The 57671-nt window shown below is 43.4% G+C and carries 46 protein-coding genes and 2 pseudogenes; 19 read left to right on the top strand and 29 right to left on the bottom strand.

Going from position 1 to position 57671, the window contains the following annotated elements:
- Window positions 1-494 precede the first annotated feature (494 nt).
- The 5 genes from AB4209_RS08440 to azu all read left to right on the top strand — a co-directional run bounded on the left by AB4209_RS08440 (window position 495) and on the right by azu (window position 7423).
- Window positions 495-1541, top strand: a complete 1047-nt coding sequence (locus tag AB4209_RS08440; protein ID WP_372055533.1) for a S1C family serine protease — start codon at window positions 495-497, stop codon at window positions 1539-1541.
- 535 nt (window positions 1542-2076) lie between these two features.
- Window positions 2077-3036, top strand: coding sequence for a thioredoxin-disulfide reductase (trxB, locus tag AB4209_RS08435; RefSeq protein WP_008223323.1), 960 nt, complete (start codon window positions 2077-2079; stop codon window positions 3034-3036).
- Window positions 3037-3197: 161 nt separating this feature from the next.
- A complete protein-coding gene (cydD, locus tag AB4209_RS08430; protein ID WP_017059751.1) occupies window positions 3198-4982 on the top strand; it encodes a heme ABC transporter permease/ATP-binding protein CydD in 1785 nt (594 codons plus the stop codon).
- Entirely contained in the window at window positions 4975-6696 is a 1722-nt protein-coding gene (gene cydC / locus AB4209_RS08425; protein WP_102398217.1) for a heme ABC transporter ATP-binding protein/permease CydC, read from the top strand. The genes cydD and cydC overlap by 8 nt, the downstream gene beginning before the upstream one ends.
- A gap of 274 nt (window positions 6697-6970) precedes the next feature.
- Window positions 6971-7423 (top strand): azurin, encoded by a 453-nt coding sequence (gene azu / locus AB4209_RS08420; protein ID WP_372055530.1) that lies wholly within the window; start codon window positions 6971-6973, stop codon window positions 7421-7423.
- Window positions 7424-7494: 71 nt separating this feature from the next.
- On the opposite strand, the gene AB4209_RS08415 is transcribed toward azu, so the two are convergent.
- The 9 genes from AB4209_RS08415 to AB4209_RS08375 all read right to left on the bottom strand — a co-directional run bounded on the left by AB4209_RS08415 (window position 7495) and on the right by AB4209_RS08375 (window position 19479).
- Window positions 7495-9378, bottom strand: coding sequence for a methyl-accepting chemotaxis protein (locus AB4209_RS08415; RefSeq protein WP_372055528.1), 1884 nt, complete (start codon window positions 9376-9378; stop codon window positions 7495-7497).
- A gap of 322 nt (window positions 9379-9700) precedes the next feature.
- On the bottom strand, window positions 9701-11272 hold the full coding sequence (locus AB4209_RS08410) for a BCCT family transporter (RefSeq protein ID WP_372055526.1): 1572 nt from the start codon (window positions 11270-11272) through the stop codon (window positions 9701-9703).
- Between the two features lie 271 nt (window positions 11273-11543).
- Window positions 11544-13142 carry a BCCT family transporter gene (locus tag AB4209_RS08405; RefSeq protein WP_017066829.1) on the bottom strand — a complete coding sequence of 533 codons (1599 nt, stop codon included), beginning with the start codon at window positions 13140-13142 and terminating at the stop codon, window positions 11544-11546.
- Window positions 13143-13311: 169 nt separating this feature from the next.
- On the bottom strand, window positions 13312-13950 hold the full coding sequence (locus AB4209_RS08400; protein WP_372055524.1) for a response regulator: 639 nt from the start codon (window positions 13948-13950) through the stop codon (window positions 13312-13314).
- On the bottom strand, window positions 13943-15298 hold the full coding sequence (locus tag AB4209_RS08395) for a cache domain-containing protein (RefSeq protein WP_372055522.1): 1356 nt from the start codon (window positions 15296-15298) through the stop codon (window positions 13943-13945). Before AB4209_RS08395 ends, AB4209_RS08400 begins: the two co-directional genes overlap by 8 nt.
- Before the next feature lie 104 nt (window positions 15299-15402).
- Window positions 15403-16686 carry a TRAP transporter large permease subunit gene (locus tag AB4209_RS08390; RefSeq protein ID WP_029235146.1) on the bottom strand — a complete coding sequence of 428 codons (1284 nt, stop codon included), beginning with the start codon at window positions 16684-16686 and terminating at the stop codon, window positions 15403-15405.
- 9 nt (window positions 16687-16695) lie between these two features.
- Window positions 16696-17241 carry a TRAP transporter small permease subunit gene (locus AB4209_RS08385; RefSeq protein WP_017060958.1) on the bottom strand — a complete coding sequence of 182 codons (546 nt, stop codon included), beginning with the start codon at window positions 17239-17241 and terminating at the stop codon, window positions 16696-16698.
- A 197-nt stretch (window positions 17242-17438) separates the two neighbouring features.
- Entirely contained in the window at window positions 17439-18533 is a 1095-nt protein-coding gene (locus AB4209_RS08380) for a TRAP transporter substrate-binding protein (RefSeq protein WP_017060957.1), read from the bottom strand.
- A 553-nt stretch (window positions 18534-19086) separates the two neighbouring features.
- The gene (locus AB4209_RS08375; RefSeq protein ID WP_017060956.1) at window positions 19087-19479 is read right to left on the bottom strand and encodes a hypothetical protein; all 393 of its coding nucleotides are present in this window, start codon (window positions 19477-19479) and stop codon (window positions 19087-19089) included.
- Window positions 19480-19699: 220 nt separating this feature from the next.
- Between AB4209_RS08375 and AB4209_RS08370 the strand changes: the two genes are divergently transcribed.
- Entirely contained in the window at window positions 19700-20500 is an 801-nt protein-coding gene (locus AB4209_RS08370) for a DUF2982 domain-containing protein (protein WP_017060955.1), read from the top strand.
- A gap of 111 nt (window positions 20501-20611) precedes the next feature.
- Here AB4209_RS08370 and AB4209_RS08365 read toward each other — a convergent pair whose 3' ends face one another.
- The 15 genes and pseudogenes from AB4209_RS08365 to nrfB form a co-directional block, all read right to left on the bottom strand.
- Window positions 20612-21265 (bottom strand): MBL fold metallo-hydrolase, encoded by a 654-nt coding sequence (locus AB4209_RS08365; protein ID WP_017060954.1) that lies wholly within the window; start codon window positions 21263-21265, stop codon window positions 20612-20614.
- A 205-nt stretch (window positions 21266-21470) separates the two neighbouring features.
- On the bottom strand, window positions 21471-22019 hold the full coding sequence (locus AB4209_RS08360; protein ID WP_017066830.1) for a YcbK family protein: 549 nt from the start codon (window positions 22017-22019) through the stop codon (window positions 21471-21473).
- Window positions 22020-22217: 198 nt separating this feature from the next.
- Window positions 22218-23756, bottom strand: a complete 1539-nt coding sequence (locus tag AB4209_RS08355) for a murein L,D-transpeptidase (RefSeq protein ID WP_017066831.1) — start codon at window positions 23754-23756, stop codon at window positions 22218-22220.
- A gap of 80 nt (window positions 23757-23836) precedes the next feature.
- A pseudogene (locus tag AB4209_RS08350) lies at window positions 23837-24930 on the bottom strand (DUF1513 domain-containing protein).
- A complete protein-coding gene (locus AB4209_RS08345) occupies window positions 24920-25981 on the bottom strand; it encodes an imelysin family protein (protein ID WP_372055520.1) in 1062 nt (353 codons plus the stop codon). The pseudogene AB4209_RS08350 and the gene AB4209_RS08345 overlap by 11 nt, the downstream one beginning before the upstream one ends.
- Window positions 25982-26140: 159 nt before the next feature.
- Window positions 26141-27529 carry a di-heme oxidoredictase family protein gene (locus AB4209_RS08340; RefSeq protein ID WP_372055518.1) on the bottom strand — a complete coding sequence of 463 codons (1389 nt, stop codon included), beginning with the start codon at window positions 27527-27529 and terminating at the stop codon, window positions 26141-26143.
- Between the two features lie 111 nt (window positions 27530-27640).
- Complete coding sequence (locus AB4209_RS08335) at window positions 27641-28900, bottom strand: imelysin family protein (RefSeq protein WP_372055516.1); 1260 nt, start codon at window positions 28898-28900, stop codon at window positions 27641-27643.
- A 176-nt stretch (window positions 28901-29076) separates the two neighbouring features.
- Window positions 29077-29673 (bottom strand): GTP cyclohydrolase II, encoded by a 597-nt coding sequence (ribA, locus tag AB4209_RS08330; protein ID WP_009848836.1) that lies wholly within the window; start codon window positions 29671-29673, stop codon window positions 29077-29079.
- Between the two features lie 249 nt (window positions 29674-29922).
- On the bottom strand, window positions 29923-30099 hold the full coding sequence (locus AB4209_RS08325) for a hypothetical protein (RefSeq protein ID WP_017060980.1): 177 nt from the start codon (window positions 30097-30099) through the stop codon (window positions 29923-29925).
- Window positions 30100-30188: 89 nt separating this feature from the next.
- Complete coding sequence (gene nrfF / locus AB4209_RS08320; protein WP_102428064.1) at window positions 30189-30629, bottom strand: heme lyase NrfEFG subunit NrfF; 441 nt, start codon at window positions 30627-30629, stop codon at window positions 30189-30191.
- Window positions 30626-31180, bottom strand: coding sequence for a DsbE family thiol:disulfide interchange protein (locus tag AB4209_RS08315; RefSeq protein WP_017060982.1), 555 nt, complete (start codon window positions 31178-31180; stop codon window positions 30626-30628). The genes nrfF and AB4209_RS08315 overlap by 4 nt, the downstream gene beginning before the upstream one ends.
- The gene (locus AB4209_RS08310; RefSeq protein ID WP_372055513.1) at window positions 31173-33077 is read right to left on the bottom strand and encodes a heme lyase CcmF/NrfE family subunit; all 1905 of its coding nucleotides are present in this window, start codon (window positions 33075-33077) and stop codon (window positions 31173-31175) included. The genes AB4209_RS08315 and AB4209_RS08310 overlap by 8 nt, the downstream gene beginning before the upstream one ends.
- Window positions 33078-33244: 167 nt before the next feature.
- Entirely contained in the window at window positions 33245-34219 is a 975-nt protein-coding gene (gene nrfD, locus AB4209_RS08305) for a cytochrome c nitrite reductase subunit NrfD (RefSeq protein WP_372055511.1), read from the bottom strand.
- 2 nt (window positions 34220-34221) lie between these two features.
- Entirely contained in the window at window positions 34222-34908 is a 687-nt protein-coding gene (gene nrfC / locus AB4209_RS08300) for a cytochrome c nitrite reductase Fe-S protein (protein ID WP_017060985.1), read from the bottom strand.
- A 3-nt stretch (window positions 34909-34911) separates the two neighbouring features.
- Window positions 34912-35496 (bottom strand): cytochrome c nitrite reductase pentaheme subunit, encoded by a 585-nt coding sequence (nrfB, locus tag AB4209_RS08295; RefSeq protein WP_008222036.1) that lies wholly within the window; start codon window positions 35494-35496, stop codon window positions 34912-34914.
- A 482-nt stretch (window positions 35497-35978) separates the two neighbouring features.
- Here nrfB and nrfA point away from each other — a divergent pair, with 482 nt between their 5' ends.
- Both nrfA and AB4209_RS08285 read left to right on the top strand, forming a co-directional pair.
- A complete protein-coding gene (gene nrfA, locus AB4209_RS08290) occupies window positions 35979-37409 on the top strand; it encodes an ammonia-forming nitrite reductase cytochrome c552 subunit (protein WP_372055509.1) in 1431 nt (476 codons plus the stop codon).
- 125 nt (window positions 37410-37534) lie between these two features.
- Window positions 37535-37879 (top strand): rhodanese-like domain-containing protein, encoded by a 345-nt coding sequence (locus AB4209_RS08285; protein ID WP_017060988.1) that lies wholly within the window; start codon window positions 37535-37537, stop codon window positions 37877-37879.
- 25 nt (window positions 37880-37904) lie between these two features.
- On the opposite strand, the gene AB4209_RS08280 is transcribed toward AB4209_RS08285, so the two are convergent.
- Window positions 37905-38534 (bottom strand): tetratricopeptide repeat protein, encoded by a 630-nt coding sequence (locus AB4209_RS08280; RefSeq protein WP_137001111.1) that lies wholly within the window; start codon window positions 38532-38534, stop codon window positions 37905-37907.
- Between the two features lie 169 nt (window positions 38535-38703).
- A complete protein-coding gene (gene gyrA / locus AB4209_RS08275; protein WP_017072500.1) occupies window positions 38704-41346 on the bottom strand; it encodes a DNA topoisomerase (ATP-hydrolyzing) subunit A in 2643 nt (880 codons plus the stop codon).
- A gap of 258 nt (window positions 41347-41604) precedes the next feature.
- Here gyrA and ubiG point away from each other — a divergent pair, with 258 nt between their 5' ends.
- The 7 genes and pseudogenes from ubiG (at window position 41605) to AB4209_RS08240 (ending at window position 48410) form a co-directional block, all read left to right on the top strand.
- Window positions 41605-42348 (top strand): bifunctional 2-polyprenyl-6-hydroxyphenol methylase/3-demethylubiquinol 3-O-methyltransferase UbiG, encoded by a 744-nt coding sequence (ubiG, locus tag AB4209_RS08270; protein ID WP_372055507.1) that lies wholly within the window; start codon window positions 41605-41607, stop codon window positions 42346-42348.
- A gap of 508 nt (window positions 42349-42856) precedes the next feature.
- Window positions 42857-45139: a class 1a ribonucleoside-diphosphate reductase subunit alpha gene (gene nrdA, locus AB4209_RS08265; protein WP_017060992.1), complete on the top strand. Its 2283-nt coding sequence runs from the start codon at window positions 42857-42859 to the stop codon at window positions 45137-45139.
- Window positions 45140-45242: 103 nt separating this feature from the next.
- Window positions 45243-45995 (top strand): annotated as a pseudogene (gene nrdB, locus AB4209_RS08260) (class Ia ribonucleoside-diphosphate reductase subunit beta); the annotation flags it as partial.
- Between the two features lie 140 nt (window positions 45996-46135).
- Entirely contained in the window at window positions 46136-47269 is a 1134-nt protein-coding gene (gene nrdB / locus AB4209_RS08255) for a class Ia ribonucleoside-diphosphate reductase subunit beta (protein WP_372055505.1), read from the top strand.
- A gap of 3 nt (window positions 47270-47272) precedes the next feature.
- Window positions 47273-47524: a 2Fe-2S iron-sulfur cluster-binding protein gene (locus AB4209_RS08250; RefSeq protein WP_372055503.1), complete on the top strand. Its 252-nt coding sequence runs from the start codon at window positions 47273-47275 to the stop codon at window positions 47522-47524.
- A 223-nt stretch (window positions 47525-47747) separates the two neighbouring features.
- A complete protein-coding gene (locus AB4209_RS08245; protein ID WP_372055501.1) occupies window positions 47748-48170 on the top strand; it encodes a hypothetical protein in 423 nt (140 codons plus the stop codon).
- 15 nt (window positions 48171-48185) lie between these two features.
- Entirely contained in the window at window positions 48186-48410 is a 225-nt protein-coding gene (locus tag AB4209_RS08240) for a hypothetical protein (protein ID WP_372055499.1), read from the top strand.
- 253 nt (window positions 48411-48663) lie between these two features.
- Here AB4209_RS08240 and AB4209_RS08235 read toward each other — a convergent pair whose 3' ends face one another.
- The gene (locus AB4209_RS08235; RefSeq protein ID WP_017101286.1) at window positions 48664-50247 is read right to left on the bottom strand and encodes an ATP/GTP-binding protein; all 1584 of its coding nucleotides are present in this window, start codon (window positions 50245-50247) and stop codon (window positions 48664-48666) included.
- A gap of 1594 nt (window positions 50248-51841) precedes the next feature.
- On the opposite strand from AB4209_RS08235, the gene AB4209_RS08230 reads away from it, so the two are divergent.
- From AB4209_RS08230 to AB4209_RS08215, 4 genes are all read left to right on the top strand, one after another.
- Window positions 51842-52636 carry a hypothetical protein gene (locus tag AB4209_RS08230; protein ID WP_050053089.1) on the top strand — a complete coding sequence of 265 codons (795 nt, stop codon included), beginning with the start codon at window positions 51842-51844 and terminating at the stop codon, window positions 52634-52636.
- A gap of 15 nt (window positions 52637-52651) precedes the next feature.
- Window positions 52652-52849 (top strand): hypothetical protein, encoded by a 198-nt coding sequence (locus AB4209_RS08225; RefSeq protein ID WP_050053088.1) that lies wholly within the window; start codon window positions 52652-52654, stop codon window positions 52847-52849.
- Window positions 52850-52996: 147 nt separating this feature from the next.
- A complete protein-coding gene (locus AB4209_RS08220; protein WP_372055496.1) occupies window positions 52997-53434 on the top strand; it encodes a hypothetical protein in 438 nt (145 codons plus the stop codon).
- A 411-nt stretch (window positions 53435-53845) separates the two neighbouring features.
- A complete protein-coding gene (locus AB4209_RS08215; protein ID WP_050053085.1) occupies window positions 53846-54061 on the top strand; it encodes a hypothetical protein in 216 nt (71 codons plus the stop codon).
- Window positions 54062-54772: 711 nt separating this feature from the next.
- Here the strand turns inward: AB4209_RS08215 and AB4209_RS08210 are convergent.
- Together AB4209_RS08210 and AB4209_RS08205 are read right to left on the bottom strand one after the other, a co-directional pair.
- A complete protein-coding gene (locus AB4209_RS08210; RefSeq protein WP_372055494.1) occupies window positions 54773-56107 on the bottom strand; it encodes a ferric reductase-like transmembrane domain-containing protein in 1335 nt (444 codons plus the stop codon).
- Between the two features lie 425 nt (window positions 56108-56532).
- Window positions 56533-57495 carry a diguanylate cyclase gene (locus AB4209_RS08205; protein ID WP_372055492.1) on the bottom strand — a complete coding sequence of 321 codons (963 nt, stop codon included), beginning with the start codon at window positions 57493-57495 and terminating at the stop codon, window positions 56533-56535.
- Window positions 57496-57671 lie beyond the last annotated feature (176 nt).

Here is a 57671-nt window from a genome sequence, read left to right as displayed (position 1 = left end):
TTTCATGAACTCAAGCACCACGCTAGCTATCATTTATTTCTATGCTTTTGCACAGCAAAATACGACCTACCTATCAATTGCCAAGCTATTGATTATTTACACAACAAACTGAAATTGGTTAATTTATGAGTACGCCAGAAACCAAACGCCTTTGCTTGCGCGTCTGGAACAGGTCGAGTTCGGGGGGAACTCGGCCGCTCTTAAGTAACAATTACTTTCTTTTGAGGTTACGCCTTTCTCAATTCCAATTCAGTTTGTGGTGTGTTCTCCTAGTATCAGTTAAGACTCGTATTTGAGTTAACCTAGAGAGCTTGATAATAAAGTGCTTTAAAAATGTAGATTCCGGCACTGATGTGCTAATTCCTACCCGTTGTTTTTCTAATACACTATCTAGCTACTTCGAGCTTTTTCGTAGCATTTTGAAACGAATGATCAATCAAACAACCATGAGGTTAATGGTAGAATTCTGCCCCTTTTTTGTTTTGGAGATGTTCGTGAAAAAGTTACTTTTGTTATGTATGGTGTCTTTGTCTTTAATGGGGTGTGTGTCATCGCAAGTAGCCATTGTGGATAACACTGCTGTAGGTAACAATAACATTCATGTTGTGATTGAAAGTGACGCGGTTGAGGATCGACTTGGTGTTGGTCCGGTTATCTTGAAGTATTTAGAAGATAAACAAATCTCATCAGAACTTGGTCATGGCGGCAAGCATTTTGCGCAATCAGGCACTGGTAGCGGTTTCTTGGTGGCTGAAAACAAATGGCTCACCAATTACCATGTAATAAAGGATTTAGATGACATTACTATCAGTTATGCAGGTAAGAACATTCCGGCTACTGTTATTGCTACTGATGAACATAATGATCTAGCCCTCCTCAAGGCAGACAGCGGTGATTTGAAATCAATAAAATTCGCTACAGCTGAAGTTGGAAATAGTATTTACGTATCGGGTTACCCGCTCTCTTCTATGCTGGGCGATTATGCAAGACTGACAACGGGTAATATAAGCAGTTTGTATGGATTTGATGGTAACACTAGCAACATACAAATTACGGCCCCGATCTCTCCAGGGAACTCAGGAGGACCTGTAACAAATACCGACTTTGAAGCGGTAGGTGTAGTCGTCAGCACGGCAAATACAGTCGCGATGGCTAATAGAATCGGTTCGCTACCTCAAGGCTTAAACTTCGCTGTATCTCCGAACATTGCCACAGGATTTTTGTTGCAAAATGGCGTTGAGACACCACAAGAAACAATAGATAGCGTTCAGGCGCTTCTCAGTAGTACGGCATTAATTTGGAATGGCAATTCAACAAACCAGAAGCGAACTTATATCGCCAAGTTTACTTATAGATATTATTGGGACCTAGGTAACCATCTGTCGTATATGAGATTGCACCTTATTGATAGTAATACCGGTGAAACGGTTTTAAAGTCATCCCTCGAAGCTGATTCAATGGGTGTCCAAGGTCCAGTTTATGACATGATGGACAAGATCACCTCGGAATTAGCGGTAGGTCACGATCAAACCAACATGTAATTTTGATAACCAAGAGTCAATATCAAAGAGTCGTTCTACTTAGTTAGTTCGGCTTTTTGGCCACAAGTTATCACTCGAAATTAAAGCTCTGATCGGTTTGGTTTATGGTTGGCCTTTCTCTACGCCTTGTGTATTTAAAGCACTTTTGTTTAACTGTCCTGAACCAATAGGGCTAGACGCTTCTGTAAGCGACTTTCCAACCCCAAAAGTTGCCCGAACCCTCGAGTTCGAGTGTTTTTTGTACTCTTAATTATAAACTTCAAAGCCTACATACTCTCTGAGCACTATAACATGCTCACTCCTCCACTAGCTTTTGAAGGCCCCTAACTAGCGATAGTGCTGACCTCCCCACCACACGTTAAACCTTGGGAAGTTCTCACTGACTCTTCCAGCCACGAAAACGTTTGTCTCGATTAAGTTCTAAACTATAACGATTAATTGCACTTCAGCCCTTGTTTAACCTTTTATTGCCACCATATTTTCCATACAATCCTAAGCGATTATAAATAAAAACAATTTCAATTTCGGAGTCCTCATGAGCGACGTAAAGCACTGTAATTTATTGATTCTTGGTTCTGGCCCTGCTGGCTATACAGCTGCAGTTTACGCTGCTCGTGCAAACCTAAACCCAGTTCTGGTTACTGGTATGCAGCAAGGTGGTCAGCTTACAACCACAACAGAAGTGGAAAACTGGCCGGGTGATGCTGAAGGTTTAACGGGTCCAGCTCTAATGGATCGCATGAAAGAGCACGCAGAGCGCTTTGAAACAGAGATCCTGTTCGACCACATTAACGAAGTCGACCTTTCTAACCGCCCTTTCCGTCTTAAAGGCGATTCTGGCGAGTACACGTGTGATGCATTGATCATCTCAACAGGCGCATCGGCTAAGTACCTAGGTTTAGAGTCTGAAGAAGCATTCAAAGGCCGCGGCGTTTCTGCTTGTGCAACGTGTGATGGTTTCTTCTACCGCAACCAGAAAGTTGCAGTTGTGGGTGGTGGTAACACGGCTGTTGAAGAAGCACTTTACCTATCTAACATCGCGTCTGAAGTTCACCTGATTCACCGTCGTGACACGTTCCGCGCTGAAAAGATTCTAGTGAAGCGTTTAATGGACAAAGTAGAGAACGGCAACATTGTTCTTCACACTGACCGCACGCTAGACGAAGTTCTAGGCGACGACATGGGCGTGACTGGCGTTCGTATTAAAGATACTCAGTCTGATAAGACAGAAGATATCGACGTAATGGGCGCGTTCATCGCTATTGGTCACCAGCCGAACACTGAAATCTTCAAAGGCCAAGTAGATATGAAAGATGACTACATCATCGTTCAGTCAGGTCTTGAAGGTAACGCGACACAAACAAGCATCCCAGGCGTATTCGCTGCGGGTGATGTTATGGACCACAACTACCGCCAAGCGATCACTTCTGCTGGTACAGGTTGTATGGCTGCACTGGATGCTGAACGCTTCCTAGATGGCCTTAACGATAAGTAAATCTGAGATTGCAGATTTGATTATCGGTGCTCTCGCCTCAGTAGATGCAGGGCGTCATCACATTTTGTTGTAAATCCCTAAAGCCCAGTGGTATATCCACTGGGCTTTCTTTTGTATACTACCCGCCCTCAACAAATAATAATTATCATTAAGCCTTCATAATGGATAAGAAAAAACAACGCAGCTTGAACAAGTGGCTTAAGCAACAGAGTAAGTTAGCGAAACGCTGGCTTATGATTGCGATTAGCCTTGGCGTACTTTCAAGCGTGTTTTTAATTGCTCAAGCAGCTCTTCTCGCCTCTATTCTTCACCAGCTGATCATCGAAAATGTCGATAAGTCTGAACTGGTTGGTCATTTCGCAGGCTTGGCATTATCGGTCGTTGGCCGTGCTGGCTGTACATGGGGACGTGAGATCGCAGGTTATCGCTGTGGTGAACAGATCCGTGTCTACATCAGGCAACTGATCCTTGATAAGTTACGTGAGTTAGGCCCTGCTTACATCAAAGGCAAACCTGCGGGTACGTGGGCAACCCTGTTGCTAGAACAAGTCGAAGACATGCAAGACTTCTTCTCTCGTTACTTACCTCAGATGTCTTTGTCGGTAATGATTCCATTCATTATTTTGGTTGTGGTGTTCCCAGTAAACTGGGCAGCAGGACTGATCTTCTTGATTACTGCTCCACTGGTACCAATGTTCATGGCACTTGTGGGTATGAAAGCAGCCGATGCAAACCGTAAAAACTTCAAAGCACTGCAACGTCTTTCTGGACACTTTTACGACCGTTTGCAGTCAATGACAACCATCCGTCTATTTGACCGCACAAACGCTGAAACAGAAGTATTGAAAGGTGCATCTGAGGTGTTCAGAACGCGCACCATGGATGTATTGAAGATCGCTTTCTTGTCGTCTGCAGTACTTGAGTTCTTCACGTCTATCTCGATTGCGATGACGGCGGTTTACTTTGGTTTCACTTACATCGGCGAGCTTAACTTCGGCCACTACGGCGTTGGCATTACGCTATTCGCAGGTTTGTTTATCCTTATCTTGGCGCCAGAGTTTTACCAACCTCTGCGTGATTTAGGTACTTTCTACCACGCGAAGCAACAAGCGGTTGGCGCAGCTGAAAGTATTGTCGAGTTCCTAGAAACAGACATCACTAAGGTTAAATCAGGCGACACTCAGCTTGATCCGGCTCAAGGCATCAATATTGAAGCTCAAGATCTCAAAGTGTTAAGCCCTGAAGGTGTTCAATTGGTTGGCCCTATCTCGTTTGCACTGAATACTCGCCAATCGACTGCGTTAGTTGGTCCAAGTGGTGCGGGTAAAACAAGTTTGATCAACGCCATTCTTGGTTTCATGCCTTATGAAGGAAGCTTGAAAATCAATGGCATTGAACTGCGTGACCTAGACTTAGCCTCTTGGCGTAAAACGATTAGTTGGGTTGGTCAAAACCCGTTGCTACTGCACGGCACAATTCGTGACAACGTCACTCTAGGTAAGCACGATATCACTGACCAAGTTGTCGAGAATGCACTTGAGCAGTCTTTTGCTAACGAATTCGTAAATGAGCACGGCTTGGATTATATGATTTCTGATCGCTCTGGCGGTCTGTCTGTGGGTCAATCTCAGCGTTTGGCTCTAGCTCGCGCAATGATTCAAGACGGTCAGTTCTGGTTGCTCGATGAACCCACTGCCAGCCTAGATACTCGTAGCGAACAGTTGGTAATGAAAGGCATCAATAGCAACATCGAAAGCCGCACTGCCTTACTTGTGACGCACCAACTTGCCCCGCTTCAATCGGTCGATAACATTCTGGTTATGCGCGATGGTGGTCTTGTTGAACAAGGTCATTACTCTCAGCTTTCGACTGCGGGTGGTTTATTCGAAGAGATGCTTAACGCGAACTTAGCTCAACAAGATAATAAGGGTAATTTAGATGCGTGATTTACTGCCTTACCTGAAACTCTATAAAAAGCATTGGTTTGGCCTATCGCTAGGCATGCTATTGGCTTTTGCTACTCTATCGGCTTCTATCGGCTTGTTAACGCTATCAGGCTGGTTTATTTCAGCTTCTGCGGTTGCTGGCCTTACAATTGCACGTGAAACCTTCAACTACATGCTACCAGGTGGTGGTGTACGTGGTTTAGCAATGAGCCGAACAGCGGGTCGTTGGGGTGAGCGTGTTGTGAGCCACAATGCGACATTCAAACTACTGACTGATCTGCGTATCTTCTTCTTTAAGAAGCTGGCTCCGCTGATCCCAGGTCGTATTTCAAACCTTCGTGATGCTGACCTACTGAACCGTTTGGTTGCTGATGTCGATGCAATGGACCACGTTTACTTGCGCTTAGTAAGCCCAGTGACGGTGGGTGTGTTCGGGATCTTCTTCCTAACTCTGTTCTTAATGTGGTTCGATAGCTCACTAGGTTTAATCTTAGGTTCTATCCTTCTTATCATGCTGTTGGTTTGGCCAATCTTGTTCTACAAGCTGGGTAAACGTAACGGTGGTGAGCTGACACAAAACAAAGCGGATCTTCGTGTCACCACGCTAGATTGGATTGAAGGCTACAGCGAACTGACTCTGTTTGGTGCTGAAGAGCGTTACCGCAATGCAATTCTAGAAACGCAACGCAAGCTGATGGCGAATCAGTTTGTGAACGCTAACCTAACCGGTATGGCTTCAGCAGCGCTAATGCTGTTCAACGGTTTGACGCTGGTTCTTATGCTTTGGCTTGCGGCTGACGGCGTGGGTGGTAATGCACCAGACCCGTTCATCGCGCTAATGGCATTCGCAACCATGGCAAGCTTCGAGCTATTAATGCCAATTGCAGGTGCATTCCAGCATTTAGGTCAAACTTTGTCTTCAGCTCGTCGCTTGAACGAAGTTATTCTGTCTGAGCCTGAAGTTCAGTTTGCTGAAGAGAAACTCGACATCAACAAGCCACTGGATATTACGTTCTCAAACGTGACGTTCAACTACCCTGACTCTGAGCGCAGTGTTCTGAACGCTGTCGACCTAACGATCCCTGCAACGAACAAGGTTGCGATTGTGGGTCAAACGGGTTCTGGTAAATCAACACTGATTCAGCTTTTGACTCGCTACTGGGATCCTAAGAAGGGTTACATCTCAATCGCGGGCATTGAACTGACTCAGTGGAATGAATCACAGCTTCGTGAATCAATCAGTGTAGTAAGCCAACGTGTCGACATTCTAAATGGTACTTTGCGTGACAACTTGTTAATTGCAAGACCAAAAGCAACCGATGATCACTTAGCGAATATCCTTAAAGATGTTGGCCTAGAAAAACTGCTTGAGAATAATGCACTTGATAGCTGGTTAGGTGACGGTGGTCGTCAACTGTCTGGTGGTGAGAAGCGCCGTATTGGCATCGCACGTGCGATTCTTCATGATGCCCCTATCCTGCTTCTCGATGAGCCAACAGAAGGCTTAGATAAGCAAACAGAACACAGCATCATGACGCTGTTCGAGAAGCACTTTGAAGGCAAGACGGTTATCTTCATCACTCACCGTTTGATTGGTCTAGAGTCGATGGATTCTATCGTTCTGATTGAACAAGGCGAGATTGTTGAAAACGGCTCTCACGAGAAGCTGTTAAACGAAGAAGGACGTTATTTCCAACTTCGTCAGGCAATCTAGCTTCCCCTTAAGCTATAAAGAAAACTATTCAAGGCCCGAGTTTATGCTCGGGCTTTTTGTTGTCTGTAATTCTAGTATCGAGCAACCATTCCCCCTTAAACGGTTGTTCATGCGATGATTAGTTTTGCCCTTTCCTACAAAAACTTACCATTTATAAAGCAACGAGTTGCGCATAATTCAAGTCGTAGCACATTACTATGATCATCTTTCTAGGATAATACGTATCGATCAACCTCATGGAATAACCTCCCCCTAAAATAATGGAGAACAGTGTATGTCTTTACGATTAATCGCAACAACGATAGCGCTTGTAGGTGCTAGCTTTACCGCTCAAGCGAGCTCGGAATGTGAAGTATCGATTGATGCTAGTGATCAAATGAAATTTTCAACTGACACATTAAGCGTTCCAGCGAGCTGTAAAGAAGTGAAGCTGACGCTAAACCATACTGGTTCTATGCCAGCCCAATCAATGGGTCACAACGTCGTTATAACAGACACTGCGTCGCTACAAGCAGTGGGCATCGATGGTATGTCGGCAGGTATCGACAATAACTACGTAAAACCTGACGACAGCCGCGTTTACGCCTTCACTCGTGTTATCGGTGGTGGCGAGTCAACCTCAATCACTTTCAGCACAGAGAAAATGACAGCCGGTGGCGACTACTCTTTCCTATGTTCATTCCCGGGCCACTGGACAATCATGAAGGGCAAATTTGAGTTTAAATAACTCGTTAGTCTAGATTGTACAGATACATCAAAGCCCCAACCTAGGTCGGGGCTTTGTTATATTGGCTTCGCTTACAGCTTGAAGCGGCTGATTTCGCTTTCTAGCTCGTGAGACAGCTCAGAAAGTTGAGCGGCTTGCTCTGCAGCTTGGTGTGCTTCGTCTGCTAGCTCGTTAGATACGTCACGGATTCCTTCAGTGTTACGAGTAATCTCAGACGTTACTGACGCTTGCTCTTCTGCAGCAGAAGCAATCTGTGTTGCCATGTCACTGATGCGTTCAACAGCAGCATGGATTTGCGTTAGGCTTGCAGCCGCTGAGTTCGCGTCATCAACACTGGTTTCAGCAAGTGTACGGCTATCGTTCATGATGTTAACCGCTTTGCCTGTTGTACCTTGCAGCAACTCAATCGTTTGTTGAATCTCTTGCGTTGAACCGTGTGTACGTTGGCTCAGAACTCGAACTTCATCCGCTACTACTGCGAAACCACGACCTTGCTCACCGGCACGTGCTGCTTCAATAGCGGCGTTAAGTGCAAGTAGGTTCGTTTGTTCTGCAATACCTTGAATGTTAGACAAGATAGCGTTGATGCTGTTGCCGTGCTCTTCAAGCTCGAGAATCACGTTAGTTGCGATTTGAACTTCTTGAGCAAGGTTTTGGATAGAGCTTTGAGTCTGTGTCACTTGACCAGTACCGTGCTCACACGCGCCAACCGCTTCAGATGAGTTCTGTGCAGTGTGGTCTGCGTTACCTGCGATCTCTTGTGTTGCTGCAGCCATTTCATTAACGGCTGTTGCTACCATGTTGATCTCGTCTTGTTGCATTTGGATACGAGCACTACGTTCTTCAGCTTGAGAAGCCGTTTGACGTGCTTGGTTGCCTAGCGCAGCAGATACTTCGCTTAGCTTGATCACCATGGTGTGCATGTTACCCACAAAGCGGTTGAAGTTTGCTGCAAGCTGACCAATTTCGTCGTCGCTCTTAGGCTCAAGGCGTTGAGTAAGATCGCCCTCACCTGAAGCAATTTCTTCAAGTGCTGCTGAAACGCGGTTTAGGTCGCGGAATAGGAAGCTTACTAACCAAGACACGAGTACGATTACGATGAGCGTAATAACGACAGCAGTGATGATCAGCTGAGTAAGTAGCGTTGAGTGGTTCGCTTCTTCTGTTGCTTTGTCCATCTGAACCGCGAAGATCCAGTTAGTGTTAGGCACCTTCGTGAAGTAAAGCAGCTTGTCTGCGCCGCGCTCTTTGATGATCTCGATGCTACCCGTACGCACTGCGTTTTCGATGATAGGCATAGAGATATCGTTTGAAAGCTGGCTTACCGGCTTCAAGCTTAGTGCTGAATCTGGGTGTGCTAGGAATGTGCCGTCAGAGGCATCAATTAGCATTGCGTAAGCGTTGTCACCAACATCAAGGCTGATTACATCGTTAACCAACTGGTCGATCAGTACGTCTGCACCAACAACACCAACAAGTTGGCCGTTGTGGCGAACAGGTTCTGCGATCGTTACTAGAAGTGCTTTGGTGATTGCATCTTGGTAAGCCGTAGTAATGATTTGCTTACCTGCAGCGTTTGCTTCTTGGTACCAAGGACGTTGACGAGGATCGTAATCTGCACGATTACGTTCAGGATGTGAACGGTACATTTCACCTTCTGGAGTACCTAAAAAGATATCGTCAAAGCCACCCGCTACACGAGCTTGTCTAAGGAAAGGAACAACATCATCCTCTCGTGAAAAGTCATTAAATGCTGATGCGATATCAGTACGGATATCAATCCAGTTTTTAATACCTTCAGATGCTGCTTCAGATACGCTTTCAGCTCGTAGGTATACGCCATTACGAGTCTGTTCAAATAATTGGTTTGCTGATAACCAAGTCAACGCTGTAGCCATAACGACAACAGCAGATAGGCTAGCACCTATCAACTTCTGCTTTAGTGTTAGTTTCATGTCAAAGTTTCACGAGTGGTGGGAAATCCCGCGCATACTACCCAATATCAGTATTAAATTCGAGCAATTTTATAATTTAATATCGGAATATAATTTTAAGCAAACCATAAACTTACCTAATGTCAATTCCTTGGCTTGTCGCCAAATTTAAGGCGGCATTATCTCTACGGTTATTAGTATTTTTATCGCACTTCACATGTTAAAAAGAGACAAGAAAACACGGTAAAGAAGAAACAAAAAAGGCAGAAGAGTTTCCTCTTCTGCCTTCATATTATTTACCACTCTACTGCGTATAAATTGCAGTAGATTTCAGCTTAAAAGCCTAGCGCTTTTCTGTACGCATACCCATTAGCAAGCTCACACACATCAGTAATAGAATGATGGTGAATGGCAATGCTGTAGAGATTGCACCCGCTTGTAGAGCTTGTACTGCTTCAGTACCACCAACCCACAATAGAGCAACAGCAATCGCACCTTCAAGGAACGCCCAGAACACACGTTGAGGCACAGGCGTATCAACTTTACCACCCGCGGTGATGCTGTCGATTACTAGAGAGCCTGAGTCAGACGATGTAATGAAGAAGACTAGAACCAATACAACCGCAATGATTGAAAGCAGAGTCCCGAACGGCAGTGCATCAAACATTTGGAACATTGCTAGTGATACATCTGTTAGGCCGTCTTGACCAAGAATACCAACGTTATTCACGATTTGGTCAATCGCCATGCCACCGAATACTGACATCCAAATGATAGTCACTGTAGTCGGTACAATCAGTACTGCTGTGATGAACTCACGAACGGTACGACCTTTAGAAACACGTGCGATAAACATACCTACGAATGGAGACCATGAGATCCACCAAGCCCAGTAGAATACAGTCCAACCGTGCATCCACGTTTCATCTTCACGACCGTGAGGGTTACTCAACGGAATGATGTTTTCAATGTATGCCATCAATGTCGTTGGGATAGAACCTAAAGTCACCGCGTAGCCGATTAGAGCCACTAAGATAAGCAGTAGGAAAGCCACCAACATGTTGATGTTACTGATAACTTTAACGCCACCATCAATACCACGAAGTACTGATACTACCGCCAATAAAGTCACCGCTGTAATCACAAAAACTTGCAGACCTAAGCCCGCTTCAATGCCGAATACATGCTGAATACCACTTGCCGCTTGTTGTGCACCAAGACCTAACGATGTCGCCAGACCAAATAGCGTTGCAAGTACAGCAAGAATATCAACAATGTGACCTGCCCAGCCCCAAGCTCTATCACCTAAAATTGGGTAAAAGATAGAACGGATAGAAAGAGGCAATCCCTTGTTGTAAGAGAAAAACGCAAGTGACAGTGCTACTACGCCATAAATCGCCCAAGGGTGTAGACCCCAGTGATACATGGTTGCGCCCAATGCCAGTTTTGCAGCTTCTGGTGTGTTTGGTTCAACACCTAACGGAGTTTCAAACCAACCCGTGAAGTAAGCTGCTGGCTCTGCCACACTCCAGAACATCAAGCCGATACCCATACCTGCGGCAAACAGCATCGATAGCCAAGAGAAGAATGAGTAATCTGCCGTCGCATCAACACCACCAAGGCGGATTTTGCCGTACGGAGAAACAATCAAACCTAAGCAGAAAATTACGAAAATATTACCCGACCAGATGAAAAGCCAATCAAACGAATTGATAATCTGGCCTTTAACGCCATCTAGCGCAGCCTTTGCTGAAGCGGTATCTGTAATAAGAACACCGATCAGGAACAAAGCGATAAGTCCCGCACTAATACCAAATACTGGGTTATGAACATCAAAACCCCATTTTTGGACGTTATCTTGACCGACAGTGTAATCCGTACTGTCGATACTGTATTTATCTATACCTTTAGTCATCATCCCTCTCTACGGAATTCTATTAGGGTCTATTGACCTCGTATTCCTTACTTACCTGCGACTTAATTACAAACTCGAACCTACGATCCAAGTAGTACAAGCTGTTGTCACAATAATTCAAATACTTGGATGTCTGAAGTTTAGCAGGTTAACTTGTTGTTTTCAGTAAACTAGAATCGGTTCGATGGAATTTCAAACAATATTCACGTAATTACTCAAGTTTATGACGAAAAAAAGGTCGACCCTGTCGACCTTTTTATCAAAAATACTTTTAACTCAAAGCATTTTGGTGCTTAACCAATTGATTTTCAGTTCGTAAACCTAGCAATAAGCTTAGGCACATAAGCAATAATATGAAGGCAAATGGTAGCGCCATCGATACCGTTCCAGCTTGCAGTGCTTGAATAGATTCCGTACCACCAACCCATAGTAGAACCGCTGCAATCGCGCCGCCCATCAACGCCCAAAATACACGTTGTGGAACCGGTGCATCCACTTTACCGCCAGAGGTAATGCTATCGATAACCAATGAGCCTGAATCAGAAGAGGTGATAAAGAACACCATAATCAAACCAATCGATACCACTGAAAGCACAGAGCTCATTGGCAGAGCATCGTAAGTATGGAAAAGAGAAAGTGTAATATCTTGCAGACCATTCACACCAATCTCGCCCACCTTGTTCGCCACTTGATCAATCGCGATGCCACCGAAAATAGCCATCCAGATGATGATTACTGTCGTTGGGATGAACAATACAGCAACGATGAATTCACGAATCGTTCGACCTTTAGAGATACGAGCGATGAACATGCCTACGAATGGTGACCAAGACATCCACCACGCCCAGTAGAATACCGTCCAACCTTGCATCCACGTTTCGTCATCACGACCGTGAGGATTGCTTAAGGGAATGAAGTTTTCAATGTAGCCCATTAGCGCGGTTGGGATTGCTTTAATACCCGCCATGCCACCAGCGATGGTAACGAAGATAAGTAAGCCCAAAGCAACCAGCATGTTCACATTACTCAGAAGCTTTACACCACCGTTGATGCCACGAACCACGGACATTGTCGCTAAGAAAGTAACCACAGCGATAACAATCAGCTGCATGCCAATACCGCCATCGGTACCAAATACATGGTTAATACCACTTGTTGCTTGTTGAGCACCTAAGCCCAATGAAGTTGCAAGGCCAAATAGCGTTGCAAGCACAGCGACGATATCAACAATATGACCAAACCAACCCCAAGTTCTATCACCCAAGATAGGGTAGAAAATAGAGCGGATTGATAGAGGTAAACCTTTATTGAAGGTGAAGAAGGCAAGCGCTAGAGCAACAACCGCGTAAATCGCCCAACCGTGCAGACCCCAGTTGTAGATGGTTGCACCAAGAGCCAACTTCGCCGCTTCAGGAGAGTAAGCTTCAACACCTAGTGGTGTTTCATACCAGCCAGTGAAGTAAGCTACTGGCTCAGCAACACCCCAGAACATTAAGCCAATACCCATTCCTGCGGCGAATAACATCGACATCCAAGATAGGTTTGAGTGCTCTGCTTTGGCATCATTGCCACCAATACGTATCTTGCCATACGGGGAGACAATGAGGGCAAAACAGAAAATTACGAAGATGTTTGCTGCCCACATGAAGAAACCATCGAAGTTACCAATGACTTTCCATTTGATTCCATCAAGCGCCGCTTTTGCGGTTTCAGGATCTGCGACTAGAAGTGCCAACAGGAAGATAATGATCGCCCCTGCACTGATTCCAAATACTGGGTTATGAACATCAAAACCCCATTTCTGAACGTTATCTTGTCCTACTGTATAATCGGTATTTTCAATACTATACCTATCTTTTACAGGCTCCATGCTTCCTCTCTAATTTGCAGCGCACAGTTTGCAACATTGCATTCGGCGCTTAAATTTCGAAAAGAAGAATATCAACCTGTCGCAAAAATACTAAAAAAACCTCCATAAAGGAGGCGTAAATTACACATTTAGTAATTAAATTACACATTTAACGTTATTTAGCGTAAGATCAGTCCACAAGCCCGGAGCTGACCGCATATTTAGCAAGCTCTGCCGTAGAGTGAATATCGAGCTTATGCTTAATATTTTGCCTATGGGTTTCTACCGTTCGATAGCTGATATTCAGCGCCTTTGCGACCTCTTTACTGCTCTCCCCTTTTGCGACTAATTTCAGCACAGCCTCTTCACGTCTGCTCAATGGATTCTTGAAAGATGGCGTGGGAGTAATCGGCTGAGTAAACAAATTCTGCGTGACTTTTTCACAGAAATAGGTCGATCCTTGATTGACCGTTTTGATTGCCTGTACCATTTTTTCAGCCGAAATCTCTTTCAACATGTAACCGACAGCACCCGACTGCATCACCTTCATGATGTATTCACGGTTGTTATGCATGGTCAGCATCAGTACCTTGGCTTCTGGGTCTTCTTCTTTAATCAGATGGGTGGCGTCAATGCCATTCATGATAGGCATGCTGATATCCATCAACACCACATCAGGGCGCAGAGACTTAACGACCTCTACCGCTTCTAGTCCATTGCTGGCCGTACCTATCACGCTAATATCTGGCTCGAGTTCCAATCTCGCCATAAAGCCATCCAGTACCACTTGGTGATCATCAGCAATCACAACTCGAATAACTTCACTCATTCATTAATCCCTCTAGTGTCAGTAACACTGTAATTTCCGTTCCGAGGCCAATCTCACTCATCAATTCAAAGTCACCACCGATGAACTCCACTCGCTCTCTCATGTTACGCAGCCCGATCCCTCGTTTTTCCATCGCTTTATAGGTGTTGAAACCGACACCGTTATCTTGAATCAGTAGTTGCAACACATTACCAATTTGCTGAGCGATAACCGTTACTTTGGTCGCTTGTGCATGTTTTTCTATATTATTCAGCGACTCTTGCACGACTCGATATAGGGTCGTCGCCGCCTCTGATTTTAACTTACCAGGTTGAGTAGCAAACATGGTCTCGACTTCTATGCCCGAGTGCGCCTGAAAATCTAACAGCAATGAAGACAATGCCGCTTCTAAGCCTATGTCATCCAATGAACTTGGACGAAGTTGATGCGAGATGTGCCTCACTTCTTCGATCGCTCGCATCAGTGAATGCTGCGACTTATTCAAATGTGCTTTAAGGTCTTCATTTTGTAGCTTATTACCGAGCAGTTCCAAATGGCAACGACTCGACACTAATAATTGGTTAATACCATCATGCAACTCACGCGCTAGATGCTTCTTCTCGTCTTCTTGGAACATCACCGTCTTATGCGCCAGCTCCTTTAAGTTGTTATCAGCAATCCGATGTTCATGCATGTTAATAGCCAAGGTCAGCACGATGATGACCGCGACCGTTACGCTCAAAATCACCACAATCGAAAAGAACGTGGTTTCAATATTCTTATTTATCGCAGCCTGCATCGAAGCCACTTCTTGGTGTACGTCTTCAATATACAAGCCGGTGCCAATCATCCAGTCCCAACGCTCTAACCAAGCGGCGTAGCTCAGCTTAGACACCACCTCACCCGTCGAAGGCTTTTGCCACAAATACTGGTGAAACCCGCCTCCGGTTTGCGCTTCTCTTAACAGAGCCTCTATCAGAAAATCGCCATCTTCATCTTGCAGTTGGAGTAGGTTTTGGCCTATCAATTCTGGCTGAATTGGATGAACCAAGTTGGTCCCGTGGCGATCGTATGCGAAGAAGTACCCATCAGAGCCATATCTAAGTTTAGACAATATGGTTCGAACTTTTTTTTTGGCTTGGGCTTCTTGGATATTTGGATCGTTATAGACGTGTTCTATGGCGTCGAACGCGAGATCAACCGTGTCTTTGAGGGCGTTTTCACGCGACTTGATTAGGCTGTCTCTAAAGATCTCGACTTCTTTAGCGCCTAACGTCTTAGTCTGGTGCAGCGAGATCCAACTAATACTCGCCGTTACCAGCAGCAACGGGAGCAACGTCAGCAAAATCAGCTTGGCTTTTAGAGGCATTCCTTTCCCTCACAAAAAACGGCTTACTGAACATCAATAAGCCGTTTTACTTTAGCAATTTATAGATAGCCGTTGAAACATATCATTCACATTCTTGGCTTCACTCACATTCCATAGAAAGATGGGAAAGCGAGAAGTGATCCAAGTACGAGGATTTGAATCAGAATGAACGGCATCACACCTCGGTAGATGTCCTTAGTCGTCACGCCTTTAGGTGCTACGCCTTTTAAATAGAACAAACTAAAACCAAATGGCGGCGTTAAGAAGGAAGTTTGTAGGTTCATCGCAATAAGGATAGCGAACCATGTCATGTTGATGCCCATCAGTTCAGCAACTGGCGCAATGATCGGCACGATGATGAAACAGATCTCTACGAAGTCGATGAAGAAACCCAGAATCAGAATCACCAGCATGGTAATGATCAGGAAGCCCCATTTTTCACCTGGCAGTTGTAGCATCCACTCTTCAACCAGATAGTCGCCACCAGTGTAGGTAAACGCCATTGAGAATGCCGTTGCACCCAACAAGATAGCAAATACCATCGCCGTTACTTTCACCGTCTCTTTCGACGCCTCGTACACCATCGACCAACTAAATTGACCGTAAAGCAGTGCAAGTATCATCGCACCCGCGCCACCTAATGCGGCTGACTCTGTTGGCGTAGCAACACCTGCGAAGATAGAGCCCAGTACAACAATGATTAACGCTAGAGGCGGAAGAATCGCTTTCAGTGCATTAAACACTTCCTGCTTACGGCTGATGGAGTCATCACGTTCAATAGGTTGAGCCGCTTCAGGGTGTAGCTTTGCGTATATCAAGATATAAACGATGTACGCGCCGACCAGCATCACGCCCGGCCAAATCGCCGCTTGGAACAAATCGCCTACAGGAACACCTAGAACATCACCCAATAGAATCAATACGATGGAGGGTGGAATGATCTGCCCTAGCGTACCAGACGCACAAATAGTGCCGCAGGCTAAGCCTTTGTCGTAATTGTACTTGAGCATTACAGGTAGGGAGATAAGTCCCATAGCAACAACAGAAGCACCAACCACGCCAGTAGAAGCCGCAAGTAGTGAACCTACTAATACGGTTGAAATCGCGATACCACCACGAACGCCGCCAAACAGTCGCCCCATAGACTCAAGCAACTGCTCAGCAAGTTTGGTCTTTTGTAGAACAAGCCCCATGAAAACAAACAATGGAACGGCCATCAGCACCGTGTTTTCCATGATTGATTGAATTCGATATGGCATGAAGGCAAACATTTCAATGCCCTCAGCCCAAACACCAAAGATTAACGCGATACCACCAAAGGTAAACGCCACTGGGAAGCCAAGTAAAAGCGCAAACAAGGCTACGAAAAACATTACTATTCCAATCATGTTCAGCCTCTACTTGTTTTTTGTATGAATATTGTTTGCATGGATAAGATGCGGATTAAAAATCTTATTCAGTGAATGCAGGATCAAACCTACGCCACTGAGTGCCATCAAAAAGAATGACAGCGGGATCATAGCTTTGATGATCCAGCGATACGGCAGGCCACCGGGATCGCCTGAGGTTTCACCCAGTTCATAACTCTCTTTGGCAACATCGATACCAAACCAAGCCACCAGCAGGCAAAACGGAAGTAGAAAGATAAGCGTGCCAAGCAGGTCAATAATCGCTTGTGCTTTAAAGCTCAGTTGCTCATAGAACACGTCAACTCGAACATGGCCACCAGCCTTGATGGCATAAGGAACACCGAGTAGGAAAACGGCGGAGAAAAGGTGCCATTCCATCTCTTGGAAGGCGATAGAGACATCGTTGAAGGCATATCTCATGACAACGTCATACACGACGTTGGCGATAAGTAAAATAAACAACATACTGGAAAGCCATCCCAGTGCGTCACCGATACGATTAAACAGGCGTTCAATATAAATTAGACTTCGCATTCCCGACTCCATGGAATTTGAAAAGACATCGCGCAGCTGAGGTAACGAGCTGTAGGACGTAGAAAAGGTTCTTGAGCGTAATACAGGATTTATCCTGCTTAGTTATTATGTTTTAAATGAACCCTCGGCTTATTCACTCTTAAATACTCAATAAGAAAAGCTTCGGGTTCATTTAGATTCAGTTCAACAACTGTCGATTATTTCGCTTGGCTATTTAGATAAGCTCTATGTGAAATATCCGTCCATGAACGTACTTGCTCTAGGTAGCTTGCTTGTGAAGCTTGAATCTCTTTTGCTAGCTCATCTTTCTCAGCATGTGCAGCCAGTAGGCGATCGTTCGCTTCTTTCAGAGCAGACATAACCTCTGGTGGGAAATCTTTCACTTGTACATCTGGGTATTCTGTCTTCATTGAAACCCAGTTCTTACCACTTTCGTGCGTTGCTTGTGTGTACATGTCGTAAGCCGCAGTACGCATTGCAACACGTAAGATTTCTTGTAGGTCTTCAGGCAGCTTGTTCCATGTACGCTTGTTCACTAGGAATTGAAGCTCTGAACCCGGCTCGTGCCAACCTGTGTAGTAGTAAGGCGCGATTTTGTGGAAGCCCATTCGTAAATCCAGCGATGGACCTACCCACTCTAGTGCATCAATCGTGCGACGCTCTAGAGACGTGTAAAGTTCACCTGGGGCAATGTTCGTCGGTTTAGCACCTAGCTCAGCAAGAATCTCGCCTGCAAAGCCCGGGATTCGCATTTTCAGACCTTGTAGATCTTCAACGCTGTTGATCTCTTTTTGAAACCAACCCCCCATCTGGATATCCGTGTTACCACCAGGGAAAGACATCAAGTTATGTGGAGAGTAAACCTGCTCCATTAACTCCATACCACCACCGTGATAGAACCACGCGTATTGTTCTGCTGGCGTCATACCGAAAGGCATAGAAGTGAAGTAAAGAGTGTTTGGAACTTTACCTTTCCAGTAGTAAGAGCCTGAGTGACCCATGTCGTATTGACCAGACTTAACCATGTCAAAAACGCCAAGAGGTGCTTTGTGTTTGTTTGCTGAATCGATTCTGATTTGCAGTCGACCATTCGACATCTTCTCAGCCATCGCCGCCATGTTTTTGGTTGCATCACCGAAAACTGGGAAGTTTGGTCCCCAAGTTTCCGCAAGTTTTAAACGGTAAACCTTATCAGCGGCTGTAGCACCAGTAGCGACCAAAGCTAAACAAGCCGCAGCAGTTACTGCAACGTTTTTAAAAACTCGTGTGAGGGAGTTAGAAATGAGACTCATGTTCACGTCCTTTGTTGGGTTAACACTCTTTCTATGAGCATTTTTTATGATTCAACATAAGAGTGCACCGTGATGAGGCAACAAGATATCAGGGAGAGCACGCACGCATGGCGTTAACAAAGTTACGTATTAGACCAAAGGATTAAGTAGAACTACGTAGGAGATGATTGAATAGTGTCGATTTCAAAGGAGTTTGGATATTCACCAAGGCAATGCGTATTGATAAATACCTAAGTATTAATAATTAAATACTCTTAACAATTGATTGCCATTTCGTGATGAAGCTCTATTCATTGCTGTATTTTAGGGGAAAAAATCAAGGCTTTGCTCTCTTGATCTACCTAGCTAACGCCCTAATTTAGTGCTTGCTGATTCGAAGCTCTGACACGAGACAACACTAATCAGTTAAGCCGTATATCGAATTGGAATTGAGATTATAGAGCCTAGGTTTAGGCTTGGATTAGGGCTCGGACTTGGCATAATGTGCCAGATACAAAAAAGCCTCGAAAATCGAGGCTTAAAAACTTAACGAAGCGAATGTAATCCCACAGGATTAGATAGCTTTGTAGATAACCTTGTTACCTGCTAGCTGCTCTTTCGCTACTAGGTTTTCTTCAAGAAGTTTTTTCAATGCGCCTGTTGCCCATGAAGCTGCTTTCGCGTCTTCTTGACCAGCTTCTAGGCCGATACCTTTAGGGTTAATGCCTTCAGCATTGCTAACAACGATGTCTAGAACTTGTTGTTGCTTAGGAGTCAGTGCTACTGCAACTTCTTTAGTTGCTGCTACTGCTTTCTCTACCGCTGGTTTTGCTGCTACAGTTTTTTCTGCTACAACTTTCTCTGCGACAGGCTTCGCTTTTTTCGGCGTTGCCACTGCTTTAACTACAGCCGCTTTAGTGCGTTTCTGCAGTTTAGCCTGCACCTTACGCTTATGAGCAAGTCTCATTGAATATTTCTCCAGTTCACTGCTCTTTTCGCAGTGGTGAAAATTTGAAGCGCGATTTATACCAAAAAACAGGAGCTATTTGTAGAGTGAAGCGTCGAAAGTCGACGAAAAATACCGATATTGTCTACTAGCGTCTATTATTTAAACATCGACTTATCAATTCAGGGTCATATACACTGGTTATCCATCCAGACAAAAATATGAAAACTTGGTGTTACCTATGGACACTCGTCACCTTAGTAATTTCTCTTTGCCTTCATTCACTCGCTCGTACCGTATCCTCGCCATTATTTTAGGCTTCATTTGCTTGATCGTTTCGCTCTACAGTGACAATCCAAAGTTACTGATCGTGGGTGCTTTTTGCAGTATTGCGCTTCTGGGAACTGGCTACTATTTGATGCTGCGCAGCCGAGTGATGTTCACACTTACCCCGACTCATTTTCAGCAGCACTTTTACAAAGGGGGTTGGGTTTTAAAATGGAGTAACATCCAAAAAATTGGTCTTTGCACTTATGAACAAGATGGTTGGCATCAACCTCTGCCCTGGGTCGGAATTAAAGTAAAAGATTACTCGCCCTACCTCGATTCGATTTGCCCTAAAATAACTTGTGAATTATTGCTCAGCCAACGAGCACTTTTGTACTTAGGAGCCAAACAAGCAGGCAAAGAGTCCAACTTTGAGGATATGGTTCTCGACTCATCGCATTACCATGCGCGTTGTACTGAAAGTGGCTGTGTCGAACTAAGCCAATACAAAGAGTCGCAGAATACCGACAACGTAAATTTCAACGATAACCAATCACAGGACAACCTTGATTCACCGAATGAGACAAACAGTCCAAACGCGGTGATTAAAAACTATTCTGGATTGCAGGCGATGCTTGCCAACAGAATGAAATATCAAAGGGGCTTCCACGGTTATGACATTTTCATATCAACCCATGATTTGAATATGAGTGGAGAAGAGTTTGTGGGGCTGGCTCGACGCTACTTGGCTGCCGCTGAACGTCTTTCTGATTAAGGTTTACCAGTAAGTTCACACACAATAAAAAAGCTTAGCTTTCAGGACAAAAGCTAAGCTTCATTTTCAATCAATCGACACAAATAATCGGTTGGAAAATCAAAGATTTAATTAGTACAGAGGCATTTCATCTGCGACGAACGGGTTTGATGCACGCTCGCGACCGAATGTCGATTCAGGACCATGGCCCGGAACGAATGTTACGTCACTGCCTAGTGGCCAAAGCTTAGTCTTGATTGAAGCGATAAGCGTATTGAAGTCACCTTGTGGGAAGTCAGTACGGCCAATTGCGCCGTTAAACAACACATCACCCACAAACGCTAAACGAGCTTGCTCACTGAACAATACAACGTGACCTGGCGTGTGGCCCGGCGTGTGAATCACATCAATCACTTGATTACCAAAAGTGACTTTGTCGCCCTCTTCTAACCAAGTGTTTGGTTCAAAAGCTTTACACAGTGGGAAACCAAACATCTGACTTTGATTCTCTAGACCTTGTAGCCAGAAGTTGTCTGCCTTATGCGGGCCCACAATTTCAACCTTCAAGATCTCAGCAAGTGGTACCGTACCGCCAACATGATCTAAGTGACCGTGCGTCAGTACCAAGTTCACAACCTTAACACCGAGTTCTTCAATGATAGCCGCGAGTTGTTGAACATCACCGCCCGGATCGACAACGATGCCTTCCATGGTTTCATCACACCACACAATCGAGCAGTTCTGAGAAAAAGAGGTAACAGGTACAACTTGATACTTAAGAGACATATACAAACCTTAAAGAGCGAATCTGGTGAACAACTCGAATATCGCTATGTTATTGGCAACAAACCCAACAATAACAAACTAAACAGCAACAAACTGAGCAGCAATAAACCGAATTATTAGAACAAACTGAAATTTGGGCAAACTATGACATTGGATGTCTACTTTGACAAGTGCCTACCGTATCACTCAATAACTCAGCTTAGCTCTACCAGCTGCGAACTGGACCAGTATCAATGTGGATGAAGTTACTACGAGCGTAATAACCAACACCACCTGCTTGCAGACTTTTAGCTACGTCTCTCAGTTCCTTTAAATCAACACCATCGATACGAAAATCGATCGCTTTACCAAGCATGTGATAGCTCTTTTTAGCGACACCACTCGACTTAGAGCGCAACGCTTCGTTGGTTGCTGGAGAGCGGTAGCCAGAGATGATTTGAACTTCTTTTTGAATACCCAGTACATTTTGAATCTGAGTGATCTGATCAAACAGGTTCTTATCCATTGGATGAATCTCATTGCGGCGGAAGTCACGGCACAGTTTGCTAAGGCGTGCCATCTCGTCACCAACATAGTTAGTGCCATCGAAATAACAAGTCTCTAATCGTTCACCAGTGTGAAGATTGTTCATTCTAATCGTTCTTGGTTGATCCGGGTATGAAGCGAAAGCGATAGAAGGAGTAAGAGAGGCGACTACAGCAGTACCACCAGCGTAAGTCAGAAACTGACGGCGTGAAAATAAACTTTGAGACATACAGCAAAAAAACCAATTAGATCGAACGAAAAATGCACGATACATAATGAAATTTGCTGCGTCAACGTACAAAAACCGTGCAAAACGTTAGTATTTGTAACCTTTGCACGGTTAGTTATTGATACTCATTATAATTTTATCAATAGAAGCTTGGTTGTCATTTTTCAGTCAAGATCACCTTTCTTGACCATATTTCAATCAACCGCCCTCTTTATCATATTGGTAGATATCACCGCGGTATTGTATGCCTCCTTCTTCAAACAACACGGTTTGATAAATGATATGCACTGGAATTCGCTTCTTGAGACGAACCTTAGTATTGGGCGCAAGTTCATCATCCTGATTCGGCACTTTCTTTACCTTAGTCGCAAATAACAACTCCGCGAGTTCCTCGGCATGCTCAACACGAATACAACCAGAGCTATAGGCGCGGAAGTCATCGTTAAACAAGCTTTTACTTGGGGTGTCATGGAGATAGATGGCTCGCTTGTTGGGCGTATTGAACTTATACAAACCCAATGCGTTACTAGAGCCTGCTTGCTGGCGCATTCGATAAGGAAAAGAGTTAAAGTTAATCGTTTGCCAATCTATCTCGGTAGTATCGACAGTTTCCATCGAACGCCAACCATCGATCACTTGAAAATTGTGTGTTTCAAGATAACTCTCGTCGGCTTTTACTTTAGGCAAGATATCTTTAACCATGATTTTCCATGGCACGTTCCAAGTCGGATTTAAGATAACCGAATCAAGCTTTATCTCTAAGAGTGGTGTTTTTCTCGATTTTCTCCCAACCACAACTTTAGATTCAAAAACCTCTTCCCCATCTTCCCAATACTTCATATCAAAACTAGGTACATTCACCACAATCAGTGAGTCTCTATTTCTTGGCCATAAGCGGGCACGCTCGGCGTTCAATGCTAGGGAAGTAAGTCGATCATCAAAGCCCATATTGATCCATTTGATCGTGTCTGGCCCGATGATCCCATCATCCGTAAGACCGTGCATGCGTTGGAAAGATTTAATCGCCTTTTGCAGATCTCGATCGAACTTGGGAAAATCGACCGCGATCATCGAGGTATCAACACCAACCAAAGCAATGCGCTCAACAAGAACCGTCTTGTCTGAAAGCTCGTCACCCAAGCGCTTCAAACCTTTCTGTCTATATCGTTCAATATTGAGTTCAGAGGCGGTTTCTAACACCGAATAGGTTGCTTTGAATTGGTCAAAATCCCCAACAGGCGGCGCGTAAGACAACACCATCTCCAATAAGTAATCATTGGCAACGCTGCTTTTTAAGCTCATCAGAATATGCGGAGAAGGCGCAGGTAATTTGGAATGCAACTTGCCCGAGAAGTACCAATCTTTACCGGCAAGCGGCGCATTTTCAACGTAGCTCAGGTAGTAGATAAAAGTATCGGTAAGTAATATGTCCAACTCTTGCCATTGAGCATGGGATTGATAGTGACGGATTTGCTTGAGTTGTCGCTCGAAGAGTGGTGCCATTTGCGCTTGTTCAAGAAGCGACAATTGGAACTCAAACGCTTTAACCAGCTCAGGAGAATCCCAAAGGATAGGCAGAGAAGTGTCTTGATAGATACTCTGTGTGAGCTCTGGATATATAAGCATGAAAGAGAGTTCTGATTCCGCCGGAATGAAACGGCTCTCGTCAGAACTCGCATAGCTCCATGCATGCACGGAAACTAACACCAATAATCCACAGAAGTATTTTGCTAACATGCTTAACTCCGTCACCAACAATTCCATAAGTATGGCAAAGAAACGGGAGTAAGCATGTTATTTTTTAAGGGATTTATGAATCAAATTGCACTCCAGTGATTATCCCACTGGACCGATGATTGCTGAGTTGATTTCTCATAAGGCTTGCGCTGGCTAACCACACTGCCCGCCCCAGAGCTTAATCGAAACTCACCATCAAACAGCACAGCACAGCACCAGAAGCGTCAGATAATGCAGACAGTTCTACTAATTCTTTGGTCTCTTTCGACCAAATACCGTAGCAATTGCCTCTTGGCGAAGTCGCAATAATCCAATCGTCTGACGCCGCAATACTGGCGATATAGTGATTGAACCTTGCCCATTGCTCAGGCTCTGCGTTCAGTGATTCAAACTGGCCGCCTTTAGTATGCATCGCCAATAGCGAAGGATACTCATCTGGTTCACCACGATATTGCTGGCCACAAAGTACCGTTTCAGCACCATCATGGGCTAAATGTCGAATGCTCAGCTTCTTATCCAACAATTCAACCTGATCAAGTAACACACCTTCAGGAGAAACATAACTCAAGCTCGGCAGCATCGAATCGAGGTTTTTCGGTGTTCTACCATCAGTATGAACGCCACCAACGCCGATCGCGAGATTACCATCCGGCATGATGATCACTTCATGTGGGCCGATACCGAAACCAGTGAACTCTTCGACCTTACGATAGCCTTGCGCGACATCGTAAACGCCAATCACGCCTTGGCTGGTGTCCGTTTTCCCTTCGGTGGCATACAGTAACTTGCCATCTAATGAGTAAACCCCATGACCATAGAAGTGGCGGTTGTTACCTTTGACGACCATTTTGATCTGCTGACCGTTTTTATAGTCAAACACCATAAAATAGTCACCAGGACGACGAGCAAAAACCACCGCATGCGATGAGGTTGGGCAAATCGCGACGCCATGGCCACGATTGGGGATGGGAAGTTGGCTCAGTGGCATGCCAAATTCGTCAGCCACAACTGCAGAATATTGACCACGACCATTCAGCGCACAACCGATTAATTGAGGCTCACTAGATGAGCTCACAGCACCAGAGCGACTAGCGCAGCCAAACGGCAACAATGGAACAGCTGCACAACCCAGTGCAGCCTTGAGTAGCGTTCTTCGCGTAGTATTAGTCACCATCGGTAGCATTAAATCCTATTACCACACCAAGCTCTATCGCTACTTCTTCATGAATCAGGTACTTCAAACGTTCTAGTTTGTTGTATTGAGTCAGCACCTCTCGGTAGCCCTCTTTGCTCTGTAATAGAGTAAACAAGCTAGAGTCTGTAGGCCAAGTATCTAAGGTTAGCGTGAACTGGGCAGCTACACGATCGGCAAGGTCATTTAAGCCCTTTTCTCTCAATAAACCATCAAGACCATTACCATCTGCTAAGTACAATTTCTCTAGCGCCGCTACGTTCGATTTCAGCTGAGTCATTGAGGTTTGAGCGCGCCATGATTCCGAGAAGTAAGGGCGTGGATGACCAATTTTAGCCATCGGACGACTCAGTTTTTTCATGCTGTAATCAAGTTGATTGGTCAACAAAGCGATGTACTCCGATTCCCAACGCATCTCGTCCAGTGCTAACCACGGGTTAACCTGCCAAGCTTCAGCAATAGAGGCCGATTTCATCGCCAGGTTTTGTGCGATAGCTTGTGAAGATAGACAACCTGAAGCTTTGTCTTGAAGCAATGGAGATTGCTCGTCATAAAGCGACCATTCCAACGCACCTAGCCCTTGAACGGTCACACTCTGCTGCGCGATTTCGTCTTGAGTCCAAGCTTTGTTCTGCTGAGTTAGCTGACGCATCTTAAGACCCGTCGTGTTCTTTTTGTCTGGCCAAAACTGAACATTCCAGCTCTGTTCCAATGCCGCTGTTGGGCCTCTTTCTTGTCCTTGCAGTGCCATCCAGCTGTTCATGGTGAGCTGCCACTGATTTTCCAACGCATCCAGCTCAATATTGTTGGTTTCACAGTAACCCTGCATCAAGACTTCCAGCTCACCGGCTTGCTTAGCGAATAGCACGGCTGAATCAAACTCTTGTTGATACACGCTACGGCTGATATGAGCAGTCGTGTCTGCTTGATAAGAGACACCGTTAACCTCAGATGAAGCCGTTTGCTCACCCGATGACTGGCAGCCTGCCATGATTAATACCGACAAGGGCATTAACAAAAATTTATGTGCCATGCTGTTACCTTACTTCCTAGTTTTTCTTTTAATTATATGAGTTCAATAAATATGAAACGACCGCTGGCCTCGTATCCCTACAAGTTCAGCGGTAGTCAGTCTTTTGTTAGCGGTTTTCTTAAGTAACTAAGCCGTTGGCTTAACTGAATTCAAGACAGCCTATAATGAGTCCAAAAACGCTAGTAGTGCTTCGCGTTCACTGCTACTCAAAGCTAATACTTTTTGTTTTGCCATTTCTGCTTCACCACCATGCCAAAGTACCGCTTCCATAACGTTTCTTGCGCGACCGTCATGAAGTAAGAACGTATGACCGTTCACTTCTTTGGTATAACCTAATCCCCAAAGTGGTGTGGTACGCCACTCTTGACCATTGGCTAGATACTCTGGGCGATTGTCGGCTAAGCCTTCTCCCATATCGTGCAGTAACATATCGGTATATGGGCTGATTAGCTGTTTAGACAACGCAGGTAAGCCTTCACGTTCTGCTGTGCGAATTTCAGCTTGGTGGCAACTTTGGCAACCAATAGCTTTAAACAGTTTTTTACCTTGAACAACCGCAGGCTTATCAACGTTGCGACGAATTGGAACCGCCAAATGCTGCGAATAGAACTCAACAAAATCTAGGATATTATCGCTGACTTCAGGTTCACCACCATTTGGAAAATCATCACAGGTTGATTGAGCTGATGTGCAGTTTTCGTTCGGGAACAAACTGCTTGTTAAGCCCAAATCGCCGTTAAATGCTGCAGCATTTTGTTGCATTAGGTTTGGCTGTCCGGCTTTCCAACCAAATCGACCCAACGCCATTTCGTTAGTTTGAACATCAAGAACATAATTGGCTTTGCCTGTTACGCCTTGGCTGTCCGCAGCTTGTTGCTTCGCGAAGCCAAGAATCGTTTCTTGTGGGATGCTCTCAAGCAGACCTAGGCCGATCATTGGCGGCGCCACTCGAGCTGAAAACTCGGTCTTAGGATGCATCTCGCCGAAAGCAAGTTCAGTAATATTTAAAGTGGGTTTACGCAGAGTAACGACGGTGCCGTCTTTGAATTCAACAGGAACATCCGTGTAGCTAATGCTCACTTTGCCCTCTGGTTTTACACCTTGAAGCGCAAAATCTTGTAGCTGACCGCCGTACGTCGGCTCTGGAATTCCACCATCTCGAATGAAGGCTTGTCGCTGCTCAGGCGTTTCAGCCGGAATGCTTAAACGAACCAACATGGATACTGCGTTCTCATCTCCTTCTTCTGGCGCGTGGCCACGACCATCTTTGATGTGGCAGTTTTGACAGCCGTTAGTATTAAATAGTGGTCCTAACCCATCACGAGCATCGGTTGATGACGGTGCAGGAACCCAAGGGTTTCTAAAGAAGCTATTACCTACGCTGAAATCCAAGCGCTTACTCATTGGTAGATTGGCTGCGGGAAGGGAAAAAGCGTTCGCTCCTTCTTTCTTCACGGTCGTTTTGCCGCCAGAGTAGGTTTCATGAGCGTGTAATGGAGATACGAAAAACAGTGCGGTTAATAGTGAGGCTGAGAGATACGACTTCATACATTGCCTTGCTGTGTTTTTGATTTTAGTTTTTATGTGGGTGTGGCTTTCTTGAGGATCAAACAATTAAGGGCTCAATCAGAGCCCTTACATTTGTGTCGGCTCGGGTTCTTAGAACTCGTGATCCGCTGTGTCTGGGTTTAGGCTATCAATGCCAATCACACCCGCAGCACGCTCAATAGCCGCTGTTTGAGACACTAGCGCAACAATTGTTTTGTTTACTAGTGCATTACCCGCAGCGTTGTCAGCAGCGATTAGCTGATCGAAGTGCTGGTTGTTTTTCTCTGCAGACGTTACTAATTCGCCTACTTGTGCACGTGCTAGGTCAAACTGCTTTTGAATCTCTTTCGCAGCTTGCTCATCTTTTTGCTCTACTAGGTCGAACAGGCTTGGGCCGGAAAGCAGAGTACCGTCTTCACGCTTGTATAGACCCGTGTAAACGTTGTAGATGCCTTGCTCGTTGTAGTAGTGAGAGTTGTGCGTGTTATCAGAGAAACAATCGTGCTCATCTTCAGTAGAGTTAGCTTCTAAAGCCACCTTCATACGCTCACCCGCTAGCTCACCTAGAGACAGTGAACCCATGCCAAACAGCATTTTACGAAGACCATTCTCGCTAGATTCTGAAAGAAGCTCTTGACGGTAGTTGCCTTTCTCGCCTTCAGCCCACTGCTTTTCCATCCATTCTAGGTCTTGGATAAGTAGCTCAGCAGATGCTTTTAGGTATGCGCCACGACGGTCACAGTTGCCGTTAGTACACTCAGCGCCAACAACGAAATCAGTGTAAGCACGCTCACCTGCACCGCTGTTTGTACCGTTTAAATCTTGGCCCCAAAGTAGGAATTCAATTGCGTGGTAGCCAGACGCTACGTTCGCTTCAGAACCACCGATCTCGTTCAAGTCTGCGATTAGCTCAGGGGTGATGTTGGTTGCATCAACGGTAGTCTGACCAATTTGGAAAGTCTTGTTAGCCACGATGTTTGCGCTAGCGCCTTCGTTACCAAGTTCATATTGGTAATCAGTCGAAACATAATCAATCAGGCCTTCATCTAGTGGCCATGCGTTCAGTTGGCCTTCCCAATCATCAACAACAGCGTTGCCGAAGCGGAAAACTTCTGACTGTTGGTATGGTACGCGAGACTCAAGCCAAGCTTGTTTTACTTGTTCGAAGTTGCCAGCAGAAGGAGAACCTAAGAAGGTATCAATAGAAGAGTTCAACGCTTTTGCTGTAATTACTGAATCTGCAAACACTGCATGCGCAATATCTGCGTAATGTTCTACAACTTGATCTTGAGTTACTGCTGCGAAAGAAGAAGCAGAGGCAAAAATGAGTGACGAAGTTACGGCTTTTGTCACTAAAGATTTAATGGTCATGAAGCATCCTTGTTGAGCTTTAAATTATTATTCGTAGTAATAGTGCAAACCATTATCATTTGCACTACGGATTGAAATAATACAAACTTACAATTTTATTGCAAGATAAATACAAAAAAACCTCACATATGTGAGGTCTTTAAACATTTTTATGTTAAGCGTAACAAAGAGGCTAATCAGATATCCAGATTATGCTTACCGTGTGAGACTTTTGCCTTCAGGTAGCTTTCATTACCCGATTTGATATGAGCAGAGGTATTCACCACTTCTTCAATCTCAATACCAAAAGATTTTAGCTCATTGATCTTCTTAGGGTTGTTGGTGACTAAGCGGATTTTTGTAGTACCTAAGGCGCGTAGCATTTCAGCAGCTTCAGTAAAATCGCGTAGGTCATCGCCAAAACCTAGGTGGTTGTTGGCTTCATAGGTGTTCATGCCTTCGCTTTGCAGGCGGTATGCATCGATTTTATTGTATAAACCAATACCACGACCTTCTTGGCGTAAGTAAAGAATCACTCCCCCCGTCTCACCCATAATTCTAATGGTTTCGTCTAGCTGCTCACCACAGTCACAGCGAGAGGAATGGAAAACATCACCAGTCAGGCACTCAGAGTGCATACGAACAAGAGGTATGTCTTGTGTCTTGTCTGCTGATTTAAATATCACAGCAACATGCTCTTTATCTGTTTTCAATCCATGAAAAGACAGAAGTTCAGCATCAATACTGCTTGTTACCCCTACTTTGAAATCTATTCTGGCACGCACTTCCGCCATAGCTATACTCACTTGAAAATTCGATGTATTTAACAACACTACATTATATGTCTAGGCAATATTTTGTAGCTAACTATCTAATGATAGACACTATGAGGCTGTTAACAATTTTTTTCAAGGTCGACCTTGTACAAATTGTTATAATATAACAATTATTTTTCAAGTAAGAAAAAACCCCACATTGGGATGACCAACATGGGGTTATAAATTAAACAGTTGCGGCTAAAACTACACTTTTTTACAGAACGCTCAACTTACTTGAGTTTGCTTCCAGATGACAAGTTGCACCCAAGCATTCTCTAATTCGGTTAGCTCTTCTTGCGTAAGCGTAGAAATGCTCGACTTAGCACTGTATCTCTCTGCCCATTTATCTGACTGGACATGAGTATGGAACTCTTTCTTTAAATTTGAGATTACGTTATCCACAGGTACATCCTTATATAGCAGTGCTTAGCCTTTATAATCGGTTAATGTTACAAAATACAGGTCAGTTGGTAAACAGTAATACACAATTTTTATGAGCTCTTCCTAACACTTTTTACTGATAAATATATAAATAAGAGAAGTAATAGGCTCGGTAGCAACCAAAGTAATAGATTTGAAGCCGTCATTGCCGGTTTATAAAGTACAAACTCACCAAATCTTTCCGTCATATATTGAGTAATTTCACTATTACTCTTCCCTGCTTTCACCATATTGAACACAACAAGACGTAAGTCTTTTGCTATTGGTGAGTTGGATTCAATCAGATTTTGGTTTTGACATTGTGGGCAGCGTAACGTTTTCGCCAAGCTGATAGCACGTTGCTGTTGTTCTGGATTATCAAACTCAAACAGTTCAACTTGAATACTCGTATCTTTATTACTGGCAGTAAAAAGATCTTCAGCCATAGTCGGAAGGCTAATCACTAAAAGCGCTGACAGCATAAACAACGTTTGTATTAGAGACTTCATCATCCATTCACACCATCAAAATACATCGCAAGCTCATCTTTCCATACCGTTTCATTAATAACGCCCAATAGCTTCTTAATGATCTGGCCATTGGCATCAACCAAATACGTTTCAGGTGTGCCGATTACGCCCAACTCTAACGCTAACTTGCCTTGAGGGTCACTGATCACGGTTAAGTACGGGTTGCCATCGTTCGATAACACGTTAATCGCAGCCCCAGAGTTATCTCGATAATTGAGCCCAACGATGGGAATGCCTTTATCGTGAAGTTGAAGCAAAAATGAATGTTCGGTTTTACATATCCCGCACCAAGATGCCCATACATTAACCAGTTGATAAGGGTGCTGCGTGACATCAGTAAGCGTAACTTTCTGCTGACCACTGACGCCTTCACTATTCACTAACGCACTCGATGTAAATTCTGGAAATGCCCTTTGTTGTTCAGACACCATGGTCGATTGCTGCTTATTATCAAGCGCAAAGACAAATCCCAGCACCACAATCAATGCTAAGGCAATTAGAGTAATTAGCTTGTTACGAACGCTGTTATGCATACTGTGACGCCTTAACGGTTTTCTTTTTACGATGAGTCAATGAGAGCAAAGCGCCGATAATGGAGAACAGCCCACCAAACCAGATCCAGCGCGCATACGCCTTATACTGAACACGAAATGCGTAAGCGGTGGAATCGACTTTCTCGCCCATGGTGATATAAACATCGCCATGCCAGAACCACTTCATTGCAGGCTCACTCATGTTCATAACACGAACTTGGTAGTGTCTTCTTTCTGGCGCGATGGAAAAGCTTTGCTCGCTAGCATCTAATTCGAGTATCGCTTTTTCTGCAGTAAAGTTGGAGGCGACATAGAGCTCGGTATCACGATGAGAGAGCGTCCAGCCCATAAACTCAACCTCTTCACCTGGGCTCAATTTGTAACTTCGCTCAAATGAATGGTAACTGTTCATCGCGGCACCTATCGCTAATACTGCGACACCCACATGCGCCAACGTCATCACCCATACTTTGCGTTGAAACTTAGAGTTGCGCGTTACCGCTAAGCCGTAAACATGAGTCAGGGCTACCCAAAACGCAAGTGACCATGTCATTAGCACCATCACTTGGATCGCTTCAACTTGCAAAACATAAGTTACAAAGCCAAGACAGAGAGACAATAAGGCAATAATTCCAATCACACCTTTCGACGCTTGAGGTTTGATACTGAGCAATGGCGCTAACCCTATCACTCCCATCGCAAGCAGAGCCAATGGCGCAATAAGAAGATTAAAGTAAGGTGCGCCCACAGAGATATTTCCAAGGCCAAGTAATTCAAAAACCATTGGGTAGAAGGTACCAAACACCACCACCGCCGTACCCAGTACAAATATAAGTACCGCCACTAAACTCAAAAAACTTTTACTCGCAAAGCTAGTGATTGGATTCGACTCGAAAGATTCACCACGAACAATAAGAAGAGAAAACGAACTCACTAACACCAAAACCAGTATCAGCAACAGCGCGATGCCTTTGGTTGGGTCAACAGCAAAAGCATGAACGGAAGTGAGGACGCCAGATCGAACAATAAAAGTACCGAGGATACTTAAACAAAACGTAATGAAAGCAAGGCTAAGTGACCACTTCAGCAACTGTTGCTTGCCTTTAGCAACACCCAAACTGTGCAATAGAGCGGTTGATGTTAGCCAAGGTAATAGGCTGGCATTTTCTACCGGGTCCCAGAACCACCAACCACCCCACCCTAACTCGTAGTATGCCCACCAAGAACCAAGAATGATCCCTGCGGTTAAAAAGATCCAAGCGACCAAACAACAACTGCGACAATGAGCGACCCAATCGAACTCAATCGGATCCACCAGCAAAGCGGCCACAGCAAATGCCAAGACCACAGAGAAACCAACATAACCCAAATACAACAGAGGCGGATGGAATATCAAACCAACGTCTTGCAGCATTGGGTTAAGGTCACGCCCTTCAAGTGGCAAGGTCGAATTCAGTTCAAATGGGTTCGAAGCAAATAAGGTAAACCATGCAAATATCGCGAGTAACACATTCATCACCCACAATACGCGGCTCTGATACTCAGAAGAATATTGCTTTTGTAGGGCAATCACACCCGACCAACAGCTAATGGTTAAGACCCAAAATAGCAATGAGCCTTCATGTCCAGCCCACACAGCGGCCATTTTGAAGAAGGTGGGTAATTGAGTATTGGAGTGTTCTGCAACATAGAGGATGGAAAAGTCGTCACCTACAAAGGCATAGCCAAGTAAAACGATAGCGCCAATGGAAAACAAAGCGCTAGAGAGGGAGAAACTGCGAATTAAAGCCACATTTTGTGCTTGTTTAGTTAGCATTTGATACATCGAATACACAGCGATAATGCTGCTGAGAACAGCGACCAAAATTAAACTAAACAGCCCCAAAGAACCGACCATATCACCTCAATCAGGCTCTACCTAAGCAGAACCAAGTTAAACCATTATTGGCATTGATTGCTCAACTAGCTGATGTAACTCAACTAGCTATTGCTACTCAGCGAAAAGAAATTTAGTGAGCAGATGTTTAGTATCCAACATCCACTCACTTATAACCTTGAGCGAAATTAAGCTAACGTTAATTGTCCTGCATAAAGGACAAACGTTCTTAGCATTAATACGCCCATCAGACTCAATGAAGTAACAGAGAAAATATACACAGTACTATGGCGAACCGATGCTGGTGTCACGGCGTTAAGCAACAAGGGTAAAACCATACCCACACCAATTACGCCATACCAGAACCAACTTGCCCAGAAACCACCGCCAATCGCGTTCCATACTGCCTGCTCACTTTGACCACCAGCAAATATCAACCCAGTGAAGAAAGTAACAAGGACAAACAGTTCAAACATAACAACAGGACGTTCGAAGCCGTGGATCCAAGAAATACTCGCACTATGCGGAGACTCCTTAAAGACCAACACACCAAATAAAATACATGCCGCCGCTCCCGAGGATAAACTCGAGAATAAGAACAATATCGGCAACACTGGGTTATTCAGCATTGGGAAGGTATTTAGCGCAGAGAGTAAGAAGCCAGTGTAAGCCGCAAGTAATAGCGCAAGCACAGCTAAGAATATTTCCAAAGCATTCTCAAACACTTCTAATTTGCCAATCCAGTTACTGACGAAATCGAGTCGTCCTTTTAACCATACTTGATCACTCAAGAATACGGCAATCTGATTTCGGAATATAATGCCGATCCAAACAAATAGGATCACCATATACACTTGGAATAAGATCACACCCATCGACATCACTGACGTCGGATTATAAAAGATCATGATCTTCCAAAAGGATAACGGATTTGTCAGGTGGAAAACCAAGATAAGTAGGCCTGAAATGATCCCAAATGGCGCAAGAAAAGCGGTCGCCTTTAACACACCATTATGAGCAGGATCGCCTTCAATGACCTTACGTTTTAGGTAAATGGAGATCATCACTGCACCCGCTGACATACCCGCCAAAAACAGATAGATAGCAATGATCCAGTCCCAAACCACGGTACCTGATTGAAACGCTGTATCCCATGCACTCATAATCAAATCTCCCCTTTTTGGTGTGGCACTTTATAGAGTTTTGGCTGAGTACCTAGATAAGCCTTATCTCTGTAAACCACTTCAGATTTAAGTACCTGGTTTATCTCGCTCTTAGGGTCATTTAAGTCGCCAAATATCAGCGCATTGGTAGGGCAAGATTCAACACAAGCAGGTAATTTACCTTGCGCAAGATTGGTATCGCGGCAGAAGTTACATTTGTCGGCCGACTTATTCTTAGGATGGAAGAAGCGCACTTGATATGGACAAGCTAGCAGGCAATAACCACAGCCGACACACTTCTCTTTATGTACATCAACAATTCCTGTCTTCTCATCTTTATAGGCGGCGCCTGTTGGGCAAACCATCACACAAGGTGCATTATCACAATGTTGACAAGAGTTACGAGTGAAACGGTAATCAACATTTGGATATTCACCTTGAGGTTCGCTCTTTATGATTTCTAAGCGCGATACGCCTTCAGGCACTTTGTTTACTTCACGACACGCCTCAGTACAAGCAGTACAGCCAATACAAGCGGTTTCGTCATGAACCATTCCGTAACGCTTGGTGCCATCTTCCTGAACATTAGCCAACGTTTTGCGGCTTGTAACCGCTGCAGTACCTGCAACACCAGTTGTGAAAATAACGGCACCCGCGCCAGCTAAAAAGTTTCTTCTTGAGCAGCTCATAGATTACTCCCCTTCTTTCTTCTGGTTGAAGTCTGAATGGCAATCCACACACAGCTTGATGGTTTGCTTTTTATCTAAGCCAAGCACCTTCGCTTCACTCGCATGCACATCGTGACAGTTTGAACACGTTAAGTTTTGTGCGTGTACGTCATGAGTCCAACTCGCTTCGCGCAGATCATCAGGCTTATGACAATCTATACATTGGCTGTTGGCATCTAGGATTAAGCTAGGATCGAGGAAAACCTTTTCGGTTCCGGGTTGTGATTGAGCCGCGCGATACTTCACCACCTCAGGTGCACCATCACGGTGATCGGGGCCAATAGAACTATGACAATCTGTGCAATTCACTTCACGGCCAAGCAAAGCGTGCGCACTCTCACCATGTGAACCAAATACCGTTTCTTTAGAATCTTTATGGCATTGGACACACTTGTAATCTTTGTCACGTATTAATTCGACTTCATGTCTTGTTGACTCTCCTACTGGCGTAACAGCAGGCTCAGCAACAGCATGAATGGAATAACCATAGAGGCAGAATGCTAGAAGGGATTTAAGCATTATGACTATGGCCAATTTAATATTGCCCATTTTATCCTTTCCTTATACCGGCATTATTTAACTCTCAACTAAATAATATTCCGGTTAAACAAAAGTACCCTTAAACGATATTATTACCGTTTAAATGATATCAATTCTTATTTTGGATAAGCCACAACGCTTTCTATAGTTAGAATATACCTCTAATTAGGTAAAACGAAATTTCGATAGGTTAATCTGCGAACGCAATCACCCTATTTATATCATGGTCAATTTAGGTAATTGCTTGTTATATTTGATAATAATTATCACTTAGATTCTTCCCCACAAGCTAACATATACCCCTTTAGGGTTATATAAACTTCAACGTGATTAAAGTCACTGCCATTAATTGATCTAAAACAAGCAAACTTCCGACACGTAACAAAATGTGTTTATTTATGAATTAATATAAACAGCAATTCTCCAGTTCTTAATTTGAATAGCAAACTCACAACGCTTGGTATAAAAATCAGTATATTGGAGATATCACTGTGAAAAAGCACTGGATACGTAATTCCGTCACAGCACTATTAATGGTTAGCGCATCACTAGCAAGCGCGACCAGTTTTGCTGCGTCTGAACAAAAAGAAATTGGTGATCCTCGTAACGACCAGTTCGAGCAAAACCACCCAGATCAATATCATTCATGGAGACAAACTTCAGAAAGCGAAGCCATTGAAGACGCACTAAAAGAAGATCCAAACATGGTTATCATGTGGGCTGGCTACGGCTTCGCAAAAGATTACAACAAGGCACGTGGTCACTTTTATGCGATTGACGATGTACGACAAACGCTTCGTACTGGCGGCCCAACGGACGAAAGCTCAGGCCCTATGCCAATGGCGTGTTGGAGTTGTAAAAGCCCAGATGTAGCACGTGTTATCGAAGAGCGTGGTGAAGACGGTTATTTTGAAGGTAAATGGGCACGTCTTGGCAACGAGATTGTGAATCCTATTGGCTGTGCAGGTTGTCACGATACCCAAAGCGAAGGCTTTAAAAATGGTGAGCCAGCACTGAAGGTGACACGCCCTTATGTTGAACGTGCATTTGAAGCGATTGGTAAAAAGTTTGATGAGCAAAGCCGTTTAGACCAACAAGCTTCTGTTTGTGCTCAGTGCCACGTGGAATACTACTTCACAGGGCCAACTAAAGGCGTGAAGTTCCCTTGGGACAAAGGGACTCGTGTTGAGCAAATGGAAGAGTATTACGATGGAATCGGCTTTAAAGATTGGACGCACAAAGTATCTAAAGCGCCAATGCTGAAAGCACAGCACCCAGGCTTCGAAACATGGCGCGAAGGCATCCACGGTAAGAACAAAGTCGTTTGTGCTGACTGTCATATGCCGAAAGTGACCAAAGAAGATGGCACCGTTTATACCGACCATAAAGTGGGTAACCCATTCGACCGCTTCGAAGATACCTGTGCAAACTGTCACACTCAATCTAAAGAGACCATGCTTAACATCGTTTCAAGCCGTAAAGCGCAAGTGCTGAACATGAAGCTGACTGCTGAGAAACAAATCGTAGCCGCTCACTTTGAAGCTGGCGCAGCATGGGAAGCGGGTGCGACCGAGCAAGAGATGGAACCTATCCTACTGGATATTCGTCATGCTCAATGGCGCTGGGACTACGCTATTGCATCTCATGGTGTTCATATGCACGCCCCTGAAATCGCTCTAGAAGTACTAGGTACTGCCGTTGACCGCGCAGCCGATGCTCGAACTAAGATTGTTCGTCTACTGGCGAAGAAAGGCATCACTGATCCAATCGAGATTCCAGATATTTCGACCAAAGAAGCGGCTCAAAAAGCGCTTGGAATGGACATGGATAAGATGAACGCTGAGAAACAACACTTCTTAGACACGGTTGTTCCTAAATGGGAAGAGCAAGCTGAAAAGCGTGAAGCCAACTACGAATACTAGTTTCTTCAATTAGACCATTAGGTAAAAACCAGTCACACTATTATGGTGTGGCTGGTTTTTTAGGTTTGGGGCAATACACATCAATATCTCCTCCCCAATCCACTCGCCAATTCAAGGAATAGACAATGAAAACCTTACTTTCACTTTCAACATTATGTATCGCACTACTCAGTTCAGGCGTTTACGCTTCTGAGCGTGCTGAGACTGGGTGGGAATTAATAGAGAAAGGCGCATTAGTGGTTGATGTCAGAACAGCTGCAGAGTTCGAACAAGGGCATCTAGACAACGCCATCAACTACCCTCTTTCTGAAGTGGCTACTCACTTCGCTAAGATAGATAAAGACCAACCGATCGTGTTGTATTGCCGCAGTGGTAATCGCTCAGGACAAGCCTATCAATTCTTACAAGCTCAAGGGTTTACACAGATCCACAACGCTGGCGGTTTAATTGAGATGCAAGAAAGCAAATAATCTCGAAATTACAGATAGTGCCCGTTTAACGGATCATTTGCTTAGCTTGGTTGATCGAATGGATGATAGAGACACGATCAATGCCTTTCTGGTTAGAATCGAGAATTTGAGTCCAAGCATCGATCGCTTGTTGGTAGCGCATACTGATGAAGTGATCGGTCGCTATCAACATCAATGCCGTACGATCGTTGGGATCAAGCTCCATGGATTGATTTAAGAGCACTTTCACATCATCACTCATCGCCTGTGAACTTAGGTAATACAAGGCGCTCGCTTTAGCTGCATAAAGCCCTGAAGGCGCCTGTGGGTCTAAACGAATCGCATAGTCGTAACAGGTAAATGCAGCATCAAACTCCCCTTTCTGCATATAAACACCACCAAGCTTAAACCAAAGGTCTGATTGATTAGGGTCTTGCTCCAAGCTCTGCTGAAGTTCATTTTGGAAATCTGTTGTTGTATAGCTGCTGTCGTCACTTGAAGTAAGTTGAGGGGCTTCTTGTTTCATCTGAGACCAAACCAGAATGCTGACTAATATCGCCACACATGAAATAAGGAGGTTGCTTTTCAGATGACTGGTCTTTCTGTTTGATGCGATCACGATTGCCACTAGAAATAGGCTCATTAGCAGCAAAGCAATCAGTAACCAGATATCCATTCCACTCTCCTTTCATTGACGCTTTACTGTACCTTTTTCTCACTAAAACAATATTGATCGAGGTTTAGCTATTGGCTTTTACACAAGTCACAGCCAAATTTTAGGTAATAAAAAACCGAGCACAATGGCTCGGCTTTTTGTCTCAACTTCTATTTATAGAAGTGAAAGATTACTCAGTGTCTTGCTCGCTATCAGAAGCGTCTGATGCTTGCTCTTCACTTGATTCAGAAACGACTGCTGCTTCAGCGTTTGCTACTTCAGCTTCGCCTTCAACAACCTCAGCTTCTTCTACTTCGTCGATACGTTGTAGACCTACAACATTCTCGTCGTCAGAAGTACGAATCAGTGTTACACCTTGAGTGTTACGACCAACTTGGCTCACTTCCGCAACGCGAGTACGTACTAGCGTACCTGCGTCGGTGATCATCATCATTTCGTCGCCTTCTTCAACTTGAACAGCGCCAACAACTGGGCCATTACGTTCAGAGACTTTGATAGAAACCACACCTTGCGTTGCACGGCCTTTCGTTGGGTATTCAGCTAGTTCAGTACGCTTACCGTAACCGTTTTGAGTCACAGTTAGGATATCGCCTTCGTTAGAAGGAACAATCAACGATACTACTTGATCGTCTTCTGGAAGCTTCATACCACGAACACCAGAGGCAGTGCGGCCCATTGCACGTACTTTGTCCTCGTTAAAGCGAACAACTTTGCCCGATTTAGAGAACAGCATGATGTCGCTATCACCGTTAGTGATGTCAACGCCAATCAGTGAATCATCGTCACGTAGGTTAACTGCAATTAGGCCGTTAGCACGTACGTTTGCGAACTGATCCAGTGATGTCTTCTTAACAGTACCGTCACCCGTTGCCATGAAGATGAATTTCTCGTTAGAGAACTCAGAAACAGGCAGGATAGCCGTGATACGCTCACCTTCTTCTAGAGGAAGAATGTTAACGATAGGCTTACCACGAGCAGTACGACTTGCTAATGGCAGTTGGTAAACTTTCAGACGGTATGTCTTACCACGAGTAGAGAAACATAGGATGTTATCGTGAGTATTAGCAACAAGCAGACGCTCAATGTAATCCTCATCTTTCATCTTAGTTGCACTCTTACCTTTACCACCACGACGCTGAGCTTCGTAGTCGCTTAGGATTTGGTACTTAACGTAACCTGCGTTAGAAAGCGTTACTACAACGTCTTCTTGAGCAATCAGCTCTTCCATGTCGATGTCATGAACTGCCGCTGTGATTTCTGTACGACGCTCGTCGCCATAGATTTCACGTACTGCTTCAAGTTCTTCACGGATAACTTCCATCAAACGCTCAGTGCTTGCAAGAATGTGCATTAGCTCAGCGATTTCTTCTAGAAGGGCTTTGTACTCGTCTAGAATCTTCTCGTGCTCTAGGCCAGTTAGGCGGTGAAGACGAAGTTCTAGAATTGCTTGTGCTTGTGTTTCCGTTAGGAAGTATTGACCATCGCGGATGCCGTATTGGTCTTCCAACCAATCAGGACGAGCCGCATCAGTACCTGCACGCTCAAGCATTGAAGCAACGTTACCAAGATCCCAACCACGAGACACTAAACCAACTTTAGCTTCTGCTGGTGTTGGCGCGCTCTTGATCAGTTCAATGATTTCATCAATGTTAGCAAGTGCTAGAGACAATGCTTCAAGGATGTGTGCACGGTCGCGTGCTTTCTTCAATTCGAAGATAGTACGACGAGTCACAACTTCGCGACGGTGGTCTACGAAGCACTTAAGCATGTCTTTGATGTTGAACAACTGTGGTTGACCGTTATTCAACGCAACCATGTTGATACCGAAAGTCGTTTGCAGTTGAGTTTGAGCGTATAGGTTGTTAAGAACCACTTCGCCTACTGCATCACGCTTACATTCAATAACAATACGCATACCGTCTTTATCAGACTCGTCACGCAGTGCACTGATGCCTTCTACTTTCTTATCTTTAACCAGTTCAGCAATCTTCTCGATCAAACGAGCTTTGTTTACTTGGTAAGGGATCTCAGTAACGATAATGGTTTCTTTACCATTCTTCTCTACTTCGATATCCGCTTTTGAACGCATGTAAACCTTACCGCGGCCAGTCTTGTAAGCATCTACGATGCCTTTACGACCACTGATAAGTGCTGCTGTTGGGAAGTCAGGACCAGGGATATAGTCCATTAGCTCATCAATAGTGATATCTTCATTATTGATAAATGCTAAACAGCCATCAACAACTTCACCAAGGTTATGTGGTGGGATGTTGGTAGCCATACCTACTGCGATACCAGAAGCACCGTTTACCAATAGGTTAGGAATTTTTGTAGGAAGTACTGCTGGAATTTGTTCTGTACCATCGTAGTTCGGTACGTAATCCACAGTTTCCTTATCAAGGTCAGCCAGGAGCTCGTGAGCAATTTTCGCCATACGAACTTCGGTATAACGCATTGCAGCCGCGGAGTCGCCATCGATAGAACCAAAGTTACCTTGGCCATCAACTAGCATGTAACGCAGTGAGAACGGTTGCGCCATACGAACAATAGTATCGTATACAGCACTATCACCATGTGGGTGGTATTTACCGATTACATCACCTACTACACGAGCAGACTTTTTATATGGTTTGTTCCAATCATTACCTAGTACATTCATCGCGAACAAAACGCGGCGGTGTACAGGTTTTAGGCCATCACGCACATCTGGAAGGGCACGACCAACGATGACGGACATCGCGTAGTCTAGGTATGAACCTCTAAGCTCATCTTCAATATTTACGGGCGTGATCTCTTTCGCTAGATCGCTCATAGAGCCATTTTCCCTCTATAGTCAGATCGTATTTTTGAATACGTATAAGACCGAAAAATATAACACAAATTTACCTACGGAGGCATCACTTTCCCTCTCCTTTTACCATCTTGTGACCCTTGTAGCCAATCAATTGATGAGAAATTGCACCTCCGCATCATATCTTGCTGAAACATGGTCACTTTACATCCAATAAACTAGCAAAATTGTAGATCTTCTGGTCAGAGCGAAAAGGCAAGTTATAATGCCTGCAATTTCATGGATGCATTATTTAACTTGGAAATGCCGATTATGACTAAATCACAGAACGTAGACCCAGCAGAAATCAAAAAATTCGAAGACATGGCGTCGCGCTGGTGGGATCTGGAAGGCGAGTTTAAGCCTCTACATCAAATCAACCCACTGCGCCTAAATTACGTGCTAGAAAAGACCGAAGGTTTATTTGGTAAGAAAGTCCTCGATGTTGGCTGCGGTGGCGGCATTTTGGCTGAAAGCATGGCTGTTGAGGGCGCAGTAGTCATTGGCCTAGATATGGGTAAAGAACCGCTAGAAGTGGCACGTCTTCACGCATTGGAAACTGGCATCAAGCTCGATTATATCCAGAGCACCATCGAAGACCATGCAGAACAGAATCCACAAACTTACGATGTGGTGACATGTATGGAAATGCTAGAGCACGTTCCTGATCCACAATCTGTGATTAGTGCATGTTCAAAATTAGTGAAACCGGGTGGTCACGTGTTCTTCTCTACCTTGAACCGTAACTTCAAATCTTACCTGTTCGCTATTGTTGGTGCAGAAAAGCTACTTAAGATTGTTCCTGAGGGCACTCATGAGCACGAGAAGTTCATTCGCCCTGCTGAACTTATCAAGATGGTCGATAACACTCCGCTGCAAGAACTAGGGATTACAGGGCTGCACTACAATCCTCTTACGGACACTTATCGTTTAGGCACAAATGTAGACGTAAACTACATCGTCCACACGCAAAACTTTGGCTAAAAAATATCGGTAGCCCTACCGTAAAACCTTTTGTAAAAAAGACGAATGAAAAGAGTTGCAATTACCATAACTTTGCGACTTTTTTCAGTCTAAATTTCGTGCGCTAGCTTCCATTTTGACCACCTCGATTTAAATTTAATCGCCTAAAATCAATCGCCCATTTTGGCCAAAGATCAAGGAATTTTTTTTTATGGGCGTGCAAAAATAAAGCATCATTAAAAGCCGACTTTTATACAATCAAGTCACATATAACCTCATCAGTTAGTGGTCACTTACAGTTTTTTTTCAATCCACCACTTATCCACAAGCAACCCCATTTCTTTACCTTGAAAAATATCAGTTGTAGCACTATCTTGTAACCCAACAAACAAATGACCCCTATATGTTGTGTTTGAACTACAATGTATGGGTAGACCAAGATCACAAAGCCGAAACGTAATTTACAAAAATTACACAGAAATACACAAAAACACGGCCTTGTTCAGTTTTGTTAGGGAAATTAAGCAGAATGAACCAACAACTTACTGTTACCAAGCGTAACGGGCGCAAAGAAACGATCGATCTAGAGAAGATCCATCGCGTGATTACATGGGCAGCTGAAGGCTTGCACAATGTTTCTGTATCACAAGTAGAATTGAAAGCTCACATTCAGTTTTACGATGGCATCACCACTACTGACATTCATGAAACTATCATCAAGTCAGCAGCGGATTTAATCTCTGAAGAGACTCCTGATTACCAATATCTAGCAGCACGTCTGTCTGTATTCCACCTACGTAAAAAAGCGTACGGCGAATACGAGCCGCCTGCACTGTATGACCACGTTGCAAAACTGGTTGATATGGGTAAATACGATAGCCACCTTATGGAAGATTACACGAAAGCTGAATTCGAAGAGCTTGACGAGTACATCGACCACAAACGTGACTTAGACTTCTCTTACGCAGCGGTTAAGCAGCTCGAAGGTAAATACTTCGTGCAAAACCGTGTAACGAAAGAAATCTACGAGAGTGCTCAGTTCCTTTACATTTTAGTTGCTGCGTGTCTATTCGCTAAATACCCGAAATCGACTCGTCTTGACTACATCAAACGTTTTTACGACGCATCGTCTACGTTTAAGATTTCTCTACCTACACCGATCATGTCTGGTGTACGTACGCCTACTCGTCAATTCAGTTCTTGTGTACTGATCGAGTGTGGTGACAGCCTTGATTCAATCAACGCGACAGCAAGCTCAATTGTTCGTTACGTATCTCAACGTGCTGGTATTGGTATCAACGCAGGTCGTATCCGTGCGCTTGGTTCTGAAATCCGTAATGGTGAAGCGTTCCACACAGGCTGTATCCCTTTCTACAAATACTTCCAAACAGCAGTAAAATGTTGTTCTCAAGGTGGTGTTCGTGGCGGTGCAGCAACGGTATTCTACCCACTATGGCACGGTGAAGTTCAGTCTCTATTAGTACTGAAAAACAACCGCGGCGTTGAAGAGAACCGAGTTCGTCACATGGATTACGGCGTACAGCTGAACAAGCTTATGTACTCTCGCCTAGTTCAGGGTGGCAACATCAGCCTGTTCTCACCTTCAGACGTACCTGGCCTTTACGATGCGTTCTTCGAAAACCAAGACCGTTTTGAAGAGCTATACGTTAAGTACGAAAACGATCCTTCAGTGAAGCGTGAAACGGTTAAAGCCGTTGAGCTTTTCTCTCTGCTAATGCAAGAGCGTGCTTCTACTGGTCGTATCTACATTCAGAACGTTGACCACTGTAATACACACAGCCCGTTTGATTCTGAAGTAGCACCTGTTCGTCAATCGAACCTATGTCTAGAAATCGCGCTTCCTACTAAGCCACTTTCTAACGTAGAAGATGACGAAGGCGAAATTGCACTATGTACGCTTTCAGCATTCAACCTTGGCGCAATCAATGAACTGGACGACCTAGCAGAGCTTTCTGAGCTGGTTGTTCGTGCTCTAGATGCACTGCTTGATTACCAAGACTACCCGCTTCCAGCTGCATACAAGTCGACAATGAACCGTCGTACTTTAGGTGTAGGTGTAATCAACTACGCATACTACCTAGCGAAGAATGGTGTTAAGTACTCTGATGGCAGCGCGAATGGCCTGACTCACCGTACTTTTGAAGCAATTCAATACCACTTGCTAAAAGCATCTGTTGAACTAGCGAAAGAGCAAGGCCGTTGCCCATCTTTCCACGAGACCAACTACGCGAAAGGCCTACTGCCAATCGATACTTACAAAAAAGATATCGACTTAGTATGTGAAGAGCCACTGCACTACGATTGGGATTCTCTACGTGAAGAGATCATGGAGCACGGTCTGCGTAACTCTACGCTAACAGCGCTTATGCCTTCTGAGACATCGTCTCAAATCTCGAACGCGACTAACGGTATCGAGCCACCACGTGGTTACGTATCAGTGAAAGCATCGAAAGACGGCATCCTTAAGCAAGTGGTTCCAGATTTCCTAAATCTTAAAGAGAACTACGAGCTACTTTGGAACATTGGTTCTAACGACGGTTACCTACACCTAGTGGGTATCATGCAAAAATTCGTTGACCAAGCTATCTCTGCAAACACTAACTATGACCCAAGTGTTTACGACAGCGGTAAAGTACCAATGAAGAAGCTGCTTCAAGACCTACTAACAGCGTACAAGTACGGTGTTAAGACGCTTTACTACCATAACACTCGTGATGGTGCTAAAGACGACCAAGGCGATGCAGTTCAAGTGCCGGAAGAAGATTGTGAAGGCGGCGGTTGTAAGATCTAAACCGCAATAAACATTAAGACCCCAGAGAAGAGTTATCTTCTCTGGGTTTAAAGCATTAACAGGGTCCGTTTTATTACGGGTCTTTAAAGGATTTGAGGCATTTATGGCTTACAGTACTTTTTCTCAGCAAAAAAATGACCAACTAAAAGAACCAATGTTCTTGGGTCAGTCGGTAAACGTTGCACGTTACGACCAACAAAAATTCGAAATCTTCGAAAAGCTTATCGAGAAGCAGCTTTCTTTCTTCTGGCGTCCAGAAGAAGTAGACGTGTCTAGCGACCGTATCGACTACAACAAGCTTCCTGAGCATGAAAAGCACATCTTCATCTCTAACTTGAAGTACCAAACGCTTCTAGATTCAATCCAAGGCCGCAGCCCTAACGTTGCCCTACTTCCATTGGTATCTCTACCAGAAGTTGAAACTTGGATTGAAACTTGGTCTTTCTCTGAAACGATTCACTCTCGTTCTTACACGCACATCATCCGTAACATCGTGAATGATCCAGGCGTAGTATTCGACGACATCGTTGAAAATGAAGAGATTCTGAAGCGTGCTAAAGACATCGCTTTCTACTACGACGACCTAATCAAGCTAACGGCTGACTACCACCGCTACGGTGAAGGCAACCACAGCATCAACGGCGAAGACGTCAAGATTTCACTTCACGACCTGAAGAAGAAACTTTACCTATGTCTAATGTCTGTAAACGCACTAGAAGCGATTCGTTTCTACGTAAGTTTCGCATGTTCATTTGCATTCGCTGAGCGTGAGCTAATGGAAGGTAACGCGAAGATCATCAAGCTGAAATATGTACAGAATAACTCACACAACGGTCGGTCGGTCGCAATAAACCTGCACTAAACAATGACTTATGCTGTTTGCATTTATGTGAAGACCCACATAAGTTCACACAAGATAAGTTATAAACAGTTTTATGTGAGTTCCACCTATGAGGTGTACTGACGTACAACAAACAAAAATAAGAGACAGTAAAGATGAAGTACTCAACATTTAACAAGACCAAGAACAACCCACTGAAAGAACCAATGTTCTTCGGTCAAAACGTAAACGTTAGTCGTTACGACCAACAACGTCACAGCGTTTTCGAAACGCTAATCGAAAAGCAACTCTCTTTCTTCTGGCGACCAGAAGAGGTTGACGTTTCGACTGATCGCTCAGAGTTCAACAACCTTAGCGATAACGAAAAGCATATCTACATTTCAAACCTGAAATACCAAACTCTGCTTGACTCAATCCAAGGTCGCAGCCCTAACATGGCACTACTACCAATTGTTTCAATCCCAGAGCTGGAGACTTGGATCGAAACATGGTCGTTCTCGGAAACTATCCATAGTCGCTCATACACACATATCCTACGTAATATTTTCAGCGACCCGTCACCAGTATTCGAAGACATTGTTGAAAACGAACAAATCATTGCTCGTGCTGATGCTGTGTCAAAGCATTATGATACGTTGATCGATGCAATTCAGAAGTACCAGCAATATGGCACAGGTACGCACACTGTAAATGGCGAGACAGTTGAAGTTTCACTACGTGACCTTAAGCGAAAGCTTTACATCGCAATGGTAGCAATTAACGCACTAGAAGCCATCAGGTTCTACGTATCGTTTGCTTGCTCATTCGCCTTTGCCGAGCAGGGAAAACTCGTTGGACAAGGTGGCATTATTAAGCTCATCGCTAGGGACGAGCAGCTCCATTTACAAGGCACACAATACATTCTAAATTCATGGAAAAACGGCATGGATGACTTTGAAATGGCAGCAATTGCTGCCGAATTAGAAGATGATGCCATTTCAATCTTCCGTGAAACTGCGGATCAAGAAAAGGAATGGGCTGAATATTTATTCAAAGATGGCTCCATGATTGGCTTGAATAAAGAAATTCTTTGTGACTATGTAGAGTACATTACGAACAGACGTATGACCTCTGTTGGTCTAAAACCTTTATACCCTGAAGTGAAAGATAGTCCATTGCCATGGATGTCTTCATGGTTATCGAGTGATAGTGTTCAAGTCGCACCACAAGAGCAAGAGATATCGTCTTACCTTGTTGGTCAAATCGAGTCTGATGTTGAAGACAATGCCTTCAAGGGCTTCGAGCTGTAACGTATGCACACTATAAGTTTGAACAGCAAGCAATTTCCTGCTGCTGAAGATGATACCGTACTACAAGCCGCTGAAAAGGCTGGCGAGGTTATTTACTCAGAATGTAGAGATGGGTTTTGTGGAGCTTGCAAGTGCAAACTTAAGTCTGGAGCTGTTGTGCCTACTCGTAAAACCATTGCGTATCTACCAGAAGGGTACATACTGACTTGTAGTGTCAAGGCAAATAGCGATCTTGTTTTAGAACTAGACTCCTAAAGTGGATTAGTCTGGACTTGACCTGTCAGTGCTGAAATCGCGGTGCTATCAGAACTGACAGGTTACCCTAACTTGCTTCTACCCCATTGTGTTTTTGCCCCTAGGTTTATTGCCATATCTCCAGCTAAGGTATTAACTCAATAACGAAACTGGCAGTTGTTATCTTTGTACTACATTTTTTATAATCACGTGGTGGCATGGTTAAAGGGAGCGATTAACTGAAATGAAAGCTGAATACGCCTTGCTGAACAGCGTCCTGAACTACATGCAGAAGCACGGCCATTCTCACAAGTATGTACATTTATCTATAGATGAGAATCTAATCAAAGATATTCACTTTGAGAGTGGTGGGAAATTTACTATCGAAGAACTTCAAAAAGGCGCGAACATTTGCCTTGCTAATGATTGGCTTCAACACTCTTATCTCGGTACTGGCAAGTATGAGCAATTGAGTATCACCCAAAGAGGCCTTGGTATTGCCAGAAGCAATCAGATGAAACTGGTAGCTGAAGAAGCGGAGAGCAAAGTCATATTAACTGAGTTAAGTCGCAGCAGAAGACTCTCCAATTGGGTGCAAGAGCACAGTGGATTATTTGTATTGGTAGGAATTCTTATATCGTTGGCAGGCGTTTTGGTAACTTTGTAGCTAGGAGTATTACCTATGAAAATCAGTGGAAAGTGTCTATTTTGTGGGAGTGTCAACATAGGTCAAGACGATTCAGATTTTAAGTCAGGTGATCTAGTTCAATGCAATGACTGCGGGGAGTTTAGCGATTACGATTCAATTTCAGCTATAGCTCTAGAAGAAGCTCAAGCTTTGGTACAAGAGCAACTTCAAGCACAGTTAAAATCTGTGTTCGGGGAAAAATTTAAACCTAAGCGTTGACTAACCTTAAGACAAAACTAGCGATATTAGATTGAAAACGTTCTACCTCTATCCATCCCTTTGTCAATTCAAAGGGTTGATTGAACAATTGTTACTGTAGTTTCCACCTCTTTTTACCCCATTCTCATTTAGAGTCGTTACTCTCAACATTTTTGAAGTTTGTGATATGACCTAGTTTTCTTGATGTATCATTGGGTGGTTTGTTGTTTAGTTCTGACAAACATGGATAGGTTCCCAGAAAACCTATTCATATCTATACTTCGAGTTCCTCATCGGCTTGTTCATTTTCATTGGCAAGAATCCCTTTTTCTTCTAGTTTTCGCTCTATCCAAGAGCTTACTTCGCCAACATATGCTCTCCATTTTTCAGGGTTACTATGTTGAATAGACTCAAGAACACTCGCTTGGATGTCTCTTTTTGTGCAGTATTTCTTTAGTTCAGCATAATATCTATGCCAATCAGGCAAATGGGCAATCTGCCTTGATGCAGCTAAAAGAGATCGATTTCTATCGTCTTCTTCAACCTCTTCTAACCACATCTTGTGGTTGTATTCTGGAGCCGCTTTAGTATTTTCAGGCGGATCATATTCCAAAACAAATTGTCGTACCTGTCTAAGGGCTTCGTTTCGGAAGCCTACAGCTTGCTCATCTTGACCAGATAAGTATTTCCCTAATTTGCGTAATCGCTCATCATCAGCTTTGTCAATGTCTCCATCGAGTACACACAAGACATCATCGATAGGTTGCTCAGATAATAATAATCCAGCTAATACAACATAAGCATTATCTCCAGCACCAAAATATGAAACAGAGACGTAGTCTTGCCATTGTTTTTCTTCTAGCAGTAGATCTAGCGTCAGTTGAGCAAGATCATCTTCCACGTAGATTTTGAGTAACTTTTGATTTAACCCTGTGAGTTGGTTAAAGATTCGTGGATCAAGGTTAGGTAATGTCATTACGTTAGCACCCGTATTCCAAATACCACAAATGTTTATACGATCTCTAAAGTCCGTTACTGTTTCTCTGTGAGTTGTGAATACAATCTCCAAGTTCAAACTTTCAGCAGCAGAAATCAAAACATCTACTAACTTTGAAAAAGCGCTGGAATGCAGCAAAGCCTCTAGCTCATCAATTAGCACGACACCGTTTTTGAGTTCGGGTGAAAAAACTTGCCGTAGTATCTCTACAACTCTTTTCTCACCAGCACCCATAGTATGCTCGCTGTATATTGTTCCATTTTGACCTAAGCCCCAAAACGTTTTTGTTCGGCTTTTGCACAGTACAAGAGAGTCATACTTACGGCCCAGCACGTATGACATTTTATCAATGATGACTTGTTTTTTAGGATGGTCTAACTCTTGGGTTTCATATTTTGCAAACCTGCTAGCACCTCTATTATCTGCAAGAGTAGGTAGGTTCTGTAACCCTATGTATTGGCTTGGTCTTTCAGGACGTCGAGCATAAATAGGTCTCCATCGGTTGTTTTTCCCATAATCAACGGTTGAGTTGACAGGTTTAGATGTTCGCTTTTTAGTATCAACTTGGGTGTACGAATGACTTAGAGAAAATTGGGTATCTGTCCATGTTGAATGCGTGTGTGGAGTAAAGAAATCTTTGAATCTGTTATCTGGTTTAGATGACGCCCCTATTGGTTTGAAGCAACAAGCCAGCGCATGAAGAATGCTGCTTTTTCCCGAACCGTTTACCCCCATAATGGCTGTCACTCTATGGGGAGTGAAATTGATCTCACAAGCGTTAAGGCCTTTCAATTTAGCGATTACAAGCCTATTTAGTCTGAAATCTTTTCGAACTATGTTTGTGGGATTCTTTGGGGGCATGGGTGTACTCTGTATGCAAATGGTTTTTCATTATACAACCTTATGTAATATCAGGAAATACGCCCGTTGGACTGTTTCAGGTAACCAAAGTACTTGGAACAGAAAAGCCTGAGTAGCACCATCAAGAACGAGACAGTGAGTCAAGCGAATTTGGCCTACCTGAGATAATCCGAGCTTCGCTAACTTAGCAAATGCTGTAACTCGTCTCTGCCCCGAAATGAGCTAGCTAGTTAACTGCCTTACGGTGATAGGTAAATTTTTTTGTGAATTTTTAACCTATAGCTCTAAATGGATTAATTGAGACAACCGATTTAGGGCCATGGGTAAATGTTCAAACCATTAACTAACAAGTCTTTGCAATGATCTGAGCGTAGTAGTGATTCACGTCACAAAAAAATACGCCAAAAAATTGAAAAAAACGCGTTTTTATGAAGTGTTTTTTGTGATTTATTTCAATATTAACAGTGGCTTATGGTGTTTTTTTAATGTGCACATAAACTGCCGTTTTAATGCAAAGAGTCTGACCGTGTCAGCGGTTAAAAATAAGCAGTTTTTAAGCACTTTAGTCTTTCATTTACTAATTAGTATTTTCGATACTAATTAATACTAAAACAGACATCAGCCTGTTGTGAGATGTTAAATATTTAGTCACTAAGGTTTAGATGCTAGGTAAGATATTGAAAGTAAATAAAAATAATGTCGTCGCGTGCTAATTGTGCTGTTGCCTGTGTTTTGCAGTTCGAGGATTTGAGTACTACCATTTTTTACCCGAGTGGTTTACTAATAATCTCTTTGAAATCAATGATTTATTGCGTAACCAAAGTTTGGTCACCAAGCCTTGGTTGCGTCTGTTTTCGATTGGGGCTTGTCAATGACAGAGTGTGCTAGAAATCATTCATAGATGTAGCCCTAAATGCTCAATGGAAACCACCCCAAATGCATAATGGAGGTGGCTCCAGATGCATAATGCGAGTAAATCAAATAACATTCAATTGCTTAATAAACAATAACTTAATCATTAGTTCACTTAGAATTTTCATTTAGCTTTCTTTGGTAACTTTTATGAGTAAATACAGCAGTGCTACTAATGCACAGAATATCATCTACGACGCTAATAAAATTTTGGGTGAATTGTCCCAATGTGTTGATCGAACAAACTATGTAAAATTCGTAAACGCCCCGTGGGTTCATGGGGCTTTTACGTTGGAGCATCGTCTTGCCATTTCAAATCTCCGTGTGGTTAGAGAGTTGATCTTATTCTTCGTGCTGAAAGATTAGAATGCGGGGTTCGTGACACGCTTACATCAGACCTGATAACTAATCCAAAAACTATCCCATCATTCATAAAAATGCACCCCTGCAATAAAACACTTGATCGCAAGTTATTGTTTTTAAATGAATTTATTGAATTGTGGCTTAAGGGGCGTTATCATTAAAACTCATTGATTGGAGGTATAAATGCTAGAGTTTTTTCAGTTTATTACCAGCGACCTCTGGGTGTTTGCTGGCAGTACGATATTTTTTTGTTCAGGAACGATGTCAATAGGCTGGGCATTAAACGCGCTGTGTTTAGGGTTGAGAGGCATTAAATCTGATGACGTATTCTAAATTAGTTAGGTCAAACATACGTGAGTTAAAAATCGAAATAGACAAATTTGTTGATCAAATTAAATCGCAAAAAGATCCTATTGGCCGGGTAACTGAATTATCAACTGATAATATTTATGTTCGACTACGATTACCAACCCCCGATCAACTCCGAGTTATGGGTTGGAAGATGGACAGAGACTCGAAAAATTTTGACGCATTTATGCTCAGGGGTATCGCTATTGAAGCTATCGAAATCATGAACAGGAAAGTTCTCGGTTTAGGTCTATTTAATTATCTAGTCTCACAACTGTTCAATATAGTGGGGCTGCAATTCATTTTCATAAATAATGTTAGTTCGTTGACGCTCTCATTTCGCCTTCATAATAGCATACGATGGCAGCCTCTAGTTTTCGGTATGGATCCGGTTCTATTTAATATAGATGAGTGTATGCCATTTTTGAGAGAAAACACTAAACAACACGCATACATACAATCAATTCTCCGTGAATCGCTTAGATACGGCGAGAATGGAGATTTGGCAATTGAAAACACGTTAGACCATCTAGATGCTCTAGACTACTGCACTACAGTCGATGGGGCTAATGCTGATAGGAAAAGACGATTTGTTGATCATAAATCGATGGCATTCAGGGCGAAAAGAGTTCTTATGGAGGAGCAAACGATTACATCGAAGGGCTTGGGTATATCGTTAGATGAGCTAAATACAAGAACGTTGTTCAAACATTATTACACAACGCCAGATCGTTTTAATCAATTAACTAGTACTCCATCACTTTGAATAAGAGGGAAAACAATGAAACTACCTGAATTGGAATTATTCAACATTAAAGGCTCGCCATTTCTAGTCGTTGACCCTAGTGTATTACCTGCCGAAGTTATGGCCAAATTGGACGAATTTATGATAGGAAAAACAGTCAGCCACGCGGTATTTATATACGAGCAGGATTGGAATGAATTTTGCCATGCTGTTGAGCGCGGCGACATTAAATGATCTGTTCCATCGATACTGGGACACTCCCAAAAGCGACTTTTCCATACTTATAATAATTTATGCTTTGCTAAATTAGCAATCTAGATATGGTAGAAATGTCCATAGAAGTTTTTGCGAGTTAAGTTCAAGCAACAAACGGAGTACATCATGAATATTACAGAACAGGTAGCAGAAATTTGTCGACAATATGACAATTTTCTTATTGAAGCAAGCCAGAGCAAGCTAGGTTTAAAAAAACGCTTGCAGACAAGAAAAATAAATTTGTACGTGAGCAAGTATATGTCCAGTAAATCAACCAGTTACCCAAGACTTGTAATTGGTGCAATTGAATTTGATAAAAACTTCCAAGGCAAAGGAGTTTTGTCTAAGTTATTAAAACACTTTGAAAACAATTTAGGGGATTTCATTGCTATAGAAGTAGAAAATATCCTCAATCCCCGTTTATCTAGAGCTCTAGAAGCTGGCGGTTACATCTCATCCCCTTTTCGAAATAAATGCGAATTTAATGGTATGGATCAACGCGCAAAAGTGTTTAATTTAGAAGCTGTTATCAGGCAATGTGCTGTTCAGAATAAGTGTTATTGACTCAGCCCCCCCAAAACGTGTGCACTATTAAACTACGGTGTTTATTATTAAATCAATCACTTAGTTGAAATTTACTAAATACACTCTTTCGCACATGACTGTTAAAAATACCGCTGGTCACTCTTCTTAATTGTTAGCCATATGGCTAACAATTCCATTGCAACTTAGAATGTTAGCTATATTGTTAACCACAAGGCAAATGATAAATGATATGGGTTTGACACAGGTACAAGTATCAAAACTGACTAGAATTAATAAAACGACCATCTCAGAAATCGAAAATAGTCATTTACAGGCTCATTCGATATATTTGAAAGATTGTTAGATGCCGTTGATTTACAGTTTGAAGTAATAGAAAAGCAACATCAACTGCCCGACTGGGATGATTAACTACTACACTTGGAGTCAAGAATGAAAAATAGAGACTTTGCTGTTGATGCGTTCTTAGAATTACTCGCTAGAGATATTGAGGATAATCCTGATCAGCTCATTCCTGCAACCGAGATGGATCGAACGGAAATTCTCGACCTAGTCGGAGATTTTGATATCGACATCGATACACTTGAAATAACTACAAAGCAGCGACCTAACACCTCAACTTTAAACGATGATAGCACCTTAATTTAACCTGATTCCCATGATTTTTGGCTTGATTAGAGTATACGTTCAGCTAGCTACTCTTTGGTCAAACAAGGAATGAGTAAACTCAAAGTTATTGATACCCTGAGCTAGTTTGGTAACTCACACGATCTCAGCGAGGAGTATGAGGATTCATTATTCAACGCAATGTGCGATATAGAACGATACTTTTGAAGATCTTGAATTTCTGAAGATTGCTTTTGTGCGTTACCGTTAGTATTTCTACAAGTGAAGGTTATGTCCATAGGCTTCTCAGCGTGGTCATTGCTAGCAAAGTTTTGCCCCATTGTGTGTTTCGACCGATTGAACAAACTCTTCACTAAAGCATCATTTGACTTACTTTTTTTCATGCCTAGAACTCTAACTATCTAACCAAATTTGCTAATCCACTACACTATCAGTTAAAGAGATTATTTAGCCTAACGTGATAGTAATTAGCTAAATCGCTTTCGCCCCATAGCGAGTTAGAAAGCTAAGTCACAAACGCCCCCAATCGCCTTAGTGACCTATAAATTTGTGGCTAGAATAACTAAACCACAACACCCAGCTGTAGCACGACGGAGAAGCACAAAAGAGTAAATATGCCCTGCTGAACATCGACAAAAATCAGCGCGCAGCCCTGCTTGCCTTTCTGCAGGGCTTCTAATCTTTGATTTAAACTTCCGGTCGCTTTTTGTAAATAAAAAAGTAGCCGGAAGTTTATCTCATTTCAAATAACTCCTGATGAAAATCAGAATGATGAAGACCATTTCCAACAAAGTGTGATTTTAATGCATCACCAAGTTTTGCCGGACCGCAAACCCAGAAATCTGTTGAATGAAGATCACTGATAAAGGTCTCAATAGCCTGTGCGGTTAAATAACCCTGCTGTTTAGTATTGGTAATATGTAACCTTATACGGGCATTGTCAGCGAGTGCCTGCAGTTTATTGATAAAGTCTGCGTCCGGCATTGCGGTTGCATAAAACAGATCGATATTCTGCGGCTTTCTCTGCCCGGCTAACTGTTCCAGTTTAGAGAAAAATGGAGCGATGCCGATACCACCAGCGACCCAGATCTGCTGTGCTTTATCACTGCTGAAATTAAAATTGCCGTAAGGCCCTTCTATAACAACTTCCTGTCCGACTGATAACGTCGCCGGTAATGTATTAACATAGTCACCAATTTGTTTTATTTTAAAAGAAATTCCCTTTTGCTCTGCCCAGTCTGAGGCAATCGAAAAAGGATGTGCACCCTCTTTTTTATCAAAAGTGACAAAAGCAAACTGTCCCGGTTGATGCCCTGCCCATGGCGTTGTCGGTCTTATGGTGACAGCCAGTACTTTATTATCTTTATAACGGCGCAGCTCACTTATCTCGCCGTAGGTTTTCTTGGAATAACCTATTTGACCAAATAATGAGGTTAACGCGCCTAACGTGCCGAGCAGTAATAAAACAGCCATCAGCACTCCGACAGGTGTCGACCAGTCTTCTATTTTCATTAAAATAAATGAATGGTAAGCAATAGCAAGGTAAACCACTGCCATCAGTTTATGACTTTGACGGGCTTGTTTATAAGGGATTTTTTTAATTAAAATTAAAAGCGATAAAGCAACAAACAAATAAAATGCCCATTCACCGATATCTTTAGCAAAGTGCTGCTGAAAATCCGTAAATTCATAAAACCAGCTGACGGGTGCATCACTTAGCACTTTATTTTTCACCGGTTTAGTAAGCAGGCCTAAATCAATCATCCACTTAGGTGCGGTTTTAATTAACCAGTGTGCGACAGCTGCCGAGAAGGCAACGATCCCTAACCACTTATGAAGGCGGTATCGCTTGTCCAGACCGTCAAGGAAAGAATCCGGAAATAGATGGCGGACTGCTAATAAAACAGTAATGGACATAGCAGCAGTCGCAATAATACCGGTCTCGAATAATAGCGATTTTCGGATTGACCAAAATTCAGCAAGGGTTGCCTGAGCACCGGCGGTAGTTAACCAGAGTCCGCAAATGACCAGCATAATAGTCAGAAAAGCATAGTGGATAGATTTCATATTCGTTCCTTTTAATCCCGATTTTATACCCGTCACCATTCAAAGTGTTTTATTCAGTCGCTAGCTCGGACACTAAGACAAGGCGTAATATGATGACCTTTCGAACGATTAACTATCGTTAATCCTCTCTCGGCATGAATTAAAGGCATCAACCATTAGTTAGAAAGCCTTGCTTGAATCAGTTATATTTTCTGCTTCCTGCCTAGAAGCTGTCCACTTCACCGCTCGCTGAATTTTGTACCTTGAAGATAAGGAGTAAATTGGTTGAGAACTGAAGTATAGACCCTTTAACCATTTCAACAATGTGGATAAAACATTACAAAAAGTTAATTTTAGCCCTTGTGCTGTGTTGTCAACTTATGTACTCGGTTCGATTAAAGGCATAAAATTCCTAGCTCGCTACATGCCCCAAAGCGCCCTAGGAACTATAAATTAGTGGCCAACATTACTTGGCCACAACAAAAGGCTTCACATCTATTCCTTCCCGATGTTTTAGCCTTATAAAGAGACTTGTCTGCTTGTAAAAACAAGTTATCGGTATCAATAACTTTTCCTTTGATAGTAGAAATACCAATACTTACCGTGACAACACCTGCATCGGTAGAGTATTCATGAGTAATTGCTTCAGCTTGTATATTTTTTCTTATTCTTTCTGCGACATCTTTTGCATCACGGAGGTTAGTATTGGGCAATACAACCACAAACTCTTCTCCACCATATCTTGCTAATAGATCAGATTCTCTACTCACATTTTTTCTTAATTGGCTAGAAATTATCTTTAGCGTAGTATCCCCCGCAGCATGACCATAATTATCATTGTAGTTTTTGAAATTATCAATATCTATAATCATAAGTGACAAGGGTTCACCAGATCGCCTTGAAAATGATAAAATTCTTTTTAAATATGCTGAATAAGTACGACGATTATATAGCCCTGTCAAAGGATCAATCTCGCTAAGCTCCTTTAATTTCATATTTACCTCAACTAATTCTTCTTTAAGCTTTTGGAGATTAACTTGATCAGTAATATCACGACTAATACCGAACACTCCTATCAACTCACTTCCTCCATCTTTGTAAAGAGGCCATTTATAGGTAGATACCCAGCCCTCATTTCCATCTTTATCTGTATAAGGCTCGATTTTATTTAGTTTTTGTATTCCACCTTCGATTATTTTTTCATCTTCCTTACGATATGCGAATGCATCATCATGAGGAAACACATCAAAGTCATCTTTACCGCGAAGTTCCTTCCATGAATTTTCCCCGACAAGATCTGCAAAGCTCTGACTGCACAATATGAACTTATAATTCAGATCCTTAAAGTAGATGTAATCGCTAGTAATAGATAATAAGGACATGAGGTGACTGAGGAAATTACTTTGCATACATCTGCTCTCTTATTTTTCGCGGGCTCACAAAATGTCAGCGTTAAATTATCCGTCAATATTAAAGATAGCTAACTTGGCCAACTAAACCAAGTCACTACCTTCATTACCTATGCCAATCGAAGTGGTATTTTCGGTCTACTGATAGTGGATATTTGTATAATTAAGCAAGTTGT

This window comes from Vibrio sp. 10N.286.48.C11 (assembly GCF_041469805.1).
Taxonomy (GTDB): Bacteria; Pseudomonadota; Gammaproteobacteria; order Enterobacterales; family Vibrionaceae; genus Vibrio; species Vibrio crassostreae_C.
The sequence above is the reverse complement of the archived record's forward strand: the minus strand, read 5'-3'. Positions and strand labels throughout refer to the sequence as shown.

What these genes read in the sequence shown, in the direction of transcription:
- AB4209_RS08230 (WP_050053089.1), top strand. Translation starts at nt 51,842, where the DNA reads ATGACGTATTCTAAATTAGTTAGGTCAAACATACGTGAGTTAAAAATC.
- AB4209_RS08215 (WP_050053085.1), top strand. Translation starts at nt 53,846, where the DNA reads ATGAAAAATAGAGACTTTGCTGTTGATGCGTTCTTAGAATTACTCGCT.
- AB4209_RS08205 (WP_372055492.1), bottom strand. Translation starts at nt 57,495, where the DNA reads ATGCAAAGTAATTTCCTCAGTCACCTCATGTCCTTATTATCTATTACT.
- cydD (WP_017059751.1), top strand. Translation starts at nt 3,198, where the DNA reads ATGGATAAGAAAAAACAACGCAGCTTGAACAAGTGGCTTAAGCAACAG.
- AB4209_RS08245 (WP_372055501.1), top strand. Translation starts at nt 47,748, where the DNA reads ATGAAAGCTGAATACGCCTTGCTGAACAGCGTCCTGAACTACATGCAG.
- azu (WP_372055530.1), top strand. Translation starts at nt 6,971, where the DNA reads ATGTCTTTACGATTAATCGCAACAACGATAGCGCTTGTAGGTGCTAGC.
- AB4209_RS08385 (WP_017060958.1), bottom strand. Translation starts at nt 17,241, where the DNA reads ATGCGAAGTCTAATTTATATTGAACGCCTGTTTAATCGTATCGGTGAC.
- AB4209_RS08360 (WP_017066830.1), bottom strand. Translation starts at nt 22,019, where the DNA reads ATGTCTCAAAGTTTATTTTCACGCCGTCAGTTTCTGACTTACGCTGGT.
- AB4209_RS08315 (WP_017060982.1), bottom strand. Translation starts at nt 31,180, where the DNA reads ATGCATAACAGCGTTCGTAACAAGCTAATTACTCTAATTGCCTTAGCA.
- AB4209_RS08335 (WP_372055516.1), bottom strand. Translation starts at nt 28,900, where the DNA reads ATGACCATTAAATCTTTAGTGACAAAAGCCGTAACTTCGTCACTCATT.
- cydC (WP_102398217.1), top strand. Translation starts at nt 4,975, where the DNA reads ATGCGTGATTTACTGCCTTACCTGAAACTCTATAAAAAGCATTGGTTT.
- nrfC (WP_017060985.1), bottom strand. Translation starts at nt 34,908, where the DNA reads ATGAGCTGCTCAAGAAGAAACTTTTTAGCTGGCGCGGGTGCCGTTATT.
- AB4209_RS08405 (WP_017066829.1), bottom strand. Translation starts at nt 13,142, where the DNA reads ATGGAGCCTGTAAAAGATAGGTATAGTATTGAAAATACCGATTATACA.
- AB4209_RS08280 (WP_137001111.1), bottom strand. Translation starts at nt 38,534, where the DNA reads ATGGATATCTGGTTACTGATTGCTTTGCTGCTAATGAGCCTATTTCTA.
- AB4209_RS08395 (WP_372055522.1), bottom strand. Translation starts at nt 15,298, where the DNA reads ATGCCTCTAAAAGCCAAGCTGATTTTGCTGACGTTGCTCCCGTTGCTG.
- AB4209_RS08390 (WP_029235146.1), bottom strand. Translation starts at nt 16,686, where the DNA reads ATGATTGGAATAGTAATGTTTTTCGTAGCCTTGTTTGCGCTTTTACTT.
- AB4209_RS08250 (WP_372055503.1), top strand. Translation starts at nt 47,273, where the DNA reads ATGCACACTATAAGTTTGAACAGCAAGCAATTTCCTGCTGCTGAAGAT.
- nrfD (WP_372055511.1), bottom strand. Translation starts at nt 34,219, where the DNA reads ATGAGTGCATGGGATACAGCGTTTCAATCAGGTACCGTGGTTTGGGAC.
- AB4209_RS08220 (WP_372055496.1), top strand. Translation starts at nt 52,997, where the DNA reads ATGAATATTACAGAACAGGTAGCAGAAATTTGTCGACAATATGACAAT.
- nrdA (WP_017060992.1), top strand. Translation starts at nt 42,857, where the DNA reads ATGAACCAACAACTTACTGTTACCAAGCGTAACGGGCGCAAAGAAACG.
- AB4209_RS08375 (WP_017060956.1), bottom strand. Translation starts at nt 19,479, where the DNA reads ATGAGACTTGCTCATAAGCGTAAGGTGCAGGCTAAACTGCAGAAACGC.
- nrfB (WP_008222036.1), bottom strand. Translation starts at nt 35,496, where the DNA reads ATGGGCAATATTAAATTGGCCATAGTCATAATGCTTAAATCCCTTCTA.
- AB4209_RS08345 (WP_372055520.1), bottom strand. Translation starts at nt 25,981, where the DNA reads ATGGCACATAAATTTTTGTTAATGCCCTTGTCGGTATTAATCATGGCA.
- AB4209_RS08340 (WP_372055518.1), bottom strand. Translation starts at nt 27,529, where the DNA reads ATGAAGTCGTATCTCTCAGCCTCACTATTAACCGCACTGTTTTTCGTA.
- AB4209_RS08285 (WP_017060988.1), top strand. Translation starts at nt 37,535, where the DNA reads ATGAAAACCTTACTTTCACTTTCAACATTATGTATCGCACTACTCAGT.
- AB4209_RS08355 (WP_017066831.1), bottom strand. Translation starts at nt 23,756, where the DNA reads ATGTTAGCAAAATACTTCTGTGGATTATTGGTGTTAGTTTCCGTGCAT.
- gyrA (WP_017072500.1), bottom strand. Translation starts at nt 41,346, where the DNA reads ATGAGCGATCTAGCGAAAGAGATCACGCCCGTAAATATTGAAGATGAG.
- ubiG (WP_372055507.1), top strand. Translation starts at nt 41,605, where the DNA reads ATGGATGCATTATTTAACTTGGAAATGCCGATTATGACTAAATCACAG.
- nrfF (WP_102428064.1), bottom strand. Translation starts at nt 30,629, where the DNA reads ATGATGAAGTCTCTAATACAAACGTTGTTTATGCTGTCAGCGCTTTTA.
- AB4209_RS08310 (WP_372055513.1), bottom strand. Translation starts at nt 33,077, where the DNA reads ATGGTCGGTTCTTTGGGGCTGTTTAGTTTAATTTTGGTCGCTGTTCTC.
- AB4209_RS08400 (WP_372055524.1), bottom strand. Translation starts at nt 13,950, where the DNA reads ATGAGTGAAGTTATTCGAGTTGTGATTGCTGATGATCACCAAGTGGTA.
- AB4209_RS08225 (WP_050053088.1), top strand. Translation starts at nt 52,652, where the DNA reads ATGAAACTACCTGAATTGGAATTATTCAACATTAAAGGCTCGCCATTT.
- AB4209_RS08410 (WP_372055526.1), bottom strand. Translation starts at nt 11,272, where the DNA reads ATGACTAAAGGTATAGATAAATACAGTATCGACAGTACGGATTACACT.
- nrdB (WP_372055505.1), top strand. Translation starts at nt 46,136, where the DNA reads ATGAAGTACTCAACATTTAACAAGACCAAGAACAACCCACTGAAAGAA.
- ribA (WP_009848836.1), bottom strand. Translation starts at nt 29,673, where the DNA reads ATGGCGGAAGTGCGTGCCAGAATAGATTTCAAAGTAGGGGTAACAAGC.
- AB4209_RS08370 (WP_017060955.1), top strand. Translation starts at nt 19,700, where the DNA reads ATGGACACTCGTCACCTTAGTAATTTCTCTTTGCCTTCATTCACTCGC.
- AB4209_RS08365 (WP_017060954.1), bottom strand. Translation starts at nt 21,265, where the DNA reads ATGTCTCTTAAGTATCAAGTTGTACCTGTTACCTCTTTTTCTCAGAAC.
- AB4209_RS08240 (WP_372055499.1), top strand. Translation starts at nt 48,186, where the DNA reads ATGAAAATCAGTGGAAAGTGTCTATTTTGTGGGAGTGTCAACATAGGT.
- trxB (WP_008223323.1), top strand. Translation starts at nt 2,077, where the DNA reads ATGAGCGACGTAAAGCACTGTAATTTATTGATTCTTGGTTCTGGCCCT.
- AB4209_RS08380 (WP_017060957.1), bottom strand. Translation starts at nt 18,533, where the DNA reads ATGAGTCTCATTTCTAACTCCCTCACACGAGTTTTTAAAAACGTTGCA.
- AB4209_RS08210 (WP_372055494.1), bottom strand. Translation starts at nt 56,107, where the DNA reads ATGAAATCTATCCACTATGCTTTTCTGACTATTATGCTGGTCATTTGC.
- AB4209_RS08415 (WP_372055528.1), bottom strand. Translation starts at nt 9,378, where the DNA reads ATGAAACTAACACTAAAGCAGAAGTTGATAGGTGCTAGCCTATCTGCT.
- AB4209_RS08235 (WP_017101286.1), bottom strand. Translation starts at nt 50,247, where the DNA reads ATGCCCCCAAAGAATCCCACAAACATAGTTCGAAAAGATTTCAGACTA.